The sequence below is a fragment of the Streptomyces sp. NPDC005266 genome, assembly GCF_040607655.1.
In the GTDB taxonomy this organism is placed as follows: Bacteria; Actinomycetota; Actinomycetes; order Streptomycetales; family Streptomycetaceae; genus Streptomyces.
Genome location: NZ_JBEXHC010000008.1, coordinates 1 through 57,671, shown reverse-complemented (window position 1 = coordinate 57,671; position 57,671 = coordinate 1). Strand labels below are relative to the sequence as shown.

At 70.7% G+C, this 57,671-nt stretch carries 41 protein-coding genes and 7 pseudogenes (1 of these 48 running past the window's edge); 19 read left to right on the top strand and 29 right to left on the bottom strand.

All coding sequences use genetic code 11. The features are described from left to right. A protein-coding gene (locus ABZU99_RS17485; protein WP_356048552.1) for a 3-hydroxyacyl-CoA dehydrogenase NAD-binding domain-containing protein crosses the window boundary here: on the top strand, positions 1 to 1,625 show its 3' portion. 505 nt of this gene lie to the left of the window's left edge; the window shows 1,625 of its 2,130 coding nt (coding positions 506-2,130); the start codon falls outside the window, past its left edge; its stop codon occupies positions 1,623 to 1,625. 35 nt (positions 1,626 to 1,660) lie between these two features. Here ABZU99_RS17485 and ABZU99_RS17480 read toward each other — a convergent pair whose 3' ends face one another. Then, the gene (locus tag ABZU99_RS17480; protein ID WP_356048550.1) at positions 1,661 to 2,725 is read right to left on the bottom strand and encodes a hypothetical protein; all 1,065 of its coding nucleotides are present in this window, start codon (positions 2,723 to 2,725) and stop codon (positions 1,661 to 1,663) included. Between the two features lie 69 nt (positions 2,726 to 2,794). On the opposite strand from ABZU99_RS17480, the gene ABZU99_RS17475 reads away from it, so the two are divergent. Further along, a complete protein-coding gene (locus tag ABZU99_RS17475) occupies positions 2,795 to 3,193 on the top strand; it encodes an NTP pyrophosphohydrolase (RefSeq protein ID WP_356048548.1) in 399 nt (132 codons plus the stop codon). Between the two features lie 141 nt (positions 3,194 to 3,334). Here ABZU99_RS17475 and ABZU99_RS17470 read toward each other — a convergent pair whose 3' ends face one another. From ABZU99_RS17470 to ABZU99_RS17460, 3 genes are read right to left on the bottom strand one after another with little or no spacing between them, the layout of a single operon-like run. Then, the gene (locus tag ABZU99_RS17470) at positions 3,335 to 3,817 is read right to left on the bottom strand and encodes a poly-gamma-glutamate biosynthesis protein PgsC/CapC (RefSeq protein WP_355951951.1); all 483 of its coding nucleotides are present in this window, start codon (positions 3,815 to 3,817) and stop codon (positions 3,335 to 3,337) included. After that, complete coding sequence (pgsB, locus tag ABZU99_RS17465) at positions 3,814 to 5,088, bottom strand: poly-gamma-glutamate synthase PgsB (RefSeq protein ID WP_356048546.1); 1,275 nt, start codon at positions 5,086 to 5,088, stop codon at positions 3,814 to 3,816. Before pgsB ends, ABZU99_RS17470 begins: the two co-directional genes overlap by 4 nt. Before the next feature lie 49 nt (positions 5,089 to 5,137). Then, a complete protein-coding gene (locus tag ABZU99_RS17460; protein ID WP_356048544.1) occupies positions 5,138 to 7,177 on the bottom strand; it encodes a HAMP domain-containing protein in 2,040 nt (679 codons plus the stop codon). A gap of 244 nt (positions 7,178 to 7,421) precedes the next feature. Here ABZU99_RS17460 and ABZU99_RS17455 point away from each other — a divergent pair, with 244 nt between their 5' ends. Next, positions 7,422 to 8,273: a hypothetical protein gene (locus ABZU99_RS17455; RefSeq protein WP_356048542.1), complete on the top strand. Its 852-nt coding sequence runs from the start codon at positions 7,422 to 7,424 to the stop codon at positions 8,271 to 8,273. A 21-nt stretch (positions 8,274 to 8,294) separates the two neighbouring features. Here the strand turns inward: ABZU99_RS17455 and ABZU99_RS17450 are convergent, their stop codons facing one another. The 9 genes from ABZU99_RS17450 to ngcE all read right to left on the bottom strand — a co-directional run bounded on the left by ABZU99_RS17450 (position 8,295) and on the right by ngcE (position 20,846). Further along, on the bottom strand, positions 8,295 to 9,764 hold the full coding sequence (locus ABZU99_RS17450) for an amino acid permease (protein ID WP_355952055.1): 1,470 nt from the start codon (positions 9,762 to 9,764) through the stop codon (positions 8,295 to 8,297). Positions 9,765 to 10,028: 264 nt separating this feature from the next. Further along, positions 10,029 to 12,002, bottom strand: a complete 1,974-nt coding sequence (gene dxs / locus ABZU99_RS17445) for a 1-deoxy-D-xylulose-5-phosphate synthase (RefSeq protein WP_355951942.1) — start codon at positions 12,000 to 12,002, stop codon at positions 10,029 to 10,031. A 376-nt stretch (positions 12,003 to 12,378) separates the two neighbouring features. Then, positions 12,379 to 13,614 (bottom strand): sugar ABC transporter permease, encoded by a 1,236-nt coding sequence (locus tag ABZU99_RS17440; protein WP_355952053.1) that lies wholly within the window; start codon positions 13,612 to 13,614, stop codon positions 12,379 to 12,381. A gap of 68 nt (positions 13,615 to 13,682) precedes the next feature. Continuing rightward, positions 13,683 to 14,462, bottom strand: coding sequence for an ATP-binding cassette domain-containing protein (locus ABZU99_RS17435; protein WP_355951940.1), 780 nt, complete (start codon positions 14,460 to 14,462; stop codon positions 13,683 to 13,685). Positions 14,463 to 14,602: 140 nt separating this feature from the next. Then, on the bottom strand, positions 14,603 to 15,703 hold the full coding sequence (locus ABZU99_RS17430) for a substrate-binding domain-containing protein (protein ID WP_355951937.1): 1,101 nt from the start codon (positions 15,701 to 15,703) through the stop codon (positions 14,603 to 14,605). Positions 15,704 to 15,914: 211 nt separating this feature from the next. Further along, the gene (locus tag ABZU99_RS17425; protein ID WP_355952050.1) at positions 15,915 to 17,120 is read right to left on the bottom strand and encodes an ROK family transcriptional regulator; all 1,206 of its coding nucleotides are present in this window, start codon (positions 17,118 to 17,120) and stop codon (positions 15,915 to 15,917) included. Between the two features lie 284 nt (positions 17,121 to 17,404). After that, the gene (locus ABZU99_RS17420; protein ID WP_356048539.1) at positions 17,405 to 18,352 is read right to left on the bottom strand and encodes a carbohydrate ABC transporter permease; all 948 of its coding nucleotides are present in this window, start codon (positions 18,350 to 18,352) and stop codon (positions 17,405 to 17,407) included. After that, positions 18,352 to 19,314 (bottom strand): sugar ABC transporter permease, encoded by a 963-nt coding sequence (locus tag ABZU99_RS17415; RefSeq protein ID WP_355952047.1) that lies wholly within the window; start codon positions 19,312 to 19,314, stop codon positions 18,352 to 18,354. The genes ABZU99_RS17420 and ABZU99_RS17415 overlap by 1 nt, the downstream gene beginning before the upstream one ends. Positions 19,315 to 19,415: 101 nt before the next feature. Further along, positions 19,416 to 20,846, bottom strand: a complete 1,431-nt coding sequence (gene ngcE / locus ABZU99_RS17410) for an N-acetylglucosamine/diacetylchitobiose ABC transporter substrate-binding protein (RefSeq protein WP_355951932.1) — start codon at positions 20,844 to 20,846, stop codon at positions 19,416 to 19,418. Between the two features lie 380 nt (positions 20,847 to 21,226). Between ngcE and ABZU99_RS17405 the strand changes: the two genes are divergently transcribed. Together ABZU99_RS17405 and ABZU99_RS17400 are read left to right on the top strand one after the other, a co-directional pair. Then, positions 21,227 to 21,709, top strand: a complete 483-nt coding sequence (locus tag ABZU99_RS17405) for a hypothetical protein (protein ID WP_355951929.1) — start codon at positions 21,227 to 21,229, stop codon at positions 21,707 to 21,709. Positions 21,710 to 21,888: 179 nt separating this feature from the next. Beyond that, positions 21,889 to 25,746, top strand: a complete 3,858-nt coding sequence (locus tag ABZU99_RS17400; protein WP_356048536.1) for a GH92 family glycosyl hydrolase — start codon at positions 21,889 to 21,891, stop codon at positions 25,744 to 25,746. 72 nt (positions 25,747 to 25,818) lie between these two features. On the opposite strand, the gene ABZU99_RS17395 is transcribed toward ABZU99_RS17400, so the two are convergent. Then, entirely contained in the window at positions 25,819 to 26,193 is a 375-nt protein-coding gene (locus ABZU99_RS17395; protein WP_355951924.1) for a helix-turn-helix domain-containing protein, read from the bottom strand. A gap of 94 nt (positions 26,194 to 26,287) precedes the next feature. Here ABZU99_RS17395 and ABZU99_RS17390 point away from each other — a divergent pair, with 94 nt between their 5' ends. The 3 genes from ABZU99_RS17390 (at position 26,288) to ABZU99_RS17380 (ending at position 28,777) form a co-directional block, all read left to right on the top strand. Next, the gene (locus tag ABZU99_RS17390; RefSeq protein ID WP_356048600.1) at positions 26,288 to 27,133 is read left to right on the top strand and encodes an NAD(P)H-binding protein; all 846 of its coding nucleotides are present in this window, start codon (positions 26,288 to 26,290) and stop codon (positions 27,131 to 27,133) included. Between the two features lie 22 nt (positions 27,134 to 27,155). Further along, complete coding sequence (locus ABZU99_RS17385; protein ID WP_356048534.1) at positions 27,156 to 27,926, top strand: PIG-L family deacetylase; 771 nt, start codon at positions 27,156 to 27,158, stop codon at positions 27,924 to 27,926. 62 nt (positions 27,927 to 27,988) lie between these two features. Continuing rightward, positions 27,989 to 28,777 (top strand): ISAzo13 family transposase, encoded by a 789-nt coding sequence (locus tag ABZU99_RS17380; protein WP_355951918.1) that lies wholly within the window; start codon positions 27,989 to 27,991, stop codon positions 28,775 to 28,777. Here the strand turns inward: ABZU99_RS17380 and ABZU99_RS17375 are convergent. Both ABZU99_RS17375 and ABZU99_RS17370 read right to left on the bottom strand, forming a co-directional pair. Beyond that, on the bottom strand, positions 28,752 to 28,946 hold the full coding sequence (locus tag ABZU99_RS17375; RefSeq protein WP_355951916.1) for a crosslink repair DNA glycosylase YcaQ family protein: 195 nt from the start codon (positions 28,944 to 28,946) through the stop codon (positions 28,752 to 28,754). The genes ABZU99_RS17380 and ABZU99_RS17375 overlap by 26 nt on opposite strands. Before the next feature lie 201 nt (positions 28,947 to 29,147). After that, complete coding sequence (locus tag ABZU99_RS17370) at positions 29,148 to 29,882, bottom strand: alpha/beta hydrolase (protein WP_356048532.1); 735 nt, start codon at positions 29,880 to 29,882, stop codon at positions 29,148 to 29,150. 80 nt (positions 29,883 to 29,962) lie between these two features. On the opposite strand from ABZU99_RS17370, the gene ABZU99_RS17365 reads away from it, so the two are divergent. Then, complete coding sequence (locus ABZU99_RS17365) at positions 29,963 to 30,937, top strand: YafY family protein (protein ID WP_355951914.1); 975 nt, start codon at positions 29,963 to 29,965, stop codon at positions 30,935 to 30,937. 109 nt (positions 30,938 to 31,046) lie between these two features. Here ABZU99_RS17365 and ABZU99_RS17360 read toward each other — a convergent pair. Both ABZU99_RS17360 and ABZU99_RS17355 read right to left on the bottom strand, forming a co-directional pair. Beyond that, positions 31,047 to 31,385: pseudogene (locus ABZU99_RS17360) on the bottom strand (reductase); the annotation flags it as partial. 27 nt (positions 31,386 to 31,412) lie between these two features. Then, complete coding sequence (locus ABZU99_RS17355; protein WP_356048530.1) at positions 31,413 to 32,621, bottom strand: RNA-guided endonuclease TnpB family protein; 1,209 nt, start codon at positions 32,619 to 32,621, stop codon at positions 31,413 to 31,415. A gap of 241 nt (positions 32,622 to 32,862) precedes the next feature. On the opposite strand from ABZU99_RS17355, the gene ABZU99_RS17350 reads away from it, so the two are divergent. Both ABZU99_RS17350 and ABZU99_RS17345 read left to right on the top strand, forming a co-directional pair. Further along, positions 32,863 to 33,750, top strand: coding sequence for a GNAT family N-acetyltransferase (locus tag ABZU99_RS17350; RefSeq protein ID WP_356048528.1), 888 nt, complete (start codon positions 32,863 to 32,865; stop codon positions 33,748 to 33,750). A 76-nt stretch (positions 33,751 to 33,826) separates the two neighbouring features. Further along, a pseudogene (locus tag ABZU99_RS17345) lies at positions 33,827 to 34,012 on the top strand (hydroxyurea phosphotransferase); the annotation flags it as partial. Positions 34,013 to 34,243: 231 nt separating this feature from the next. Here ABZU99_RS17345 and acnA read toward each other — a convergent pair. From acnA to ABZU99_RS17330, 3 genes and pseudogenes are all read right to left on the bottom strand, one after another. Further along, entirely contained in the window at positions 34,244 to 36,961 is a 2,718-nt protein-coding gene (acnA, locus tag ABZU99_RS17340; RefSeq protein ID WP_356048526.1) for an aconitate hydratase AcnA, read from the bottom strand. A 236-nt stretch (positions 36,962 to 37,197) separates the two neighbouring features. Next, positions 37,198 to 37,986: a hypothetical protein gene (locus ABZU99_RS17335; protein WP_356048524.1), complete on the bottom strand. Its 789-nt coding sequence runs from the start codon at positions 37,984 to 37,986 to the stop codon at positions 37,198 to 37,200. A 135-nt stretch (positions 37,987 to 38,121) separates the two neighbouring features. After that, positions 38,122 to 38,307 (bottom strand): annotated as a pseudogene (locus tag ABZU99_RS17330) (hypothetical protein); the annotation flags it as partial. Here ABZU99_RS17330 and ABZU99_RS17325 point away from each other — a divergent pair. The 4 genes and pseudogenes from ABZU99_RS17325 to ABZU99_RS17310 all read left to right on the top strand — a co-directional run. Further along, positions 38,266 to 38,463, top strand: a pseudogene (locus ABZU99_RS17325) (hypothetical protein); the annotation flags it as partial. The pseudogenes ABZU99_RS17330 and ABZU99_RS17325 sit on opposite strands and share 42 nt — an antisense overlap. A gap of 259 nt (positions 38,464 to 38,722) precedes the next feature. Continuing rightward, positions 38,723 to 39,277: a Uma2 family endonuclease gene (locus ABZU99_RS17320; protein ID WP_356048522.1), complete on the top strand. Its 555-nt coding sequence runs from the start codon at positions 38,723 to 38,725 to the stop codon at positions 39,275 to 39,277. 36 nt (positions 39,278 to 39,313) lie between these two features. Next, complete coding sequence (locus ABZU99_RS17315; protein WP_356048520.1) at positions 39,314 to 40,213, top strand: LysR family transcriptional regulator; 900 nt, start codon at positions 39,314 to 39,316, stop codon at positions 40,211 to 40,213. Positions 40,214 to 40,700: 487 nt separating this feature from the next. After that, positions 40,701 to 42,230: a UDP-N-acetylglucosamine 1-carboxyvinyltransferase gene (locus tag ABZU99_RS17310; RefSeq protein WP_355954569.1), complete on the top strand. Its 1,530-nt coding sequence runs from the start codon at positions 40,701 to 40,703 to the stop codon at positions 42,228 to 42,230. Between the two features lie 276 nt (positions 42,231 to 42,506). Here the strand turns inward: ABZU99_RS17310 and ABZU99_RS17305 are convergent. Beyond that, a pseudogene (locus ABZU99_RS17305) lies at positions 42,507 to 42,674 on the bottom strand (helix-turn-helix transcriptional regulator); the annotation flags it as partial. Between the two features lie 71 nt (positions 42,675 to 42,745). Here ABZU99_RS17305 and ABZU99_RS17300 point away from each other — a divergent pair. After that, positions 42,746 to 43,009 (top strand): GlsB/YeaQ/YmgE family stress response membrane protein, encoded by a 264-nt coding sequence (locus ABZU99_RS17300; protein WP_355954572.1) that lies wholly within the window; start codon positions 42,746 to 42,748, stop codon positions 43,007 to 43,009. Between the two features lie 96 nt (positions 43,010 to 43,105). Continuing rightward, positions 43,106 to 43,705, top strand: a pseudogene (locus ABZU99_RS17295) (sporulation protein); the annotation flags it as partial. 28 nt (positions 43,706 to 43,733) lie between these two features. On the opposite strand, the gene ABZU99_RS17290 reads toward ABZU99_RS17295, so the two are convergent. Beyond that, complete coding sequence (locus tag ABZU99_RS17290) at positions 43,734 to 44,429, bottom strand: hypothetical protein (RefSeq protein WP_356048518.1); 696 nt, start codon at positions 44,427 to 44,429, stop codon at positions 43,734 to 43,736. Between the two features lie 189 nt (positions 44,430 to 44,618). On the opposite strand from ABZU99_RS17290, the gene ABZU99_RS17285 reads away from it, so the two are divergent. Next, positions 44,619 to 45,074, top strand: coding sequence for a TerB family tellurite resistance protein (locus ABZU99_RS17285; RefSeq protein ID WP_355954577.1), 456 nt, complete (start codon positions 44,619 to 44,621; stop codon positions 45,072 to 45,074). Positions 45,075 to 45,241: 167 nt separating this feature from the next. Here the strand turns inward: ABZU99_RS17285 and ABZU99_RS17280 are convergent, their stop codons facing one another. After that, on the bottom strand, positions 45,242 to 45,628 hold the full coding sequence (locus ABZU99_RS17280; protein ID WP_355954592.1) for a BlaI/MecI/CopY family transcriptional regulator: 387 nt from the start codon (positions 45,626 to 45,628) through the stop codon (positions 45,242 to 45,244). 47 nt (positions 45,629 to 45,675) lie between these two features. On the opposite strand from ABZU99_RS17280, the gene ABZU99_RS17275 reads away from it, so the two are divergent. Further along, positions 45,676 to 46,038: a transposase family protein gene (locus tag ABZU99_RS17275; protein ID WP_356048597.1), complete on the top strand. Its 363-nt coding sequence runs from the start codon at positions 45,676 to 45,678 to the stop codon at positions 46,036 to 46,038. Here ABZU99_RS17275 and ABZU99_RS17270 read toward each other — a convergent pair. The 5 genes and pseudogenes from ABZU99_RS17270 to ABZU99_RS17250 form a co-directional block, all read right to left on the bottom strand. Next, positions 45,947 to 46,192: pseudogene (locus ABZU99_RS17270) on the bottom strand (IS1380 family transposase); the annotation flags it as partial. The gene ABZU99_RS17275 and the pseudogene ABZU99_RS17270 overlap by 92 nt on opposite strands. Before the next feature lie 706 nt (positions 46,193 to 46,898). Continuing rightward, positions 46,899 to 48,356 carry an MFS transporter gene (locus ABZU99_RS17265; protein WP_356048516.1) on the bottom strand — a complete coding sequence of 486 codons (1,458 nt, stop codon included), beginning with the start codon at positions 48,354 to 48,356 and terminating at the stop codon, positions 46,899 to 46,901. Further along, entirely contained in the window at positions 48,353 to 49,477 is a 1,125-nt protein-coding gene (locus ABZU99_RS17260) for an alpha/beta fold hydrolase (RefSeq protein ID WP_355954584.1), read from the bottom strand. The genes ABZU99_RS17265 and ABZU99_RS17260 overlap by 4 nt, the downstream gene beginning before the upstream one ends. Then, the gene (locus tag ABZU99_RS17255; protein WP_355954587.1) at positions 49,474 to 51,858 is read right to left on the bottom strand and encodes a thioester reductase domain-containing protein; all 2,385 of its coding nucleotides are present in this window, start codon (positions 51,856 to 51,858) and stop codon (positions 49,474 to 49,476) included. Before ABZU99_RS17255 ends, ABZU99_RS17260 begins: the two co-directional genes overlap by 4 nt. Continuing rightward, on the bottom strand, positions 51,851 to 57,634 hold the full coding sequence (locus ABZU99_RS17250; protein WP_356227872.1) for an HAD-IIIC family phosphatase: 5,784 nt from the start codon (positions 57,632 to 57,634) through the stop codon (positions 51,851 to 51,853). The genes ABZU99_RS17255 and ABZU99_RS17250 overlap by 8 nt, the downstream gene beginning before the upstream one ends. Between the last annotated feature and the right edge of the window lie 37 nt (positions 57,635 to 57,671).

The window sequence follows — 57,671 nt, the reverse complement described above, 5'->3', positions numbered from 1 at the left end:
TGGTCCCCGGCTGGGGCGGCTGCACCCTGCTGCCCAACCTGATCGGCGCGGACCGCGCGGTCTCGGTCATCATCGAGAACTCGCTCAACCAGAACAAGCAGCTCAAGGGCAAGCAGGTCTACGAGCTCGGGATCGCGGACGCGCTCTTCGAGGGCGCGGACTTCCTGGAGCAGTCGCTGATCTGGACCGCTTCCGTCCTCAAGGGCGAGATCGAGATCGCCCGGCCCGACGTGGACCGCGGCGACGCCTGGCACCAGGCCGTCGAGCGCGGCCGCGCCATCGCCGACAGCAAGGTGCACGGGGCGGCCCCGGCCGCGTACCGCGCGCTGGAGATCATCGACGCCTCCCGCAACGGTGACCTCGCCCGTGGCTTCGACGCCGAGGACAAAGCGCTGGCCGACCTGATCATGGGCGACGAGCTGCGCAGCGGCATCTACGCCTTCAACCTGGTGCAGAAGCGCGCCAAGCGCCCGGCCGGCGCGCCGGACAAGTCGCTGGCCCGCCCGGTCACCAAGGTCGGTGTCGTGGGCGCGGGGCTGATGGCCTCGCAGCTCGCGCTGCTGTTCGCGCGGCGTCTGGAGGTGCCGGTCGTGCTGACCGACATCGACCAGGAGCGCGTCGACAAGGGCGTCGGCTACGTCCACGACGAGATCGACAAGCTGCTGCTCAAGGGCCGCATCAACCAGGACAAGGCCAACCGCCTCAAGGCCCTGGTCTCCGGCTCCCTGGACAAGGCCGCCGCCTTCTCGGACGCCGACTTCGTCATCGAGGCCGTCTTCGAGGAGATGGGCGTCAAGCAGAAGGTGTTCGCCGAGGTCGAGGCGGTCGTGCCGGAGCACGCCATCCTCGCCACCAACACCTCCTCGCTGTCGGTGTCCGAGATGGCGTCCAAGCTCAAGCACCCCGAGCGGGTCGTGGGCTTCCACTTCTTCAACCCGGTCGCGATCCTCCCGCTGCTGGAGATCGTCCGCGGTGAGCAGACCGATGACGCGTCGCTGGCCACGGCCTTCGGTGTGGCCAAGAAGCTGAAGAAGACCGCCGTCCTGGTCAAGGACGCCCCGGCGTTCGTCGTCAACCGGATCCTGACCCGCTTCATGGGCGAGATCCAGAACGTCATCGACGAGGGCACCCCGGTCGACGTCGCGGAGCGCGCGATCGAGCCGCTCGGCCTGCCGATGTCCCCGCTGGTGCTGCTGGAGCTGGTCGGCCCGGCCATCGGTCTGCATGTCTCGGAGACGCTGCACGGGGCGTTCCCGGACCGCTTCACGGTCTCGGAGAACCTCAAGCGCGTGGTCGAGGCCGGCAAGCGCGGCTTCTACGTGCACGACTCCGGGAAGCCGGAGCTGGACCCGGAGGTCGCCGCGCTGCTGCAGCAGGGCGAGACGGTCCTGACGGAGGAGCAGACCCGCGAGCGGGTGCTGGACGCCGTCGCGCAGGAGATCGGCCTCATGCTCGACGAGGGCATCGTCGCCGAGGCGCAGGACATCGACCTGTGCCTGATCACGGGCGCGGGCTGGCCCTTCCACCTGGGCGGCATCACGCCGTACCTGGACCGCGAGGGCGTCTCGGAGCGGGTGAACGGGAAGAAGTTCCTGGCTCCGGGCGTGGCGAGCGTTCCGGCGTAACACCGGCGGCCGTAGCGAGCGCCGGACGGGCCGACTCAGCCCGTCCGGCGCTCGCTGGCGTCTGCCACCCTGGACCACGCGCGCAGCGCCAGTCCCCGCTCGTCCGTCTTCTGACGGGCCACCAGCAGCCCACCGTCCAGCGCGACGGCGGCCAGCACCACCCTGCCGAGCCCGTCGAGCGCCAGCGCCGGGGTGTGGGCGCCCGTCTCACCCGACGGCGTCCACCACACGCCCGCCGCCTCGTCCTCCGCCGGATGGGCGGCGACGGCCAGCCGACCGCTCCCGGTGTCGCGGTGGGCCAGCACGACGCAGTCATGGCCGTCCACCGGGGCGCGGAGCACGGCGAGCGGGCCCGCGCCCGTCCGGCCGCCCAGCGACGCCGTGGCGGGGACGTCCGGGCGCCAGGCGAGGACGCCGCCGCCGTCCGCGTCCCGCCAGTAGTGCGTGACCGTGTCGCGGCTGCTCTCGACGGCGCGCGCGGAACCGTCCTGGACCCGCGCCGGAATGTCCTCGCCCCGCGTCAGCGCGGTGCCGGGTTCGGGCTGGTACCAGCGCAGCGCCGCCCCCGCTCCGGCCGGAGCCAGCAGTTCCACACGGCCGTCGGAGGTCGCGACGGCCGACAGCCCGTCACCCACCTCCGTGCCCTTCAGATCGCTCCAGCCGCCCCACTTGCCCTTGGCGTCCTGGCGGCGCGTGCTCACCCCGCGCCCGGCGTTGCGAACGAAGACATGCACCGCGCCCGAGGAGTCCACGGCCGCGGCCGGCGCCCCGGTCCGCTCCGCCTTGGCGCGGTCCTTGGGGTGCGGGGTGCCGAGGGAGTGCCAGGCCGTCAGGGGACGGCCCGTCTGGAACTGCGTGGCGTGGACGATGTCCACCTGCGCGCCGTCCTTGCCCGTCCGGCGCCGCACCCCGACGAGGTGCGCGTAGCCGTCGGCTCCCTGAGCGACCGTCACCCCGGACAGCCCGGGTGCCTCGATCAGCCACGGGCCCGTCCAGGTGGGCCCGCCCGGCCGGTCCTCGGTCCAGCGGACCACACCGCCCGCCACCGGTGCGTAGGCCGTGAGCCTGCCGTCCTTGCCGCGGAGCAACCGCAACGCCATGGCCCGCCGCCAACCTTCCCGACGCCAATCCGCTCGATCGAATGCTCCCCATAGTATTTTGCCTGTCCTATGAAGGGTCTTGTGGTGGTGGACGCGGCGAACGTGGTCGGTTCGGTCCCGGACGGCTGGTGGCGCGACCGCCGCGGCGCCGCCGAGCGGCTGCGCGACCATCTCGCCAACCTCGCGCGCACCGGCCTGCCGGACCGGCCGGGCGTACCCGAGTGGGCCCGCCACCCCCCGGTGGACATCGTCCTGGTCGTCGAGGGCGCCGCGCGCGGGGTCGACTCGGTGGAGGGCGTACGGGTGGAGGCCGCGCCGGGAAGCGGCGACGACCGCATCGTGGAGATCGTGGCGGAGCGCGAACCGAACCGTCCCTGCCTGGTGGTGACCGCGGACCAGGGGCTGCGGGCGCGCGTGAAGACCCTGGGAGCCCAGGTGACCGGGCCCCGCGCGGTACGGCCCGGCTGACCGCTCGCCCAGCGTTGTACCCCCCTGAATGCGCGTCGGCGGAATCCATGTCCGGAACCTTTCCGGCCCTCATGGATTCCGCCGCTTTTCGCTCGCGCTTTACCTCGTCATGTGCCCAGGTCCTTCGGCTCGCATTTCCCGTCACGCTCGGGGCAGCAGACCGAGCAGCACTCCCACGATAAGCACCGCATAGGCCGCGAGAGTGACCGTGGCGGTGGACACCAAAGTGGCGCGCGGGGGCTGCCGAACCAATTGATAGGCGATGAGACCGGGCACGATATAGCCCAGCGTCTGATGGGTGAACAGCATCGGGAATTCATGCCGCAACACCATGTAGAGGCTCGTCTGCAGCAGGACGCCGCACATCACCACCGCGGCGAACAGCCGCTTGCCGTACAGGATCACCGCGCCCTGAAGGAGTCTGGTGGACAGGTACGTCAGCAGGGTCACGCCGACGACCATGGCGGCCAGCCGCAGATCCTCGATGACGGTGAGGGCGAGCCAGCCCGGCGTGATCATGCCGCCCGGTGACAGGTTGGTCGTCAGATAGCAGACCAGGGAGAAGAGCAGGCCGAGGGCGATGCCCAGGGCGGCCATGTCCGGGGTGAGCGCGACCGGATTCACAGGGTGCCTCCGATGCCGTGGGCCGCCGTATCGTCCGTGGCGGCGGCCGCCTTCGAGGGGCCGGCCGCCTTCGGGGGGCCGGCCGCGGGGAGCCGTTCCAGCCGCCCGATCCGCTCCAGCAGCCGCTCGCCCTGCCCATGGATGTTGCCGACCGCGACGATCGACGCGTCCTGGCCGCCGATCTCCGCAAGGACGGCGCCCATCAGCTCGTCCGCGTCCCGGTGGTCGCCTCCGAGGTCCACGACCCGGCCCGGCCATCCGCCGGGTATGCCGTCCCGGGCGCTCTTGGTGGGGTGACCGATCAAGAACACGGTCTCCGGGTCGAGATCGGGCACGATCGCCCCCATCTGGCCATTGCGCTCGACCCGGTCGGGACGGCAGTTGACGAGGACGTGCAACGGGCGCCGGATCGCGCCGAGCCCGAGCAGCTGGCGCACGTTCATCAGCGTCGACTCGGGGTCATTGGCGGCGAAGACATTGGCGAAGCCGAGCCTCGCGCCCTGCGGCGTACGGTACTTCTCCACGGACAGCACGCCCGGGTCCGGCGGCGCCTCCCACATGCCGCGCAGTGCCGTGCGGCGGTCGACGCCGAGCAGCTCGGCCACCTTGATCGCTATCGCCACGTTCTCCTTGAAGGTGAACCAGCCGAAGCCGCGCAGTTCCTCGTCGGTGACGGACTGGGGGTCGACGGCGATCAGCTCGCAACGACGGGCGGCCGCCTCCTCGCGCAGGATGTGCAGCCGGTCGCGTTCGGCGGTCACGCACACGCCGCCGACCGGCATGGAGCGGCACAGGGAGCGGGCCACGTCGTCGAGCGTGGGCCCCATCTCGGCCAGGTGGTCCTCCCGGACATTGCACAGCACGCCGATGGTCGAGCGGATGAGTTTGGTCTGGTTGACCTCCTGGAGAGCGGGCATCACCGCCATGCACTCGATCACGAGGGCCTGGGGCCGGTGGGCCGCGGCCCGCCGGACGATGCCGATCTGCTCGACGACATTGGCGATGCCGAACTTCCGGTAGACGGGTTCCTCGGTGGCGTCGGGGTGAATGAAGCGGGCGGCGGTGCCGGTGGTCTTGGCGACCGTGACGAGCCCGCCTCCGCGCAGCGCGCCCGCGCACAGCCGGGTGATGGAGCTCTTGCCCCGGATGCCGTTGACCAGGACGCGGTGAGGAATCCGCGCCAGGTTCTCGAAGTGTCTGCGCTGTTCGACGACCCCGGCCACGAGTAGCCCGAGGGAACAGAGGAGGAAGACGGTGTAGAGGAAAAGCATGGCTCCGCTCAAGGGTCGTTGGGGCGGGACGGTGCCGGCGGATCCCCGCTCAGCAGGGCTGCCGGGCGGCGGGGCCGGACACGTCCCCGGCACTCGGCTCCGCGGCGGCCAACCGTTGCCGGATCAGCTCCAGGCTGCGGATGACCGACCCGACCTCGTCGTGGTGGTGGGGATAGCGCACGGTCCCCAGATCGCCGGCCGCCAGCGCCGCGGCCGCTCGGTCCAGGGCCCTCAGCGGCCGCAGCACGGTCAGCTCCAGCCAGCCCAGGCACAGCACGGTCGCGCCGAAGGCGAGCAGCCCGGCCACCTCGGCCCGGCGCTGCGTCTCGTACGAGGCCAGCGGCAGCCAGGACACCGGCTTGCGGGTGAGCACGCGCCACCCCAGGGCGTTGACGGCATCACCGCCCCGCACGTCGGCCGCCGAGGTGAGCGTCCGGCCGTCCCCGTCGTGGCCGGGCGGGGACGCGAAGGCGATGAAGCCGTCGTTGGAGCCGATGACCTTGTCGTGCGCGTCGAGGAGCCACGCGCGGCCGATATGGGCGCGGTCGAGTGCCGCGCTGAGCACCTCGGGCCGGAATTCGGCAACCAGCCCCCGGCCGCTTCCTCCCGGCAGCGGCACGACCGCCGCCGTCGCCGGCACTCTGCCGTGGTGGTTGAGCTGGATCACCGCGGGCGCTCCGCGCCGGATCCGGCTCACGGCCGCCTTGCGGTCCGCGCCGTACGGGTCATCGCCCGCGCGCTCCAGGACCTTCCCGTCACGGCCGAGGACATAGAGCGAGCGCCATGCGGTGTGCTCGGGCAGCGCCGTTCTCAGGGCCTTGCCGAGCCTGTCGGTGGTGGGGCCCGCGAGCAGGGCGACCGAGGACAGATCGGCGACGCCTTCGCCGAGCATCCGCCGTACCCGGCCGGACGCGGCCTCGGTGCGGTCCCGCTGGGCGCGCACGACCGGGTCGGGCACTGCCTCACGGCCTCCTGCCAGGTTCATCAGCGGCAGTGCGCAGGACCAGGCCGTCACGAGCACCGCACAGCCCAGCACGGTCAGGCGCACGCTGCCACGGGCCCGGGGCCGCTCCGTCCCGGCACGCTCGCCCCGGAGTTGACCTCGCAGCGACTCCAGACACCGGCCGATCCGGGCCGTCTCGCCGTGCCCGTACCGGCCGACCTCCCGCGAGAGATCGCCCCGGGCGAGGTGGCGTGCGTCCAGGTGCAGCCGCAGCAGCGGACGTTGGACCCAGCGGGACAGCACCCAGGTGACGACGAGGCAGACGGCCAGCAGGGCGGCCGCCGCGCCCGCGCCCCGCAGCCGGTCGCCGGCGACGGCGGTGCCGGCCGGTGCCCGCGCCCCCGTGGCCACGACCAGGCCGAAGTCCTGGCCGCCGGCGCCCCGGGGCACCACCGCGTGGCCGACGACGGCGTGGTCGCCCCGGTCGCCGCGTCCGGTACGGCTGCCCGTCGAGCCCCGGGCCCGCACGGACTCCCGGGCCAGCCGCCGCAGGGTCGTATCCCCCCTCCGGTCCCCGACGCCGGCCAGGATGCGGCCGCCGGGGTTCACGATGAACGTGGCGCGGCCCGCCCGCTCGTCCGGCAGGCGCAGCGCGCGGGAGGCGACCAGCAGCCGCCCCGCGCCCGGCGCGTCAAGGGGCGCGAAGGACAGCACCCGGGGCTCGCCCGAGGCGAGGCTGATGAGGCGGGAGCGCAGGCTGTGCTCCTCACCACGTCCGGGCCACCGCCGCAGCGGCACGGCCTCCCCGTACGAGGCCAGCGGACGGCCGGTGGCGGCGTCCACGACCGCGAGGCCGCGCCACTTGTGATAGGCGCTCTTGAGCTTGCGCAGCGCCTCCTCGGGGGAGCCGGGGGCGCTGAGGCGGAGCAGTTCGGTGGCGTGGCGCAGATCTCCGGAGCTCTGCTCCAGCGAGGCCCGCAGGGACCCGGCGGCGTCGGCGGCCACGTCCTCCTGGGCCTCTGCCACGGCGCGCGAGACCACGCGGTCATCGGAGCGCCCAAGGGTCAGGGCGGTGAATCCCGAGACGGCGAGCAAGAGCACACACAAGACGGCGATGGGTGGGCGGACACCTCCGAGCAGAGGCATGTCCGCGCGTTTTCGGCGGGTGCGGTACGAGCGGCGTGAGGCCGTCCCGGATAAATGCATGAGAACCTCTTCCCTCGGGATTCCCTTCTCCCTGACTGATGGCAGGACTTATTGACGGGTTGATATCGGGAGGTCAAAAATTACTGTGACGTGGCACACGCTCAAGCACTTTTGTACAACCGGTCCGCGGCGGCGCTTTTTATGCATTATGGTCGTCCTCGCCTTATGCGTTTCGGCCATTTTCATGGCGCTCGAGCTCCGGGACACCCGGCCGCCCCAGCGGGTCGACCTGGAGCGGCAAGTCCGCGCGTACGTCGCGGACTTCTCCCGCAACAGCGCCTACCGGCCGCCCGGCGCCGCCGAACGCAGAGGCATGAGCGAGGGGATCGCCCGGCTTCTCGACGGGCGGACGGACTCGGCGCGCGGGCCGCTGTCCAAGGCCGGCTACCGCGTGCGCACGGTGCGCCTGGCGGGCTCGGGCCGGCCGGTCGCCCAGGTCACCGAGTCCGGGGGCCGGGCGGCACGGCGGCGCGGCTGGGGTGAGGTGTACATCGATCTGAGCAGCCGGGTGCGGTGGAGCGCACAGGTGCCCCACCCCGTGGCGGACCAGCACACCGAGCTCATGGGCGCGGAGTTGTTCTCGCGGGCCCCCGGCGGGGTCCTGGTGCTGGCAGGCGCCAACCGCCGTGCCGGGCGGGGCAACACGGCAGACGTGGCGCACCGCGAGGACTCGATCTTCGATGCCGTGTGTGCGGCGCTCACCGCCCGCCGGCTCCCCGGCATCCAGGTGCACGGCTTCGCCGACGACAGCTCTCCGGACAACGACGTGGTGGTCTCGCCGGGGCCCGGCCGCCCCGCCGCGCTGGTGCGCCGGGCGGCGCGCCTGTTGGCCGCCGGCGGATTCGAGGTGTGCCGGGCCTGGCGGCGGAACTGCGGTCAGCTGGAGGGCACCACCAATGTGCAGGCACGCGCCGCCGCCGCGCGCGGCGTTCCCTTCCTGCACATCGAGAACAGCCGCAGCGTCCGCGACTCCCCTCGGGCCCGCTCGCGGGCTGTCGGCGCGCTGGCGCGGTTGGTGGCCCGGCTCGGCCGGTGACGGGCCCGCCGGACGCGCGCCTCAGCGCCGCGTCCCGGTCTCGGTCACCCGGCTGTGCCGGCGCCCGTACCCGACGTAGATGACAAAGCCCAGCACCATCCACACCCCGAACCGCACCCAGGTCTCGGCCGGCAGATTGAGCATCAGCCACAGCGAGGCGGCCACCGAGACGATCGGCAGCGCCGGCACCCACGGGGCGCGGAAGGCACGGGGCAGGTCGGGGCGGGTGCGCCGGAGGATGATGACGCCGAGTGCGACGACGACGAAGGCGAACAGCGTGCCGATGTTCACCAGCGCCGCCAGTGCGGAGATGCTGGTGAACCCCGCGACCACGGCGATGATCACACCGAGCAGGATGGTCGAGCGGTACGGCGTGCCGAACCGCGGATGCACCTTCGAGAAGACTCTGGGCAGCAGCCCGTCGCGGCTCATCGCGAAGAACACCCGGGTCTGGCCGAGCAGCAGGATCATGCACACCGTGGTGAGCCCGATCGCCGCGCCGAAGCTGATGACGCCCGCGAAGAAGGGGTGTCCGGTGGCCTTGAAGGCGTCGGCGAGCGGTGCGTCCACCGTCAGCCGGGTGTACTTCTGCATGCCGGTGACCACGAGGGACACGGCGACGTAGAGCACGGTGCAGATGAAGAGGGAGCCGAGGATGCCGCGCGGCATGTCCCGCTGCGGATTCCTGGTCTCCTCCGCCACGGTGGCCACGATGTCGAAGCCGATGAAGGCGAAGAAGACCACGGCGGCGGCGGTGAAGATGCCCTCGACGCCGAAAGTCGTCGGCTCGTAACCGAAGATCAGCTGGATCAGGGGGGCGGTGAGGCCCGAGCCCGAGACCGTGCCCTTGGGCTCGGGGATGAAGGGGTCGTAGTTGTCCGCGTCGATGAAGAACGAGCCCGCGATGATGACCAGCAGCACCACGGCCAGCTTCACCGCGACCACAACCGAGGTGACGCGCGCGGACAGCTTCATGCCGAGGACGAGAATCACCGTGAGCACGAGCACCAGCCCGGCGGCGAGCACGTCGAAGGAGAGGCCGTGTGCCACGTCGGGGCCGGACAGGGCCGGGGGCAGCTGCCAGCCGACGTTGGCCATCAGCGAGCGGACATAGCCGGCCCAGCCGACCGCGACCACGGCGGTGCCGAGCGCGAATTCCAGCACCAGGTCCCAGCCGATGGTCCAGGCGGGCAGCTCGCCCAGCGAGGCGTACGAGAAGGTGTACGCGGAACCGGCCACCGGCACGGTCGAGGCGAACTCCGCGTAGCACAGCGCCGCCAGCGCGCAGACGATACCCGCGATGGCGAAGGCGAGGGAGGTCGCCGGGCCCGCCTGCTCCTTGGCGACGGCTCCGGTCAGCACGAAGATGCCGGTGCCGATGATGACGCCGACGCCGAAGACCGTGAGGTCCAGGGCGGAGAGAGTCCGGGTCAGCGCGTGCTCGGGCTCCTCGGTGTCCTGGATGGACTGCTCGACCGTCTTCGTCCGCAGATAGGCCGGGCGGGCCTTGCCGACGGAGTCGTCCTCGGAGCGGCCGTCGGAGCCGCCGTCGGGTTTCTGAGCGCTCACCGGTGCCACCTCCACGCCTGCCCGTGCCCCGTGCGCGCCCATGGTTCTGCCCACGGGACGGGAGTGAGGTATGCACACTCGGCGCCCCCGCCGATTCACCCGATGGGGGCGGAGCGGCTGGACGCACGCTGGGCCGGTCGGAGCACCGAGCGCTCCGACCGGCCCGGACGGGTTCGCGGTCGCGTATCAGTCGCGCACCGGCTCGGCTGTCGTCGACCGCGTCACATCGGCGCCCCGGGCGCCCGGCGCCCCGGCCGACGCGGACTCCTCGTCGTACCGTCCGCCGATCCTCGACACCAGCCCGGTGACCTGCCGGGCGATGTCCGGCGCGGTCAGGCCGATCTCGGCCATGACCTCCTTGCGGGAGGCGTGGTCGAGGAAGCGCGGCGGGATACCGAAGTCGCGCAGCGGCATGTCGACGCCGGAGTCGCGCAACGCCTGGGCGATGGCGGAACCGACACCGCCGACCCGGCTGTTGTCCTCGACGGTGACGACGACGCGGTGGCGCTCGGCGAGCGCGGGCAGCTCCTCGTCGACGGGCTTGACCCAGCGGGGGTCGACCACCGTGGTGGAAATGCCCTGTTTGTCGAGAAGGTCGGCGACTTCCAGGCACATCGGGGCGAGCGCGCCCACCGAGATCAGCAGCACATCGGGCCGGCCCCGGTCCGCCGCCGCGGGCTCGCGCAGCACATCCATGCCACCGATCCGGCCGACCGCCGCGACCGCCGGGCCCACCGCGCCCTTGGAGTAGCGCACCACGGTCGGCGCGTCATCGACCTCGACGGCCTCGCGCAGCTGGGCCCGCACCTGGTCGGCGTCGCGCGGGGCGGCGATCCGCAGCCCCGGGACGACCTGCAGGATCGACATGTCCCACATGCCGTTGTGCGAGGCCCCGTCCGTGCCGGTGATCCCGGCGCGGTCAAGGACGAAGGTCACACCGCACTTGTGCAGCGCGACATCCATCAGCACCTGGTCGAAGGCGCGGTTCAGGAAGGTGGCGTAGACCGCGAAGACCGGGTGCACACCGCCGGTCGCCAGCCCCGCCGCCGAGACGGCGCCGTGCTGCTCGGCGATGCCCACGTCGTAGACCCGGTCCGGGAACCGCTTGGCGAACTCGGTCAGGCCCACCGGGTGCAGCATCGCCGCCGTGATCGCGACGATGTCCTCGCGCTCCTCACCGAGCTTGACCATCTCCTCGCCGAAGACCGACGTCCAGTCGGCGCCGGAGGCCGAGATCGGCAGGCCGGTGTCGGGGTGGATCTTGCCGACCGCGTGGAAGCGGTCTGCCTCGTCCTGGAGGGCGGGCTGGTAGCCGCGGCCCTTCTCGGTGAGGCAGTGCACGATGACCGGGCCGCCGAACCGCTTGGCCCGCTGCAGCGCGGACTCCAGGGCCTCGATGTCATGGCCGTCGATCGGGCCGACGTACTTCAGCCCCAGATCCTCGAACATGCCCTGCGGGGTGATGAAGTCCTTCAGCCCCTTCTTGGCACCGTGCAGCGTCTCGTAGAGCGGCCGGCCCACCACCGGGGTGCGCTCCAGCAGGTCCTTCCCACGGGCGAGGAAGCGCTCGTAGCCGTCGGTGGTACGGAGTGTGGCCAGGTGGTTCGCGAGGCCGCCGATGGTCGGGCCGTACGAGCGCTCGTTGTCGTTGACGACGATGACAAGCGGCCGGTTCTTCGCGGCGGCGATGTTGTTGAGCGCCTCCCAGGCCATACCGCCGGTCAGCGCGCCGTCGCCGATCACGGCGACCACATGGTCCTGCTTGCCGAGCAGCTCATTCGCCTTGGCGATGCCCTCGGCCCAGCCGAGGACGGTCGAGGCGTGGCTGTTCTCGATGACGTCGTGCTCGGACTCCGCCCGCGAGGGGTAACCGGACAAACCACCCTTGCTCTTGAGCCGGGAGAAGTCCTGGCGGCCGGTGAGCAGCTTGTGGACGTAGCTCTGGTGCCCGGTGTCCAGCAGCACCTTGTCCTTCGGCGAGTCGAAGACCCGGTGGAGGGCAATGGTCAGCTCGACCACGCCGAGATTGGGCCCGAGATGGCCCCCGGTCTTGGAGACGGCGTCGACGAGAAAGGTGCGGATTTCCGCGGCCAGCTGGTTCAGCTCCTCCGGAGAGAGCCGGTCCAGATCGCGCGGTCCCGTAATGCGGGTCAGCAGCACCCGTGCCTCCTTGCTTCGAGCGTCTCCAACGAGCTTGGACAGTCCGCCCGAGTCTAATGCCCGGCCTTCTCAGGACTCGGCTCGCCTCCGGAGCGCTCAAGCCTGCCTGGGCTACCGCTGGGAGGTGTGCCCCTGTCGGCAGCCGACCGTGCCCGGCCCTCGCGCGGCGCCGACCGCGAATCGATCGCAGCCCTCGCGGCCTTGGCACGCTCTCCTTTTCGACAGCGACGCGCCCCTTCGGCTCGCCCCCGGCTACCGCTGGGAGGTGCCCCGGGCCGGTCAACCGGGGGCGCCCCGTAGAGCTGGGCGCCCAAACAGAACGCACCCGGTACCGCCTGGACGGCGGTACCGGGTGCGTCAGGCCGCGGGGCGGGGATCAGCCGCGGCCGGCCGAGCGCTGTGTTCGGCGCGAGACCGAGTCGATCACCACGGCGGCCAGCAGCACACCACCGGTGATCATGTACTGAACGGAGTTGGCGACACCCAGCAGGCTCATCCCGGACGAGATGGAGCCGATGACCAGCATGCCGAGCAGCGCCGACCAGACCGAGCCACGGCCGCCGAAGAGGCTGGTGCCACCGATGACGGCGGCCGCGATGGCCTCCATCAGCAGGTTGCCGGTACCGGCCTGCTGGCTGGCGGAGCCGACCCGGGAGGCGATCATGAGCCCGCCGAACGCGGCCATGAACCCGGACAGCGCGAACACCGAGATCCGTACAGCGGCGACGTTGATGCCCGCACGGCGGGCGGCCTCGACGCTGCCGCCCAGCGCGATCACCTTGCGCCCGTAGGAGGTGCGACGGACCACGAAGTCGAGGCCGACGAGGACCACCACGAAGATCACCAGGGCGAGGGGCAGACCCTTGTACTCGTTCAGCCGCCAGGCCGCGGCGAAGACGATCAGGCCGACCACGGCGGTGCGCACCAGGATCTCGCTCAGCGGCCGGGAGGGTATGCCGACCGCCTTACGGCGCCGGCTGTCCAGGAACTGGGCGAGGAAGAAGCCCGCCGTCGCGACGCCGGCCGCCGCGTACGCGGCGATGAGCTGGCTGAAGTAGTGAGCAGTGAGCATGCGCACAAAGCTGTCGTCGTCGATGCCGATGGTGCCGGTGGTGCCGAGCACCTGGAGCATCAGACCGTTCCACGCCAGCAGACCGGCGAGGGTGACGACGAAGGCGGGGACGCCGATCTTGGCGAAGAAGACGCCGTGCAGCGCGCCGAGGACCGCGCCGGTGGCCAGCGCGGCGATCACGGCGACCCCCTCGGGGACGCCCTGATTGACGTTGAGGACCGTCAGGGTGGCCGCGGCCAGACCGCTGAGTGAGCCGACGGACAGGTCGATCTCACCGAGCAGCAGCACGAACACGATCCCGATGGAGATCATGCCGGTGCCGCCGAGCAGGATGGACAGGTCGGAGAGGTTCTTGGGCGAGAGGAAGGCGCTGTCCTTCCACTGGAAGACCGCCCAGATGACCGCGATGCCGACGATGACCGGGACCGCGCCCAGATCGCCGCTGCGCATCTTCCGGCCGAACTCGGTCAGGTAGCCCTTGAAGCCCTCCTGACGTACCAGCAGCCGCGGGTCGACGGCGGTGACCGCGTCCTTGGCCACGGGGTTGGCGTCCGCCGGGGCGGGGGCCTTGTTGCCGCCGTGCTTCGCCTTGTGGACATTCCTGGTGGTCACTTGGCGACCTCCCCGTTACGCGCCTTGCGGCGGGTCACGGCGTTGTCCGTGGCGCCGGTGATGGCGGAAATGATCTCTTCTTGAGAGGTGGTCTTCACATCGAAGGTGCCGTTGTTGCGGCCCAGCCGCAGCACCGCGACGCGGTCCGCGACGGCCTTGACGTCGGCCATGTTGTGGCTGATGAGGATGACGGCGAGGCCGCGGTCGCGCAGCCGCTCGACCAGGTCCAGGACCTGGGCGGTCTGCTCGACGCCGAGGGCGGCGGTCGGCTCGTCCAGGATCACCAGCTTGGGCTCGCCCAGCATCGAGCGGGCGATGGCAACGGTCTGCCGCTGGCCGCCGGAGAGCGAGGCGATCGGAATCCGCACGCTCGGAATGCGGATCGACAGGGTCTGCAGCAACTCACGGGAGCGCCGCTCCATCTCGACCTCGTCGAGCACCCCGGCGCGCAGGATCTCGCGGCCGAGGAAGAGGTTGCCGACGACATCGATGTTGTCGCAGAGGGCCAGGTCCTGGTACACGGTCGCGATGCCCAGCGCCTGGGCGTCGTGCGGCCGGGTGACCTGGACGGGCTTGCCCTGCCACTCGAGGACGCCCTCGTCGGCGGGGCCGACTCCGGCAATGGTCTTGACAAGGGTCGACTTACCGGCACCGTTGTCGCCCACCAGGGCGACGACTTCACCGGCATGGACCTCCAGATGGATGTCGGTGAGCGCCTGAACGGCGCCGAACCGCTTGGAGATCCCGCGCAACGCCAACACGGGTCCGTTCGGCACGATGGCCAGCTCCGTTTCCGGGCAGGGCAATGCCTGCTGTGATACGGAGGGGAGAGCGCTCTCTCCCCTCGGTTGGGGGGTGTCAGGGGGGTGGCTGGCGGGCGGGCCGTTCGCCAGAGTCACGGACGGCCCGCTCCGCGCTACTTGATACCGGCTGCTTCGCAGGCCGCCTTGTACTTGGCGGTGCAGATCTGGCTGACCTTGTAGAGGCGGTCCTTGACGACGGTGCTCTTGATGTTGTCCTTGGTCAGCGCGACCGGGGTGATCAGCGTCGCCGGGATGTTCTTGTCGGTCGGGCTGTCGACCGTGTTCGACTCGTTGATCTCCTCACCGCGGCCGACCGCGAGGGCCATCTCCGCGGCGGCGGTCGCCTCCGGCTCGTACGGCTTGTAGACGCTCATGTACTGCGAGCCGTCCAGGACCCGCTGCACGCCCGCGAGTTCGGCGTCCTGGCCGGTGACCGGGGGGATCGGGTTGAAGCCGCCGCTCTTGAGCGCGTTGATCGCGCCGCCCGCCATGCCGTCGTTCGCCGAGTAGACGCCGATGACGTTGCCCTTGCCGAGGGAGGAGATGGCGCCGCTCATGGCCTCGTTGGCCTTGTCCGGCAGCCAGCGGTCGACATCGTACTTCTTGCCGATGTCCACCTTGCCCTCCAGGACGGAGAGCGCGCCCTTCTTGAAGTCGGCGGCGTTGGGGTCGGCCTCCCAGCCGTTGAGCATGACGATCTTGCCGTCCTTGGCCTTGCTGCCCAGCGCCTTGAGCAGCGCCTGGCCCTGGACCTTGCCGACCTTCTCGTTGTCGAAGGAGGTGTAGCCGGATATCGGGCCCTGGGCGAGCCGGTCGTAGGCGACCACCGGGATGTTGGCCTCGTCGGCCTTCTTGACCGAGCTGGCGATGGACTTGGAGTCCACCGCGTCCAGGATGATCGCGTCGACCTTCTTGGTGATCATCGAGTCGACCTGCTGCTGCTGAAGCGCGGTGTCGGACTTGGCGTTGACGTACAGGACCTTGCAGTCCGCACAGGACGCCTTGATCTTCTTGGTGATCAGCGGACGGTCGAAGTTCTCGTATCTCGCCGTCTGGTCCTCGGGCAGCAGCAGCCCGATGGTGAGCGGACCGGTCTTCTTCTTCTGCGCGGCCTTACCGCTGTCGGCTTCCTTCGCCGAACCACAAGCGGCGAGGGATGCGGCCATCGACACAACAGCGGTGGCAATGGCGACGCGACGCATCATTGCATTCATTTGAGGGTGACCTCCCTGACGAGGCCGCGTCATTGCGGCCGAGGTGGCTGGAAGTCAACTCGGCCGCCCGCATGGCGTCAAGAAGTAAATACTTAACGAGATGGCAACGGTGCCATTCGTTATCCCAGTGAACGCAGCCGGACAGCCTGGATGGACGGAGCGTGACGGACATAGCCCGAAACGGGAGGCCAGAGGGGTGCGGCGGGCCAGCTCAGGGCGAGGTGAGGACCGGGGTCCCCGGCGACATCGCACCGTCCAGCAGCGTCGAATCGCCCAGCTCGCTCAGCACCAGCGCGAGCGCGCCCAGCACCTCGGCCCGGCCGCCGAGCGCCCCGGGCATCACCGACAGCTGACGGGCCGCGCTCGGAATCGCATAGCGCGCCACCGACTCCCGGATCGGGGCCAGCACCAGCTCCCCCGCCTCCGCGAGATGGCCGCCGAGCACCATCCGGCTCGGGTTGATCAGGTTGCAGAGACTGGCCACTCCGCTGCCGATGTGGCGGCCCACGTCCGCGATCACCCGGCGGCAGCCGGGATCGCCCTCACGGGCGAGCTGCACCATGCGCTCCAGGGTCAGATCCGTGCCATGGCTGGAATGCAGCAGCGGCAGCACATAGCGGGCCGCGGTGAAGGTCTCCAGACAGCCGCGGTTGCCGCAGCGGCACACCGGACCCGACTCGTCCAGGGTGATGTGGCCGATCTCGCCCGCCGTGCCGCCGGGGCCGCGGTAGATCTGCCCGCTGATCACCAGCCCGGCCCCGACACCGTCGGCGACCTTGATGTACGCGAGGTCGGCGACCCCGCGCCCGGAGCCCCAGACCAGTTCGCCGAGCGCGCCCAGGTTGGCGTCGTTGTCCACGTGCACCGGCACTCCGAGCCGGTGGGCCAGGTCGTCGCGGGGATTGGTGCCCGCCCAGCCCGGGAGGATCGCGGTCGAGCCCAGCACACCGGTCTCCACGTCGATCGGGGCGGGCACCCCGAGGCCGACTCCGACCACCTTGTCCGGGCTGAGGCCACTGGCCGCGATCAGCCTGCTCACCAGCTGTTCCGCCCGGTCCAGCCCCTGTGAGGAGGAGGCGTCCACATCCAGCGGCTCGGCCTCCTCGGCCAGCACCTGATGGGCGAGGTTGCCGATGGCCACGCGCAGATGTGTATGGCCGAAATCCACGCCCACGACGATGCCCGCGTCTCCGCTGAGCGAGACGCTGCGCGCCCGGCGGCCGCCCGCTGAGGTGGGCGTGACCTCGACCGTTCCGCCGTCCTTGAGCTCTCGGACGATGTTCGAGACGGTGGCGGCGGACAGCCCGGTGGAGCGGGCGATCTCCGCCTGGGTCAGCGAGCCCGCCATGCGCACCGCACGGACCACCCGCTCGAGGTTGGCCCGGTGCAGCGACGACTGCGATCCCGGAGTCTCCACGCCCATCCACTCCCGCCTTCGCGGGCGGCACGACGGCCGCTCCGCCGGCCGGGCCGCAGCAGTGAGGCCCGGCTTTGTCTCCAACATGTGAACCCTAAGCTGAGCCGCCCGGGTTGTCTCACGTCAAGTCCTTGACATTGTGAGGAAGACCCGCTCTCGGCCCAGCCGCCAGGGTACGGCCGTATTCCCAGGCCAGGAAGCCGCCGGCCCCGCTCTTCCGTCCGCATGGGAAGAGCGGGGCCGCCGCCGACGACGTCGTGGGAGGGCTCCGGGAGCCCGTCGGGCTACTTCAGGGCGCCCGCGGTCAGGCCCGCCTGGACCTGCCGCTGGAAGACGATGTAGACCCCGAGCACCGGAAGCATCGCCAGCACCAGACCGGCGAACAGCGCGGACCAGTCGCCCTTGTACTGCTGGCTGGCCGCGAGCTGCACCAGCCCCTGGGTGAGCACCCGCTTGTCCTCGTCGGTGTTGAGCACCGTCGGCAGCATGTACTGATTCCACTGCCCGAGGAAATTGAAGATGCCCACGCTGATCAGACCCGGTTTCGCCATCGGCAGCATCACCTGGAAGAAGGTCCGGGTCTGCGAGGCGCCGTCGATCAGCGCCGCCTCCGCCACCGAGGTGGGCAGCGTTTTGAAGAACGAGGTGAGGAAGAAGACGGTGAAGGGCAGCGAATAGGCGATGTAGACCAGAATCAGCCCGTGGAAGGTGTTCAGCAGGGACATGTTCTTCATGACGAAGAACAGCGGCACCAGCGCCAGGATGATCGGGAAGCTCATCCCGCCCACGAACATGAAGTAGATGGCGCGCTTGCCCGGGAATTCGAATCGGGCCAGCACATAGGCCGCCATCGAGCCCAGCAGCATGGTACCGATCAGCGAGCACCCCACCACCAGGACGGTATTGAGGAAGAAGTCGCCGATGTTCGACTTGCTCCAGGCACGCGACCAGTTGTCGAAATGCAGGGTGTCGGGCAGACCCCAGGGCGAGGTGAAGATCTGCTCGTCGGTCTTGAGGGAGCTCATGACCGCCCACAGCAGCGGCATGGTGACCAGCAGCGCCCAGATGATCAGCATCCCGTGCGAGAAGACGTTGAGGACCTTGCCCTCGCTGCTGATGCTGCCCTCAGGGGTGTGGCGCGGAGGGATCCGGTCGACCGGGGGCGGTGCGATCGGCGCCTCGTCGTCCTTGGTGACGCCGGGGAGCTCCGAGGGCTGTGCGGGTGAGGTCATCAGTACTCCAGTCGTTCGCGCCGGCCCAGCTTCGAGACGATGACCGCGAAGATCATGGTGACGATCAGCATCGCCACCCCGATCGTGGTCGCCCGGCCCGCCTGCCCGTCGCGGAACGTCTTGGTGTAGACGTAATAGCCCATGACCTCGGTGGAGTCAGCGGGCCCGCCCGGCCCCACGGTCATGATCTGCACGACGGCGAACGCGTCGAGGGCGAGGATGCCCATATAGATCCAGCCGGTCTGGACGGTGTCCCAGAGCAGCGGCAGGGTGAGCCTGAAGAAGGTCGTGATCCGGTTGGCGCCGTCCAGCAGCGCCGCCTCGTAGAAGTCCTTGGGGATGGCGCTCATCCCGGCGGAGAAGAGGACGACGTAGAAGCCGACGTTGCACCAGATCATCACCACCATGAGGCACCACAGGGCGAGCTTCGGATCGGCCAGCCACCCCTGCTGGAGTGCGTCGAGCCCGATGCCGCCCAGGAAGGCGTTGAGTGCCCCGTTCCGGGGGTTGTAGGTGAACTGGAACAGCAGGGCGACAATCGCGATCGACAGCACCTGCGGAAAGAAGTAGACGACCTTGTAGAGGCCCGAGCCGCGCACCCCGGAGATGGCAGCGTTCTTCCGACTGCGGCCACCCACATTGAGCATGAAGGCGAAAAACAGCCCGAGGCCGAGCGTCACCAGCGGCACGACCAGCAGCAACAGCACATTGTGGCCGACTGCTTTCCAGAACAGGTCGTCGTGCAACAGCCACTGGTAGTTGCCGAATCCGACCATCTTGAAGTCGGAGCTCAGCCCGGTCCAGTCCGTGAAGGAGTAATAGATGGCCTGGACGAACGGCGAGAGCACGAAGACCGCGTAGATCGCCACCGGGAGCACCAGGAACCCCACCGGGAATCCGTACTTCCGATACCACCGGACAAACCGGTTTCCCGGGGATCCCACGCCGGAGGGGCGCTTCATCACGCCCTGTGCACCGGACTGGTACTTAGCCTGCCGCATCTCTACCGCCCTCGGTCTTTCCCTGGGGATAACACCGCTGGTGACGCATCGAACCTCATCGATCAGACGTGCTTGTACTTCTTGACGGCGTCGTCCTTGGCCGTGTCATCGGCGAACTTCTGGATCTTCTTGATCGCCTCGGCCGGGGTCATGCGTCCCGCCATCATCTCGCCCAGCGCGGAGACGCCGATCTGCTGCTTCTCCAGCGCGACGTACCAGTCCTGGATCCGGGGGTTGACGACGTTCTTGCCGGCCTTCCGCAGCGCCTCCTGTGCGGATGCCAGGCCCGGCGGCAGGGTCAGACCGTCGGTGCCGCCGTTGAGCGAGGAGAGCGAGGAGACCTGCTTGACGAAGTTCTTGGTGGACTTCTCGCCGAGCATGATCCGCAGCAGCTCCATGCCGCCCTCGGGGTTCCTCGCCGTCTTCGGCACGATGAAGGGCTCACCGCCGGAGGCCCAGATGGTGCCGAACGGCAGCTTGTCGCTCTTGTCGAGGCTGGAGGGCGCGCTCACCGCCATCCGGAAGTTCTTCGGCGTGGTCTTCTTCGCCTCGTTCTCCACCCAGGAGCCGTTGGGGATGAACAGCGCCTTGCCCTGGTTCCAGGCGGTCTGCGACTCGATGTGGGTGAGGCCCGGGGTGCCCTTGAGGATGTACCCCTTCTTGTAGAGCTCGTAGTACGCGTCGAAGGCGGCCTTGACGGCCGGATGCTTCCAGGCGTTCGGCTCCAGGTTGTCGATGGCGTTCAGTACGTCGACGCCGCCGATCTTGGCGATGAAGGGGTAGAGGCTGAACGGCAGGTAGTACGGGTACTTGCCCGGGTAGGTCCAGCCGGCGATGCCCTTCTTCTTCGCCGCCGCGCAGACCTTGAGCATGTCGTCCCAGGTCTCGGGGTACTCCGTGTCCAGCTTCTCCAGGTTGGTCCTGGAGTACCAGACGCCGTAGACCGTGTAGGCGTAGTAGAGGATCCAGACCTGCTTGCCGTCGAACTGGCCCATCTCCACGACGCCGGGGCGCAGCGTCTCGCGCACCGTCTTCTTCGGGTCGTCCAGGGAGGGCGAGTCCAGCAGCGGGGTGAGGTCGGTCAGCTGCTTCTTGGCGACCAGGGTGCCGAAGTCCATCTGCTCGGCGCCGGAGTTGTCGATGAGGTCCGGTGGGGTGCCGCCGTTGAACCGGGGCTGCAGGGTTGTCTGGATCTTCTGGGTCGCGGCGTGCTTGACCTTGGCCTTGGGGTAGGCCTTGCCGTACTCCGCCTCGGCGTCCTTGGCGTACTGCTGTCCGAAGCCGCCGTCGAAGATGACGACGTCGAGCGGGGCGCTCTCATTGACGGCCAGCGGATTCTTCGCCGACTTCTTGCCCTTGTCGACCTTCTTGGAGCTGTCGTCGCCGCCGCTCGCGCACGCCGTCAGCACGCTCAGGGACGGAACGGTGATCAGTCCGAGCGCCGCCGACCGCTTGATGAGGTCACGCCGGCCGAAATCTGGTGTGGATCCCATGCTCAGGTCCTCGCCTTCGTCAGGACTCAGGCGGTGCAACGTCCCCCGTACATGCTCGCCTCAGGCGAGGGGCCCGACACCGCGGGTCAGTTGAAGCGTGAAGCGGAGTATTGCTGGGTAAGTGCCGGGGATTGCGGAGGACCCGCCGAGGCCCGCGCGATGTGGGCCGTGGTACGGCCTTCCCCCTGGGCCGACAGGTATAGTCCACTGGGCCCCACTGGGCAAGATCGTACGTTCATTGGGCGGCAGTCTTTCCCGAGTTGAGACCTGTCCGACATACCGTAGGGGACACAGGCCGTACGGCACGCCGCCGTGCGCGCGATCCTCGAAAGGCGGTCCCTGTGTCCCGGAAGCGGCTCACCCTTACCACCAGCGTTGTCGTGACCGCGACACTCGCGCTCGCTTCGGGGTGCGGCTCCGACAGCGGCGGTTCATCCGCCGGGGACGGCAAGGGCGGCTCCGCGATAGGCAAGGGCATGGCCCGCCTGCCGGTGGAGCCCACCGAGGAGCCCACCGAGGAGCCCACCGACGACCCGTACGACGACCCCTCGGACAGCCCCACCGGCGGTTCCGGCCTGGTCAGCGCGGACGCCAAGATGGGCACCTGCGGCTGGAGCTCGAGCGGCATGCCCTACGCCAATGTCGAGATCAGCAACTCCAGCTCCAGCACCGCCTACTACTCGCTGCTGGTCGGCTTCGTCGACAGTTCCGGGGAGGTCGTGACCACGGGCATCGAGTCCGACGCCGAGGTGGCGGGCGGGGCCGACAAGACCATCAAGGTCGCCGGGCTCAAGGCGGACAGCTCCCACACGGCGAAGAAGTGCCGGCTCTCGCTCGCCACCAAGTCCGACAAGGCCGGCTGACGACACGACGGAATCACTCCACCGGGCGCGGGCCGTACCCCCAACCGAGGTACGGCCCGCGCTGTTTGTCGGGCCGCATCGATCCCTGACGCATCCTTGACACCACCCTCCCCGCGCCTCCCTACTTATCTCTGCCTGGCTCAATTGACAACGTTGTCAGATTCGTTGAGAGGCTGAGTATGCGACAGAGACGACACCAGAGACGATGGCGTGGGAGCGGGCGCCCGGCTGCCCTGGTGGCGGCCGTCCTGCTGGCGGTGACGGCCCAGGGCGCGGCGGTCGCCGTACCGAGCGACCGGGGCGCCGGGCACCACGCCGACCGGGCCTTCGCCTCGTCCTTCGAATCGGGTGATCCGCAGCCCGACTGGCGCGACACCGTGGAGACCGGCCCCGACGGCAGGAAGAAGGCGTCCGGGGTCGACGGCGGCTACTCCTCCGGCATCCCCGGCAATGTCACCGACAAGGTCACCGAGGTCCGGGCGAGCGGCGAGAACACCTCGGCCGGTGAGATCAAGGAGCACCTGGTCGACGGCGAGGTCACCAGCAAATGGCTGGCCTTCGACAAGGCCGCCTGGCTGGAGTTCGATCTGAGCGAGCCGGTGGAGGTCGTCCGCTACGCCCTCACCTCCGCCAATGACGCCCCGGGCCGCGATCCGAAGGACTGGACCCTCAAGGGCTCCGCAGACGGCTCCGACTGGACGACGCTCGACTCCCGGCAGGGCGAGGCCTTCGCCTCGCGCCGGCAGACCCGGGAGTTCTCCTTCGACAAGGCGACCGCGTACCGGCACCTCCGGCTGGAGATCACCCGCAACGCCGGCGACGACCTCGTCCAGCTCGCCGAGGTGCAGTTCGCGGGCGGTGACACCACCCCGCCCGCGCCCTCCGAGATGCGCAGCCAGATCGACCGGGGCCCGACCGGCTCCCCCACCGCCAAGGCCAACGCGGGCTTCACCGGGACCCATGCGCTGCGATACGCGGGCACCCATGAGCCGGACGGCCGGGCCTACTCGTACAACAAGATCTTCGACGTGGACACGGTCGTCACCCGCGACACCCTGCTGTCGTACCGGATCTTCCCGTCGATGCCCGAGACCGATCTCCACTACCCGGCCACCCATGTCTCCGTCGATCTCGCCTTCACCGACGGCACCTATCTGAGCGATCTGCCGGACGCGGTCGACCAGCACGGCGCGCGGATGAGTCCCCAGGGCCAGGCCGCCTCCAAGACCCTGTACGTCAACCAGTGGAACCACAAGCAGTCGCGGATCGGCGCGGTCGGCGCCGGCAAGACGATCGACCGCGTACTCGTGGCGTACGACTCCCCCAAGGGCCCGGCGCAGTTCCGGGGCTGGGTGGACGACATCTCCATCGCCACCAGGGCCCCCGAGAAGCGGCTGTCGCATCTGTCGGACTACGCCGTGACCACCCGGGGCACCAACTCCAGCGGATCCTTCTCGCGCGGCAACAACTTCCCGGCGACCGCCGTGCCCAACGGCTTCAACTTATGGACGCCGGTGACGAACGCGGGCTCGACCGACTGGCTCTACCAGTACGCCCGCGCCAACAACGCCGACAACCTCCCCACCATCCAGGCGTTCAGCGCGAGCCATGAGCCGAGCCCCTGGATGGGCGACCGGCAGACCTTCCAGGTGATGCCGTCCGCCGCGTCCGGCACCCCCGACGCCGGGCGCACCGCCCGCGCCCTGCCGTTCCGCCACGACAAGGAGAGCGCCCGTCCGTACGCGTACGGGGTGACCTTCGAGAACGGCCTCAGAGCGGAGATGGCGCCCACCGACCACGCCGCGATTATGCGCTTCACCTATCCGGGTGAGGACGCGAGCGTCGTCTTCGACAACGTCACGGGCGAGGGCGGGCTGACCCTCGACACCGAGCACGGGGTGGTCTCCGGCTACTCCGACGTCAAGAGCGGACTGTCCACCGGGGCCACCCGGCTCTTCGTCTACGGGGTCTTCGACGCACCCGTCAGCGCGGGCGGCAAGCTTTCGGGGGATGGTGGCAAGGACGTCACCGGCTACTTCCGCTTCAAGCCGGGCAAGGACCGTACGGTCACGCTGAGGCTCGCCACCTCCCTCATAGGCGTGGACCAGGCGAAGACCAACCTCCACCGGGAGATCCCCGCATCGGCGTCCTTTGGGCAGGTCAAGCAGGCCGCGCAGCGGGCCTGGGACAGGATTCTGGGGATCATAGAGGTCGAGGGCGCCGACCGCGGCCAGCTCACCACGCTCTATTCCAGCCTCTACCGGCTGTACCTCTATCCCAATTCCGCATTCGAGAACACGGGGACGGCGCGTAAGCCGAGGTACCAGTACGCGAGCGCCTTCTCACCGGCCACCGGGGAGAACACCCCGACCCACACCGGCGCGAAGATCGTCGATGGGCGGGTGTACGTCAACAACGGCTTCTGGGACACCTACCGGACGACGTGGCCCGCGTACTCGTTGCTGACGCCGAAGCGGGCGGGGAAGATGGTCGACGGCTTCGTCCAGCAGTACAAGGACGGCGGCTGGATCTCCCGCTGGTCCTCCCCCGGCTACGCCGACCTCATGACCGGCACCAGCTCGGACGTGGCCTTCGCCGACGCGTATCTGAAGGGCGTGCGGTTCGACGCCGAGGCCGCGTACGAGGCGGCGCTGAAGAACGCCACCGCCGTCCCGCCGCTGTCGGGCGTCGGACGGAAGGGCATGTCCACCTCGCCCTTCCTCGGCTACACCAGCACCGAAACCCATGAGGGCCTGTCCTGGGCGCTGGAGGGCTACCTCAACGACTTCGGGCTGGCGAAGATGGGCAAGGCGCTCCACGCGAAGACGAAGAAGGCCCGCTACAAGGAGGAGTCGGAGTACTTCCTGCACCGCGCGCAGGGGTATGTCTCGCTGTTCGACAACAAGGCGGGCTTCTTCCAGGGCAAGAACGCCGACGGCAAGTGGCGCGTGCCGTCCGAGAAGTACGACCCCCGGGTGTGGGGCTACGACTACACCGAGACCAACGGCTGGGGCTACGCCTTCACGGCGCCCCAGGACAGCCGGGGTCTTGCCAATCTGTACGGCGGGCGGAGTGGCCTGGCGAAGAAGCTCGACACGTACTTCTCCACCCCCGAGACCGCCTCCCCCGAGTTCGCCGGCTCCTACGGCGGCGTCATCCATGAGATGACCGAGGCGCGGGACGTCCGCATGGGCATGTACGGGCACAGCAACCAGGTCGCCCACCATGCGGCCTACATGTACGACGCGGCCGGCCGGCCCTGGAAGACCCAGGAGAAAGTGCGCGAGGTGCTCTCCCGCCTCTACACCGGCAGCGAGATCGGCCAGGGCTACCACGGTGACGAGGACAACGGCGAGCAGTCCGCCTGGTACCTCTTCAGCTCACTGGGCTTCTACCCGCTGGTCATGGGCGGCTCCGAGTACGCGGTCGGCTCGCCCCTGTTCACCAAGGCCACGGTGCATCTGGAGAACGGCCGCGACCTGGTGATCAAGGCCCCGCGCAACAGCCGGGCGAACGTCTACGTCCGGGGCCTGAAGGTGAACGGCAAGGTGTGGAACACCACCGTCCTGCCGCATTCGGTGCTCGCCCGGGGCGGCACGCTGGAGTTCGCGATGGGCGCCAAGCCGTCGAAGTGGGGCACGGGTGAGGGGGCCGCGCCGTCGTCCATCACCCAGGACGACAAGGTGCCGACACCGCGCCGCGACCTGACGGTGCCGAGTGGGGGCACGGCGCTGCTGGATGACACGTCGGGCACGGAGGCGACGTTCGAGTCGGTAGACTTGCCCGTCACCGGCCCCGGCCGAGCCGTGCAGTACACCCTGACCTCGTCCGACCGGGGCAAGGCGCCGGCGGGGTGGGTTCTCCAGGGGTCCTGGGACGGCGAGAAGTGGCAGGACCTGGACCGGCGGTCCAGCGAGTCCTTCGCCTGGGACAAGCAGACCCGGGTCTTCTCGGTCCACGCCCCGGGGAGGTATGCGCACTACCGGCTGGTGCCTGAGGGCAGGGCGACACTGGCGGAGGTGGAGTTGCTCGGCTAATCGCTGACGGTGGCGGGGACGGCGGGTGGGGGCGGCCGGGTCATCGGTCGTCTCCCCCGCCGTCTCGCCGCCTCACCGGGACGCGGTAGGGGCCGTCTCGGCGTCGTAGGACAGGCGAGCCTGCTCGACCTTGGGCAGGTTCTCGGCCGACCAGGTGGCGAGCGTGGCGAAGAGCGGGCCCAGGCCGCGGCCGAGGTCACTGATCTCGTACTCCACCCGGGGCGGGACCTCCGGGTGGTACGTGCGCCGCACCAGCCCGTCGCGTTCCAGCTGTCGGAGCCGCTGAGTCAGCACCTTGGGGGTGACCGTGCCGATGCGGCGCTGGAGTTCCACGAAGCGCTGACGGCCGTATTCGTTCAGCGTCCAGAGGATCGGCGTGGTCCAGCGGCTGAAGACGATGTCGACGACGGGGGCGATCGGGCACGCCTGTTCCGGTTCCTTGGCCATAGTCACTTTCCTCTAGGTACCTACTATCCCGGCGATGCTAGCTTCACCGTGCCGCGGCAAGGACCTCTCTGCGACAACGGAAACGGAGCTGCACATGATCGTGGTCACGGGAGCGACCGGAAACGTCGGACGGCCGCTCGTAGAGGCACTCGCCGCGGCGGGCGAGCAGGTGACGGCTGTCTCGCGGCGGCCCTCCGATGGGAAGACTCCGCAGGGCGTTCAGCATCGGCGAGCCGATCTGGCCGACGCGGAGAGCCTTCGGCCCGTGCTGGACGGGGCCGACGCGCTCTTCCTGCTCTTCGCGGGCGCACTTCTCGGCGGTGGTACGAGCGCGGGCGCCCTCCTCGACGTCGCGAAGTCGGGCGGCGTACGGCGTGTCGTCCTGCTGTCCTCCCAGGGCGCGGCGACCCGGCCGGAGGCGGTGTCGCACGCCTCGCTGCGTGCGTTCGAGGACGCCGTACGGCGGTCGGGGCTCGACTGGACGATTCTGCGGCCGGGAGGGTTCGACTCCAACGCCTGCACGTGGGCCGAGACCGTCCGCACGCAGCGGATGATCGCCGCGCCGTTCGGGGACGTCGGGCTGCCGCTCGTGGACCCCGCGGACATCGCCGAGGTCGCGGCCGTGGCCCTGCGCGATGCGGACCACGCCGGGCGCACCTACGAACTCACCGGTCCGTCGCCGATCTCCCCGCGCGAGCAGGCGCGGGCCATCGGTGAAGCGCTCGGCGAAGCCGTACGGTTCGTCGAGCTGAGCCGTGAGGAGGCCCGCGCGCACATGCTGGGGTTCATGCCGGAGCCGATCGCGGACGGCACCCTCGACATCCTGGGTCGGCCGACGGCCGGCGAGCAGCGGATGAGCCCCGACGTGGAACGGATCCTGGGCCGCCCGCCGCGTACGTTCGCCGAGTGGGCGAGGCACAACGTCGCGGTCTTCCGGTGAACGGGGGTGCCAGGATGGGCCGATGGCGACCGTACTGGCGTTCCATGCCCATCCCGATGACGAAGCACTGCTGACCGGCGGCACGCTGGCCCGCCTCGCCGACGAGGGACACCGGGTGGTGCTCGTCATCGCCACGGACGGCCTGATGGGCGCCGTGCCGACGGGTGGCGAACCGCCGCGGCTGCGCGAACTGCGCACCGTGGCGGCTCTGTTGGGCGTCGACCGCGTCGTCCACCTCGGCTACGCGGACAGCGGCCACGGCGCCCTGCTCTGCCCGGATCCGCCGGACCGCACGCGCTTCGTCCGGGCGGACACCGAGGAGGCGGCGGAGCGGCTGGCCGCGATCCTCCGCGAGGAGGATGCGGCGATGCTACTCAGCTACGAAGCCAACGGCGGCTACGGCCACCGGGACCACGTCAAGGTGCACCAGGTCGGCCGCCGCGCCGCCGAACTGGCCGAGACGGCGAGGGCGCTGGAGGCCACGATGCCGCGCGACGCCGCTGAGCGCCTGGTCAGGCTGGTGCGTCTGCTGCGGATACCGCTGCGCTTCGGTCCCGAGGAGCTGGCCGGTCGCTTCAGCCCGCGCACCGCCATCACCCGCCGTATCGACGTCCGCCGCTACGCCCGCCAGAAGCAGGCCGCGCTCGCCGCGCACCACTCCCAGGTGAAGGGGACCGGCCGCGTGAACGCGGTCCTGCAGACCATGGTCCGGCTGCCGGTCCCGGTCTTCGGACTGTTGTTCGGCCGGGAGTGGTTCATCGACGTCCGCCCCGGCCGAAGCGCGCAGCCTTAGGGCTTGCCGGGAAATAAGTCGTGGCTTCCAGCTGCGGGGATCGTTGTCGTGGTATGGGGAGTATGGAGGGGACCGAGGCCGTCCTGGGGGCGAAGTTCGAGACGTTGTTGCCGCATCTGGACGAGCGTCAGCGTCGGCTGACCATAGGGGCGGAGGCGCGGTCGCTGGGACACGGTGGGATCAGGCTCGTCGCCCGTGCGGCCGGAGTGCGGGAGGGCACGGTCTCGCGCGGGGTGGCTGAACTGAAGTCCGGCCAGGGCCCGTTGGGTCGGGTCCGCCGTACGGGCGGTGGCCGGAAGAGGGCGAGTGTGCTGGATGCGGGACTGCGGCCTGCGCTGCTGGCGCTGGTCGAGCCCGACGAGCGGGGCGATCCGATGTCGCCGCTGCGCTGGACGACGAAGTCGACCCAGAACCTGGCAGCAGAGCTGACCCGCCAGGGACATCGCGTCTCCGCCGACACGGTCGCCGGCCTGCTGCGGGAGGAAGGCTTCAGCCTGCAGGCCAACGCCAAGACCATCGAAGGCGCCCAGCACCCGGACCGGGACGCCCAGTTCCACGAGCAGGCACGAGATCACCGGGACGCCGGAGATGCGGTGATCAGCGTGGACACCAAGAAGAAGGAACTGATCGGCAACTACAAGAACGCCGGGCACGAGTGGCGGCCCGCCGAGCAGCCCGTTCAGGTCAAGACACACGACTTCCCTAGCCAGGCAGAGAAGGCGATCCCGTACGGAATCTACGACACGACAGCGAACACCGGCTGGGTGAACATCGGCACCGATCACGACACCGCAGCATTTGCCTGCGGCTACTTTGCACCGTGGGTCAGAGATAGGGCACCGGGGCCTTGATGGAGCGCGCGCCGGAGCCACGACTCCAGGTGGCGATGGCAAGGCCGTCGGCGATGACGGCCGGCCGGATGAGACCGCCTCCCGGCCAGACGCGAGCCTCATGGACAGCGGGGACGGACACCTCGCGAGTGCGGTAGCCGATCAGGTAGTCGTCGTAGGCGGGCAGCATGCGAAAGTCTGGAGTCTCGGCCGCGTACCCGGATGCCCAGGTCGGCGGCCGTAGCGTCCTGGGCCTGGATGGTGAGGACCCGTCGGATGACCGCCTCGGCAGAGGCCTCGCGTACTCCGTCGGCCAGGGCCTGGGCGTGGGCCCGCAGCGTGCGGACGCTTTCGTGGTCAGGCATCGGGCTGTGCCTCTCGGCCGGCGCGGTCAGGAGACGGCCTTGTCGAGGACGCGGGCGAGTTCGGCGGGCGCGGACAGCATCGGCCAGTGCCCGGTGGGCAGGTCGAAGCGCCGCCACGGCGGCTGGTTCAGGTAGGCCAGCATCGGCACCCCGGCATCCAGCAGTCCCGTGAAGTCATGGCAGGCGATCAGGACACGGTCCACATGGGAACCGGGCTCGGCCGGGTCGGCGAGGCGCTGGGTGTAGGTGCCGAATGGCTGAGGGGTGGCGCGCGTGCGCAGAGTGTTCCGCTGGCCCTCATCGAGCCCGTCGAGGCTGCTGGACAAGCTCAGGACCTCAAAGGGCGGCATCGGTAGCCGCCACCCGTCGCCGGAAGCGTCGACCTGCTGGCGCAGCTGGTCCGCTGCTTGCGGCGGCATGAGGTCGAGCATGCACATGCCTGCGGCGAATGGGGCGCTGTCCACGTAGATCACGCGTTCCAGCCGGTCGCCGAGACGTCCGGCTGCCCCGGTGACCGGTGCAGCCGCGTAGCTGTGGGCGACCAGCGTGACGTCGCGCAGATCGTTCCGCTCGACGAATCCCGTGATGTCCGCGATGTGCGTGTCCAGGTCCGTCTGGGGGCCGCCCTGGTCTGCGTGCTCGGCCAGGCCGGTCAGTGTCAGCGGCAGCGCCGTGTGGCCGCGCTGCCGCAAAGCTTGGGCGGTGTCTTCCCAGGTCCATGCCCCGAGCCAGGCGCCGGGAACGAGTACGAAGGTGGCCATGTGATCTCCCTGAAGTGAGGTGCTGCGGGGAGCGTAAAGTCGATACAGGACAGAATCCGCCCTGAAATGCCGAGTGATCCATGTCGCATCCCCTGACCCGTGTGCTGACCCTGCTGGAACTCCTCCAGTCCAACGCCCGGCTCACCGGGGTGGAGCTGGCCGACCGGCTGGACACCGACGTGCGCACGGTGCGCCGGTACACCGCGCACCTGCGGGAACTGGGCATCCCCGTGGAGGCCGAACGCGGCCGCTACGGCGGCTACCGGCTGGCCCGCGGCTACCGGATGCCCCCTCTGGTCCTCACCAATGACGAGGCTCTCGCCGTCGTTCTTGGCCTGCTCGCGGCAGAACGTCTGGGCATGGGCACCGCCGCGCCGGCCAGTGCCGGTGCCCTGGCCAAGATCGAGCGGGTGCTTCCGCACGCCCTGCGCGAACCGCTCGCCGCCATGCGGGAGACCCTGTCGTTCACCGCCAACGCCGTGATTGGGCAGGCACCCGGAACCGGCGTCCTGCTGGCACTGGCCCATGCCTCCCGCGCCCGCACGACCGTCGGTATCAGCCACCGGTCCTGGCGCCAGGAACACACCGAACGCGACATTGACCCCTACGGCGTGGTCTTCCACACCGGCCGCTGGTACGTCGTCGGCCACGACCACCTCCGCGACAGCCTGCGGACCTTCCGCATCGACCGCATCGCCTCCGTCACCTCCCGAGCCGACAGCTTCACCGCACCCGCCGGCTTCGACCCCGTCGCCCACCTCACCTCGAACCTCGCCCAGGGGCCCTACCGCTGGCAGGTCGAGGTGACGATCCATGGCCCCCTCGATGAGATCGCCCGCCGACTGCACCGCTCCGCGGTGACCCTCACCGACCAGCCCACCGGCGTCCTGATGCACGCACGGGCAGAACGGCTGGACGGCATGGCCCACATGCTCGCCTCCCTGGAATGGCCCTTCACCATCCACTATCCCGACGAACTACGGCAGGCGCTCAAGAATCTGGCCGCCCAGCTCGCCGAATCCGCAGAACGAGCACCGGGAGAAATACCGCAGTGACGGCAGCCGGCCGCCCTCGAGGAAGAGTCTTTCCGCCGCAGATCATTAGGGAGCCGTTGATGCTGCAGCGATCCGGTCGGCCTACGTGCGGAACGCCTTGCGCCCGGCCGGACGCCTCGACCAGTGGGCCGTCCTCGCCGAGCCCGGCCGGGGCCGGGTAGGCGTACACCGAGCGGCTGGAGATGTAGACGTACGACCCGGCGCGGCCGGCGAGCAGACGGGCCGTGCCGCGCACCGCCGAGGGCGCGCCCGACCAGGTGTCGACGACGACGTCCCATTCGCCGCGCGCGAGGGCCGCGAGCCCGTCCGCCACCCCTCGCTCACCGCGCAGGGCGGTGGCCTCCGGCGGCGGGTCATGGCGGCCGCGGTGGAACTCCGTCACCTGGCCGCCGCGGGCCAGCGCTTCCTCGGCTATCGCGCGCCCCACGAACTCCGTACCGCCCAGCATCAGAACTCTCTTGACTTCCTCCCCCGCCTAAAGGTGGGGGATTCCCACCCTCACAGGTGAGGCTTCCTGCTTCACCGACGACCGCCCCGTCCGGGAGGACTCCCGTTGAGGTCTTACACCGTCTCCACAGGCAGACGCCGCCAGCCCGGCGGCCAGGATGTTGCGTGCCGCGTTCACATCGCGGTCATGCACCGTGCCACACTCGCACGTCCACTCACGGACGTTCAGCGGCAGCTTCTCGCGGACCGTGCCGCAGGCCCCGCACAGCTTGCTGCTGGGGAACCAACGGTCGATCACGACGAGTTCACGCCCGTACCAGGCGCACTTGTACTCCAGCATGGAGCGGAGTTCCGTCCACGACGCGTCACTGATCGCCCGCGCAAGCGAGTGATTCTTGACCAGGTTGCGGACGGTGAGGTCCTCGATCACGACCGTTTGGTTCTCACGGACGAGTCGAGTCGACAGCTTGTGCGGGAAGTCGCGGCGCCGGTCGGCGATCCGCGCGTGGACCCTGGCGACCGTGCGCCGGGCCTTCTCCCGGTTCGCCGAGCCCTTCGCCTTTCGCGACAGCTCCCGCTGTGCGCGGGCCAGGCGGGCCCGGTCGCGGCGTTCGTGCTTCGGGTTGGCGACCTTCTCCCCGGTGGACAGGGTCACCAGGCTGGTTATGCCCGCGTCGATACCGACCGCGTTCGCCGTGGCTGGAGCCGGAGCAATGCGGTCCTCACACAGCATCGAGACGAACCAGCGTCCGGCGCTGTCACGGGAGGCGGTCACCGTCGTCGGTGCAACGCCCCGCGGGAGCGGACGCGACCATCGGATATCCAGCGGCTCCGTCATCTTGGCCAGCCTCAGTTGCCCGTCGCGCCATGTGAAGGCGCTGCGGGTGTACTCGGCCGACGCGCGGGACTTCTTCCGGCTCTTGTAGCGCGGGTACTTCGCGCGCTTGGCGAAGAAGTTCCCGAACGCCGTCTGAAGGTGCCGGAGCGCCTGCTGGAGCGGAACCGAGGACACCTCGGACAGGAAGGCCAGTTCCCCGGTCTTCTTCCACTCCGTCAGCGCGGCGGAAGACTGCACGTAGGAGACGCGGCGCTGCTCGCCGTACCAGGCCCGAGTGCGCTCCTCCAACGCCTTGTTGTAGACAAGGCGGACGCAGCCGAACGTGCGCGACAGCTCCGCTGCCTGCTCGTCCGTGGGATAGAAGCGGTACTTGAAAGCCCGCTTGACCTGCTGCGTCATGCCTCACATGGTATCAGTTCGTCTGTGAGCGGCGGGTGTCGGCTGATGGCCGCAGACACCGAATCGCCCTGGCGGTGATTCGCCTTTCCCTGCCCTGCTCCGCAGGGGCTTCGTTTCCTCCCCGCCCTAAAGGACGGGGTATCCACGAAGGGATCCCAATGACGACAACCCTGCCCGCGCACGGCGGCGCACCCGGGCGGATCAGCTTTCAGCTGATCCCGGGCGGCGCCATGATGGGCTCATGATCCTCCGCCAGCTACGTGACACCGAGGAGGACGCCGAGGCGGTCTGGGATGTGGCCGCTGCCGCCCTCGGCGACTCCAGCGCCCTCATGGGCGAGGCCGACAGCGTGTGGCCACCGCAGTACGTCTCCGACGTCCGCAGCCGGAACCGGCATCTCGCCCGCACCGACCCGGGCGGCTGCTGGATCGCCATGGACAAGGACGGAGCGCCGATCGGGGCGGCCCTGTCCACGCGGCGTGAGGGCACCTGGGGGCTGTCGATGTTCGCGGTGCTGCCCGAGGCGCAACGGCACGGCGTCGGCCGGGAGTTGCTGGCCGCGGCGCTGACGTACGGCCGGGGGTGTCTGCGCGGGATCATCTGCGGTTCACAGGACCCGCGCGCGGCCGCCACGTACCGCCGCGCGGGTTTCGCCCTGCACCCGGCGATGCGGCTGCGCGGCACCGTCGGACCGGCGACCAAGGAGCGTCTGCCCGCCCCCGACGGCGCCGTCCACGAGGGTCTGGCCCGCCACCGGGACGTCCTGGACTCCGTCGACCGCCGCACCCGGGGCGGGGCCCATGGCCCCGACCACGACCTGCTGCTGAGCCAGCGACGGCTGCTGGTCGTGGACGACTTGGCGGGCAGCGGCTATTGCTATGTGGCCGACGACGGCAAGATCGAGCTGCTGGCCGCCACCTCCCGCCGCCTGGCCAAGCGCCTGCTGACCGCCGCCCTGCTGTGCATGCCGGACGGCACCGACGCCCAGGTACCGAGCCTGACGGCGGAGCAGCAGTGGGCGGTCGACGTCGGCCTGGAGGCGGGCCTGGAGCTGTCCACCGGCGGCTATGTGTGTCTGCGCGGCATGCCGCCCCCGGCCCCCTACATCCCGTCGAGTACGTTCCTGTGACCAGGTCCGGGCACCCGCCGATCGAGGTCCCGCCGGCGCTTGCCGCCACCCTCGGCCAGTACGAGGGGGGACCGGGGATGTGGCGCGCGCGGTGCGGCGCCGCTTCGAGGTGATGACCGAGGTGCTGGGCCTGGACCGGGAGCGGGCCCGGGGTTGGACCCTCGCGCGGGTGCTGCAGAACGCGTTGTGGGACGTGGAGGACGGGGAGACCGCCCTCGATCCGGTGCAGACGGCCATCGCCCGCGCGCTGCTCACGCCCTGACGTGGACAGGCTCAACGCGCTGACGCGGATGGGCTCACGCGCTGACGCGGACGGGCTCACGCGCTGACGCGGACGGGCTCACGCGCTGACGCGGACGGGCCGCACGCTGACGCGGACGGGCTCACGCGCTGACGCGGACGGGCTCACGCGCTGACGCGGACGGGCCGCACGCTGACGCGGACGGGCCGCACCCCGCCGTGGGGTGCGGCCCGTCGCGTACCGGAGTGGCGCTTACTTGCGGATCAGCGACCGCAGCACGTACTGCATGATGCCGCCGTTGCGGTAGTAGTCCGCCTCGCCGGGGGTGTCGATGCGCACCTTGGCGTCGAACTCGACCTCGCCCGCCTTCACCTTGACCGTCTCCGGGATGCCGCCGTCGTCGAGGGCGGTGATCCCGGTGATGTCGAAGGTCTCCTCACCGGTCAGGCCCAGCGACAGCGCCGAGGCGCCCTCGGGGAACTGGAGCGGGAGGACGCCCATGCCGATGAGGTTCGAGCGGTGGATGCGCTCGTACGACTCGGCGATGACGGCCTTGACGCCGAGCAGCGCGGTGCCCTTGGCGGCCCAGTCGCGGGAGGAGCCGGAGCCGTACTCCTTGCCGGCCAGGATCACCAGCGGGATGCATGCGGCCTGGTAGTTCTGCGACGCGTCGTAGATGAAGGAGACCGGCCCGCCCTCCTGCGTGAAGTCGCGGGTGTAGCCGCCCTCGGTGCCCGGCGCGATCTGGTTGCGCAGCCGGATGTTGGCGAAGGTGCCGCGGATCATGACCTCGTGGTTGCCTCGGCGGGAGCCATAGGAGTTGAAGTCACGACGCTCGACGCCGTGCTCCAGGAGGTACTTGCCGGCCGGGGTGTCGGCCTTGATCGCACCGGCCGGGGAGATGTGGTCGGTGGTGACCGAGTCGCCCAGCTTGGCCAGCACCCGGGCGCCGGTGACGTCCTCGACCGGGGCCGGGTCCATGGTCATGCCCTCGAAGTACGGGGGCTTGCGGACGTAGGTGGACTCCGGGTCCCACTCGAAGGTGTTACCGGTCGGGACGGGCAGCGCCTGCCACTGGGCGTCACCGGCGAAGACGTCGGCGTAGCTGGTGTTGAACATCTCCTGGCCGATGGCCGAGGCGACGACCTCCTCGACCTCCTGCTCGGAGGGCCAGATGTCGCTCAGGTGGACCGCGTTGCCGTCCTGGTCCACGCCCAGGGCGTCCTTGGTGATGTCCACCTTCATGGAGCCCGCGATGGCGTACGCGACCACCAGCGGCGGGGACGCCAGGTAGTTCATCTTGACGTCCGGGTTGATCCGGCCCTCGAAGTTGCGGTTGCCGGAGAGCACCGAGGTGACGGCGAGGTCGGCGTCGTTGACGGCCTTGGAGACCTCCTCCGGCAGCGGGCCGGAGTTGCCGATGCAGGTGGTGCAGCCGTAGCCGACGAGGTTGAAGCCGAGCTTGTCGAGGTACGGGGTGAGCCCGGCGCGGTCGTAGTAGTCCATGACGACCTTGGACCCGGGGGCCAGGGTGGTCTTGACCCACGGCTTGCGGGTGAGGCCCTTCTCGACGGCCTTCTTGGCCACCAGGGCGGCCGCGACCATGACGTACGGATTCGAGGTGTTGGTGCACGAGGTGATCGCGGCGACGGTGACGGCGCCGTGGTCGATCTCGTACTGGGAGCCGTCGGGGGCGATCACCGGGGTGGGCTTGGTCGGCACCCCGTTGGAAACGGCCGGGGCGTCCGAGGCCGGGAAGGACTCGATGCCCGCCTCGTCCAGGTCGGCCACGGGGACGTACTGACGGACGTCCTGCGCGAACTTCTCGGCGGCCTCGGCCAGCACGATGCGGTCCTGCGGACGCTTGGGGCCGGCGATCGACGGGACGACCGTCGACAGGTCCAGCTCCAGCTTCTCGGAGAAGTCCGGCTCGGCGGCCGGGTCCAACCACAGCCCCTGCTCCTTGGCGTACGCCTCGACGAGCGCGAGCTGCTGCTCGCTGCGGCCGGTCAGCTTCAGGTAGTTGATCGTCTCGCCGTCGATCGGGAAGATCGCGGCGGTCGAGCCGAACTCCGGCGACATGTTGCCGATGGTGGCGCGGTTGGCGAGCGGGATCGAGGAGACGCCCTCGCCGTAAAACTCGACGAACTTGCCGACCACACCGTGCTTGCGCAGCATCTCGGTGATGGTCAGCACCAGGTCGGTGGCGGTGGTGCCGGTCGGCAGCGAGCCGGTGAGCTTGAAGCCGACGACGCGCGGGATCAGCATCGAGACCGGCTGGCCCAGCATCGCGGCCTCGGCCTCGATGCCGCCGACGCCCCAGCCGAGCACGCCGAGGCCGTTGACCATGGTGGTGTGCGAGTCGGTGCCGACGAGGGTGTCCGGGTACGCCTGGCCACCCCGGACCATGACGGTGCGGGCCAGGTGCTCGATGTTCACCTGGTGGACGATGCCGGTGCCGGGCGGGACGACCTTGAACTCGTCGAAGGCCGTCTGGCCCCAGCGCAGGAACTGGTAGCGCTCGCGGTTGCGGCCGTACTCCAGCTCCACGTTCTGGGAGAAGGCTTCCGGAGTGCCGAAGCGGTCGGCGATGACGGAGTGGTCGATGACCAGCTCGGCCGGGGCCAGCGGGTTGATCTTCGCCGGGTCGCCGCCGAGCTCCTTGACGGCCTCACGCATGGTGGCGAGGTCCACGACGCACGGCACACCGGTGAAGTCCTGCATGATCACACGGGCCGGCGTGAACTGGATTTCCTGGCTGGGCTGGGCCTTCGCGTCCCAGCTGCCCACCGCGCGGATGTGGTCGGCGGTGATGTTCGCGCCGTCCTCGGTGCGGAGCAGGTTCTCCAGCAGCACCTTCAGGCTGTACGGGAGGCGTGCGGAGCCCTCCACCTTGTCCAGCCTGAAGATCTCGTACGACTCGTCGCCCACCTGCAGGGTGCTGCGGGCGTCGAAGCTGTTCGCCGACACGACAGTCTCCTTCATGCATGAATTCGCGCGTACCACCGCAATGCTGCCGTCACATGCCCGCGCCGATCCGCTGAGGTAGGGCTAAGTTAGGTAACCCTTACCAGCGCGGGTGCGACGGTGCGCCTTCCAGCAGATATCTCGATGTCGAGATAACTCTAGTACATCGCTCCCGCGCGGTCATGTCATGCCCGGCCCTCGACCGCGTCAGCGACTCAGTCTCAGTGACTCAGTGAGACTCAGTGACTCAGCGACTCGGCATCCCCCATCACGATCACCGGATGCCGGGCGGGATCGAGCGTGCGGAGCAGTTCCCGCATATGCCGCTGCGCCAGGCTCACACAGCCCCGTGTGGGTCCGCCGTGGTCCACATGCAGCCAGATACCGCCACCCTTGGCCGCGCCGAGGGGGCGGGTCGAGTCGAGGGGCGAGGTTCCGGGCTTGCGGTTGTAGTTGATCGCGATGACGTAGTCGAAGGAGCCCGCGAGCGGCTCGCCCGCGAAGCCGGTGCCGCCGATGGCGAAGGCCCCCGACTGGTCGTACGGCAAGGGGGTGCCGGGGTCGGGCAACCGCCCGCCCGCGTCGGTGAGGGAGAAGACGCCGATGGGCGAGCGGAGATCGCCGACCCGATGGTCGTCCGTCCAGCCCTTGCGGGCGTTGTGGGCCTGCCAGGTGGCTCCCGGCTCCCAACCCGCCCCCGTACGCCGGTACAGCACCACCTGCGACCTCGAGGACTTCTTGCCCCGGCCGGTGACCAGGACGACCTGCCGCGCGCTCCGGGGAATCTCCGCCAGCGTCCGCGGGCCCAGGCCCGGCAGTCGCGCCGGGGCGGACGCGGCGGGCGCATCGGGGTCCGCGGGTGCCGGCCCGGACCTGGCCTGTGTGCCGCCGGGCCCGGGAGCCGCCGCGTCCTCCGCACCGGCGGCAGCCGACGGGGCCCGGTCCGCCGTCCCGGCACCGGGGCCCGCGCACGCGGTGAGCGTCGCGGACAGGGCCAGCACGGCGGCGGACACGCCCAGGCGGCGCATGGTGCGGTTCGCTTGATCGTCGCCAACCGGGGTGCGGGAGCGCCCACGATGCGGGCGAGGTGTTGGGGAAGCCATACCTTCAGCCTGGAAGAGACATATGAGGAACTGGTCAGCTCGGTCGTACGAGATCACGCCTCAGCGCGCGGAGCCCGCCCGACACTGGTCCCACGGCATGTTCCAGCCGTTGAGGCCATTGTCGCGGGCGATCGTCCGGGCGTCCGAGTTCTTCACCACGACCACATCACCGACGAGGGAGCGGTCGTGGAACCAGGCGCCATCCTGAGAGGGGTCGGCGCCGCCCCGGACGTCGTTCAGGCGCAGGCCGAGCCCATCCGCCGGCCGCCGCTTCAGCAGGGTCACACCGCCGTCGTGGTCCACGACGGCCGGGCCGCGATCGACGAGGTCAGGAGCCGCACACCGGACCTCGTGGTCCTGGACCTGACGCTGCCGCGGATCGAGGGATTCGGCGTGTGCCGCGCGGGCATCCGTCCGCTCACCCGTACCGAACCCGGCCGCTGGCCGGACGTGGAGGAACCGTCACGGCGAACAGCGAGCCCCGGCATCGGGGCCGTGTTCACCATCCTCCTCCCCCTCGGGCGGGAGCCGGACGGCTCGCGTTGACTGGGCCCGTTCACCGGTACGGGTGATCGCTGGACGGATGCGCCCCAGGTCGTGGCGGATTGCGTTGGACCTGGGCGGTCGTCATGCCGCACTTGCGATGTCCGGTGGAGGACCCATGAGCTCACAACCGCACTCGTACGCGGCGGACGACCCCGAAACCGCGCTGAAGTACGCGATCCAGCCCATTCCGGCAATCGACCGGGTGCAGATCGTCGAGGGGGTCATCGATCCGTTGTCGCCAACGTGGGGTCATGAGAGGGCGGCCGGCAAGATCCGTGACCAGATCGCGTTGACCGTAGCCAAATTGGGTTGTGTCTCGGGCTCGGGCAACCTGGATCTTCCGGGCACCAGCAACTGGTACACCCCCGACGTGGCGGTCGTGCCCGAGGATCCGGCGGATGCCGATGCGTTGCCGCCCGATCAGACCCTGCTGGTCGCCGAGGTCACCTCGGAGTCCAACGGCGACACCGACCCCGTCGTCAAGCGCCGCCGGTACGCCGAGTACGGAGCCCCGCTGTACCTGGTGGGCGACCGGCAGGAGCGCACCTGCACGCTGTACGCCGAGCCCGGGAAGTTCGGGTACACCTCGGTGAACGGACCGCACCCCTCCGGTACGCCCGTACGGCTTCCGGAGCCGTTCGAACTGGAGCTGGACACCTCGGAGTTCTGAACTGAGCCACCCCCGGACGCCGCGATACTGCCATCCATGGATCCGCAACTGCTCCGCACCTTCGTCTCCGTGGCCCACTGCGGCTCCTTCTCCGCGGCCGCCCGGGAGCTGGGCGTCACCCAGTCGGCGGTGTCCCAGCACATCGCGGCCCTCGAAGCCGATCTGCGCACCCCGCTGCTGACCCGGCGGCCGGTCGCGCCGACGGCCGCCGGGGCGCGGTTGCTGGAGCACGCCCGGCCGCTGCTGTCGCGGCTGGACGCGGCACGGGCGGATGTCGAGCGGCTGGCCGGGGCCGTCGCCACCCGGCTGACCCTCGGGGCCACGCCGCTGGCCCTGACCCCGCGGATGGCGACGGCGCTCGCCGGGGCGCGCCGGGCGCACCCCGGGACGCGGACGGCCGTACGGATCCTCGGCCGCCGGGAGATCCCCGCCGCGGTGGCGGCGGGGGCGCTGGATCTGGGCCTGGTCGACGGCCCGGCCGCGCCCGGCGACCCCCTGCCGCTGCCCGACGCCGGGCCGCTCACCGCCGTCGCTGTCGCCGAGGCGCCGCTGGTGGTGGCCCTGCCCACCGGCCACCCACTGGCCCGGCGGCTCGGGCTGCGGCTGGCCGACCTGGGCAGTGCGCGCTGGCTGGACGCCCCGGACACCGCCATGCCGCTCGGCCCCCTGCGGGCCACGGCCGGGAGGGGCGGTTTCCGCGCCTCGCTGACGTACGAGGGCACCGACGTACGGGCCCTGGCCGCGCTGGCCGCGGCGGGGCACGGGCTGGCGCTGCTGCCGCACGCGGCCGTCGAGGGCGTCCCCGGCGTCGTCACGGTCCCGCTGATCTCACCGCGCCTGGTCCACCGGACCGAGCTGCTGCACGGCGCCGCTGTGGACGGCCCGGCGCGGTCGCTGGCCGCACTGGTGACGGGGGACGGCCGCCGCTATGCGTGACGCCATGGGCGGCGGGGCCGGGCCCGGGCGTGACGCTGTGCGGTAGCGGCGGGGCCGGGCCCGGGCCCGGGAGTGACGCTGTGCGGTACCCGAGCATCGCGGGCGTTCCGCTGCCGGTCGCGGCCAGCAGCCGCTGGGTGCCGAGCGGGGTGTGCGTACGGTGGGCGATCGCGGCGGCGACGATTCGGGGGGCGAGGATGTGGGCGGTGGGCGCCGGGAGGAAGGCACCCGGACCGGTGAATCCGTCGGGCTGCCGATACGCGTCGCGAGCGGATCCGGCAGCCGGTCACGCGGCGCGGCGAAGACCGCCGGAGCCGCGGCCGGGCCGGCACGAAGGGCGGGGCGTCGATGAGCGCACGGCGCGGGACGGGTCACGGCGACCTCCTTGTTCGCATGCCAATAGAACAACTTTCGGCTGAGCAGGGCACTTTCTCACCTCTCCTCCCCCGGCGCGTGCGCATCTCATATACGAGATAGCCTCTTCTCTATGACTGACGACTACCTCTCACGTATCGGCAAGCTCATCCGTGATGCTCGGCAGCACCGCGGCTGGACCCAGTCCCAGCTCGCGGAGGCACTGGGCACCAGCCAGAGCGCGGTCAACCGCATTGAACGCGGGAATCAGAACATCAGCCTTGAGATGATCGCCAGGATCGGTGAGGCCCTGGACAGTGAGATCGTCTCCCTTGGTTACGCGGGCCCGATGCATCTGCGCGTGGTGGGAGGCCGCCGCCTCTCCGGCGCGATCGATGTCAAGACGAGCAAGAACGCGTGTGTGGCGCTGTTGTGCGCCACGTTGCTCAACGCGGGCCGTACGACGCTGCGGAGGGTCGCCAGGATCGAGGAGGTGTACCGCATCCTCGAAGTTCTGGGCAGCATCGGCGTCCGCACCCGCTGGATCAACGACGGCGCCGATCTGGAGATCGTGCCTCCCGCCGAGTTGGACCTCGATTCGATGGACACCGAGGCCGCCCGCAGGACGCGGAGCGTCATCATGTTCCTCGGCCCGCTGCTGCACCGCATGGACCGCTTCCGGATTCCCTACGCGGGCGGTTGCGACCTCGGCACCCGTACCGTGCAACCGCATATGACCGCGCTGCGCCCCTTCGGCCTCGAAGTGACCGCCACCGACGGGATGTACCACGCCCAGGTCGACCGCACCGTCTCCCCCGGCCGCGCGATCGTGCTGACCGAGCGCGGCGACACGGTCACCGAGAACGCGCTGCTGGCCGCCGCCCGGCACGACGGCGTCACGGTGATCCGCAACGCCTCCTCCAACTACATGGTCCAGGATCTCTGTTTTTTCCTGGAGGAGTTGGGGGTCAAGGTCGAGGGCGTGGGCACGACCACGCTCACCGTGCACGGGGTCACCCGTATCGACCGCGACGTCGACTACGCGCCGTCCGAGGACCCGGTGGAGGCGATGAGCCTGCTGGCCGCCGCCGTGGTGACGGAGTCCGAGCTGACGATCCGTCGGGTGCCGGTGGAGTTCCTGGAGATCGAGCTGGCCGTACTGGAGGAGATGGGGCTCGACCACGAGCGCAGCCCCGAGTACGCGGCGGACAACGGCCGCACCCGGCTGATCGACCTGACGGTGCGTCCGTCCAAGCTCCAGGCCCCGATCGACAAGATCCACCCGATGCCGTTCCCCGGCGTCAACATCGACAATGTGCCCTTCTTCGCGGCCATCGCGGCGGCCGCCCAGGGCTCGACGCTGATCCACGACTGGGTCTACGACAACCGCGCCATCTATCTCACCGAGCTCAACCGGCTCGGTGCCCACGTCAAACTCCTCGACCCCCACCGGGTTCTGGTCGAGGGCCCGACCCGCTGGCGCTCGGCCGAGATGATGTGCCCGCCCGCGCTGCGCCCCGCGGTGGTGGTGCTGCTGGCGATGATGGCGGCGCCGGGGACGTCCGTCCTGCGGAACGTGTACGTCATCAACCGCGGTTACGAGGATCTGGCGGAGCGCCTGAACTCGATCGGCGCGCAGATCGAGACCTTCCGCGACATTTGATACGCCGGATGCCGCCGCACCCCGCTTGACCTGCACAAATGCGGGTCATGAAGGGGTGCGACGGCACCTCTGGGACTTCTCTGGGATTTTGGGCCAGGACCGGGCTTCCGCCGGTCGTCCGGGCTATGCGAAGACCGCGTCGATGGCGGCGCTGCCGCGCGCACCGGCGCGGGGGAGGAAGTGCGCGTACTTGCGCAGCGTGAACCCGGGGTCCGAGTGACCGAGCCACCCCGCAAGGGGCATGACCGGGCGCATTCGCAGACGGCGGGGCCCCGGCCCGGTCTCGTAGGCAGCGATGACGGCCTGGACGCGGTCGCGCAGTTGGAGTTTGGCGAGGATGCGGGAGACGTGCGTTTTGATGGTCGTCTCGGCCAGGTGCAGGCGGTCGGCGACTTCGGCATTGCTCAGTCCTCGGGCCACCAGGCCCAGGACTTCGTGTTCGCGGCAGAGCAGAGTGACGCCGCCTCGAACGGGCACTCGTATACCACCAACAAACCGAGGGGTGACATACGGCCATGGAGATCTCAGGCGTCATCAGCGCGATCGTCATCGGCATCGTGATCGGTGTCCTGGGCCGGCTCGTCGTCCCCGGGCGCCAGCGCATCGGCGTCCTGTGGACGATCGCGATCGGCATCATCGCCGCGTTCATCGGCACCGGCATCGCCGCCGGCCTCGACGTCGCCGACACCAACGGCGTCGACTGGGTGGAGTGGCTCATCCAGATCGCCCTCGCAGCCCTCGGCGTCGCCGCTCTCAGCAAGGTGAAGGTGCGCCACTGACCGGCGCTCACAGCATCCAACCAAAGCCCGGCCGCGGCCAGGAAGGCCGCCGGCAGCGTGAGCGCGCAGACCGTCGCCCACGCGCCGGCGGCCGGCCCGCTGCCCGCCCAGGAGACGATCCTGGAAGCCCTCGGACAGCTCGGCTTCGGCTTCAAGTCCGCCGACCTGGAGTACGGGCGCATCGGCGGCACCGGCCAGCGGCTGCCCTTCTACCAGGAGATCGAGCTCACCCCGGCCCCGCAGTACGCCCACCAGCTCAACGAGATCGAACTGACCTTCCTCGCCACGCCGGGCGGCATGGAGGTGGTCCTGGAGGCCGACAAGCGCGGCGGTCTCTTCTCCGACGGGCACGACGCACTCACCCGCTTCAGCGTCTCCCACGACGGCATCGAGCACCCGGACTGGAACACCCTGGTCAACGGCTGGATCCGCCAGCTCGTCGAGCACCGTGCCTCCTACGGCTCGCACGCCGCCTACGCACACGGGGACCCGTATGCGGGCGGCCACGGCGGGCACTACGGACACGGACACGACGAGCACCACCACGAGGGCCACCGCTCCGGCCCCGGCATGGGCACCGCCATCGCCGCGGGCGCGGCCGGACTCGCGGCCGGGGTCGTCGGGGGCATGGTCGCCGCCGAAGTCGTCGACGAGGTCGGCGACTTCTTCGAAGGTGACGAGGAAGCCGAGGGCTGATAAGCCGGGGCGGGCCGACGGCGGCCGATCAGGCGCCGGCGCTGACCGTGCGCAGGAAGTGATCGGCGTCTTCCGGCTCGCCCAGCCGGCCGACCTGAAGCCAGGATCCGTCGGCGAAGCGAATCCTGAAGGTGGCGAACCCGCGCGGCTGGCCCGCCTCCCCTTCGATACGAGCCGCATCGAGGGGGAACTCCGCGACAGGCCGGAAGTCGTCAGCCCTGGTGGGCGACAACCTGCGGCGCGGGGAGGCGGCCACACAGATGCGGTCGTGCGCCAGCATGACCAGTCGTTTGGGGTTGGGCGAGTGGCCGTACCAGCGCAGCAGAAGCCGACCCGCGGTCAGGTTCCAATCACCGTCGAACACACCGCCCGCCGGATCGTCCACGCGATCGCCTGCAGAGCCGCGGTCACCGGTGGAACGCTGCGGGCCGGAGCGACTGCCCGGCCGTGGCGTCTGCCGGTGCGGTTCCCGTCCCGACAGCCTCTGATCGATCTTCTTGCCGATCTTGTCGATCAGGATCATCGGCACGACGACGAAGAAGAACACCACGGCGCCGACGTACAGCAGCCAGTGATGCCCCGGCTTCAGCCGTCCCTTGCCCGCGGCACGGTGAACCTCCTTGGGCGGCACGGGAATGGGCCTGTGGATCTCGCACCAGACCAGCGCCACGGGCTCCTCACCAAGGATCTTCCGCGCCCTTCGATGCACCTTGCGCTTCGCCATGCCCGAAATCCTAGACAGACAGGGCGTCACGGCCGCAGCACCCACGTGAGAGCCCTCGACCCGCCTCATGAACCTGCCCGAAATCGCCGGAACTTCTCCGCCGGACCGTTAGTTTCTACGTTGCTGTAGATACTTACGGGCGCGGACCGCCGCTAAAGCGGGCCGGCCGACCAACCGTTTGGAGTTCTCATGGCCCTGTGGGACCGCCTCAAGGAGTCCGCATCGACGATGCAGACCCAGCTCGTGGCGAAGAGGAACGACCTCAAGAGCGGTGCCTTCCGCGATGCCAGCATGGCGATGTGCGCCCTGGTCGCCGCCGCCGACGGCACCATCGACCCCGCCGAGCGGCAGCGGGTGGCCCAGCTGATCGCCACCAACGAGGTGCTGCAGAACTTCGACGCCATGGACCTGCAGCGGCGCTTCGACGACAACCTGAGCAAGCTGACCGCCGACTTCGCCTTCGGCAAGGTGGGCGTGCTGCAGGAGATCGCCAAGGCGAAGAAGAAGCCCGCCGAGGCGCGTGCCGTCATCCAGATCGGCATCGTCATCGGCGGCGCCGACGGCGACTTCGACAAGACCGAACAGGCCGTGGTGCGCGAGGCGTGCTTCACGCTAGACCTGCCGCCGCACGAGTTCGACCTCTGATCTCCCCACGGCGCTCGTGCCGGCCTGCCGAGGGCAGCCCGGCACGAGCGCCGTCGGCGGCGGATTCCGACGCTCAGGTTCCTCCAGGGTGGCTCGGCCAGGCGCGCGATCGGCCATGCCGTCAGCGGCAGGACCAGTGGCAGAAAGACGAACACCCCCATGAGGCTTCAGTCTTCCCTCTCGCCCTTCGCCTGATCCAGCAGTTCCCGCAACAGCCGTTCATCGCCCGGCTCCAGGGAGGTGACGAAGCTGGCCAGCACCGCCTCCCGGTCGCTCTGGCCATCCAGCACCTTGCGCATCTTGTGGGCGGCCAGGCCCGCCTGGTCCGAGGCCGGGGTCCACGCGAAGGACCGGCCGACGCGCTCGCGGGTCACCGCGCCCTTGGCCAGCAGCCGGGTCAGGATCGTGATCACGGTCGTATAGGCGAGGTCACCACCGAGGCGCTCCTGCACCCAGCCCGCACTCGCCGGGCCGTCCGCCTCGCGCAGCGCAGACAGGACAAGCGCCTCCAGCTCTCCCTGCCCCCGCCGCCGGGAACGCTGCTGGTCCGTCACGCCCTGTCTCCCTTCCAACGACCCCGAATTCCTGGGCGGTCCATCGTATAGACGCCCCCGCGGCCACCCACCGCACCGCGACTGACGCACAGCACCCGCACCGCGCCGGGCTCCTGGAGCGGCTGGCTGAAGTGCCCGACCCGCGTGACCGGCGCGGAGTGCGCCACGCCCTGGCCGCCGTGCTCGCGCTGAGCGCGTGTGCCGTACTGGCCGGAGCCACCTCACTGCTGGCCGTCCTGCTCGAGCGCGGGGTGCCAGAGGTGCTCGGGCAGATGGCGGATCGCCCGGCGGACCGGCTCGGTGACGGGATACCCGACCGTCGATGCCGGCCGGCAGCCGCCAAGCGGTCGGAGTGGAGGCCACGGGGCCGAACACGTCGCCCTGATCCCGCAGTACAGCCAGGTCGGTGATATCGCCGCCGTCGGCGAGCATCACTGCCAGATCGGTCGCGATCCGTCCCGGGTCGTGCCCGGTGCCACGTGGCCGCAGCCGGCGCAGGGCGTCGGTGAGGGCGCCGGTCAGGCCGGTGGCATCGGCGAGGTCGGCCAGCAGACGGGACCCGGCATCCCCGCCCGGATCGCCACCGGCGCCCGCCGCTTCACCCTCCACCTGCCCCAACTCTGGCGTTGGGACGACGACTTCACCGACCTGTGGACGGCGAACCGGACAGCGCATGGTCACCTGACCCACGCGATCGCTCTGCCCGCCCACGACCCGAAAGACCTTGGAGACCCCGCACCGGACCGCCCCCCGGCAATCGCCGCTGCCCGCATCCCGAACAAACACCCAGAACCCGCCCGACACCCGTGATCAGAATTCACGCGCTGGATCGAGGCTGAGACGGAATCAGCCTGGTGCGGCGGCACGTTGGCAAACAACCGGTCCCAATCCCCCACCCGAACAATATGGAGCTCCAACAGCCGAAGCAGGAAACGACCGGTCTCGGTCAGCCGGCACGCGCGACCGGCCGCTCGCTGTACGGCGTCCGGGACTCGCCGGGCACCATCGACTCGCTGCCGCCAGCGAACGCGGGGTCGTCAGGGTGATGCCCCTCCCGCAGGTAGAGCTGGCCAGCCTCGGTAACCTCCACGCGAGCATCGCTGCCGGCCTTGTCAATCGTCAGAAGCCCACGATCACGCAGGGCATCGGCCGAGTCATCCTCACCACGGCCGGCGACGACCTTCGGGCCACCGGCACAGGTGCCGATTGCCCCGGACTATCCACAACATGCCCTCGTCCAGGGGTGGTTGGCGTCGGCAAGGGCGCGCCGCTAGGGGATGCCAGCGTCCCCTGTCGGTGGTGGTGTCGTCTCGTGCGGGGACTTCGGGGTGAGCCGGTCCCGGCGCATGAGGGCGATCGACGCCGCACCGACCAGTGCCGCGAGGGCCGTGGAGCCGATGGTGATCGCGGCGAAGCCTCGAGGGGAGCCGTGCGTGGTGTCGCCGACGAAACTCGCGAACAGCGAACCGAACAGGGACACGCCGACGGCCTCGCTGCCGAGCCGGACGGTGTTGATCCAGCCGGCCGCCATGCCCGCCTCGTTCTCCGGGAGCCGCGCCAGCGCCTCACCGTCGACCAAGCCGGCCTGAAGACCGAACCCGACCCCGACGACCGCCATGGGAACCGCCATCCAGGCCAGGCCCTGCGGGGCGAGCGCGCCCGTCACCACAAGGCCCGCGACCAGCAGGGCCATGCTCCAGACGAGGATCTTGTCGGCGGGCGTCCCGCCGGCCACCAGCCGGCCGGCGATCAGCGGGGCGACGAGGACGGGCACGGTCAGGAACATCAGGAACGCGCCGCTGGCACCCGGTGAGGAGCCGTGCGCGCCCTGGAAGAACACCGGCAGGTAGGCGACCGCGTTGGTGAAGGTGAACGACGACACCGCCACGACCAGCGTCATGCTGGTGAAGCGCCGATCGCGCAGGGTCCCGGGGCTCAGCAGGGGGCTCGGCGCCCTCGCCTCGGTGCGGGCGAAGAGCCCGTAGCAGCCGAGGCCGGCGGCCGTGCACAGCAGGAACGGCAGCGATGTCCAGCCGGTCTGCGAGCCGAGCACCATGCCGCCGAGCAGCAGGGTCGTCGCCCCGCAGAACAGCAGTCCGCCCGCCCTGTCGATACGGACCGTGTGCCGCCGTTCATGCGCGGTGGCCCGGCGGATCAGGGGCATGCCGGCGCAGGCGACGGCCAGGCAGCACAGCTGGAAGCTGTAGACGAGCCGCCAGCCGCCGGCCTCGGTGAGCAGGCCGCACAGGATCGGGCCGAAGGCGAGGGACAGGCCCGCCACCGAGCCGAGCAGGGCGAAGGCGCGGGTCCGGTCCTCGCCGGTGTGGACCGACGACAGCATGGCCGTGCCCACCGAGAACACCGCGCCCGCGCCCGCCCCCGCCAGCAGGCGGGCCGAGTCCAGCATCGGGTAGTTGCCGGCGACCAGGCTGACCGCCGAACCGACGCCGAAGGTCACCAGTCCGGCCATGAGGGACCGCCACCGTCCGACGATGTCCGCGAGGGAGCCCCAGACCAGCGTCGAGCAGGCGAAGGTCAGCGTGAACCCGTTGAGGGCCCACTGCTCCCCCAGCGACGACGGCCCCAGGTCGTCCACGATGTCGCCCAGGGACACGGCCGTCCCCGACACCGACAGCGGGACCGTGAAGACCACGACCACGATGACGGGCAGCACCAGGCCGAGCCCGGGCGGCGGCGCACCGCCCGGGCGGGTGTCGTCCGCCGTCATCGCACTCCCCCGACCGGTGCCACGGGCGCGGGGCGGTCGCCGCCCGACCGGCACTCGTCGAGGAAGTCCACGATGTGCCCGAACACGTCGAGGGCGGCGCTGCGGCCGATGAACGCGTCGAGGTGGCCGTAACCGGGCACCTCCACGTAGCGGACGTCCAGCTGCGGATGGCGGCTGGTGAGGATCTCGTGGCAGAGCTTGTTGGAGTCATACCAGAAGCGGTTGTCGTCCCCGGACAGCAGCATCAGCGGGGCCTCGATACGGTCCGCCGCGTCCAGCGCGTTCTTCGGCAGCACCGCGTAGCGCCCGTCGCCATCCTCGTACCGCATCACGCTGTGCGCCAGTTCGATGGAGCGCAGGTGCGGCAGGATCCACATCGGCACGGTGCCGTACAGGTCGGCGAGGCGGTCATGGGTGCGGGTGTCGAGGTTGTCGTGCACGAACAGCGAACCACCCACGCCCCAGGAGTCGTTGTGCAGGATCTGGCAGTTGGGGTCCTTGCACTCGGCGCCCAGCGACACCTCCGCGAAGATCAGGGAGTACTTCGACCACAACCCGACCTTCTTGATGTCGGTGGGGATGTTGACGAAGCGGGAGCGCAGCAGTTCCCCGCCGAAGTGCAGACGCGCCCGGGTCTTCCAGGACATCTTCGGGGTGAGGAACACGCCCTGCGCGACCACTCCGGCCAGGCCGGGCACCAGGCCGGCCGTCATGCTGAGCGAGAGGCACAGCGCGCCGATGCAGTGCGCGACGACCAGCAGCGGGCGGCCGTCGGTGCGCTCCCGGATCAGAGAGACGGCCTCGGGGATGTCGTACAGGGCGACATCGTCGAAGGTGTAGCGGGTGCGGCCCTCGTTGTAGGGCAGCCGGCAGCTGCCGCGCCAGTCGAGGAGCCAGGGCTCGTAGCCCGCGTCCAGCAGGACGTCGACCAGGTTGCGGGTCTCGGGCAGCACGAACATGTCCGACGACGCGGTCAGACCGTGCAGGACCAGCACCGGCGGGCGGTCGGCGCCGTCGTCGGCCGCCACCCGGGTCAGTCCGAGCCGGGTGCCGTCAGAAGCGGTGAACTCGATGTCCTCGACCCTGGCGGCCAGAACATGGTGAAGAGGCCTCGGCGTCATCGGATCTGCTCCCTTTCGATCATCAGCTTCCTGAACTTGCGCCGCAGCTTGTCCTTGTCCCGGTCGATGGCGTCCCGGCGCAGGTCCAGCAGCTCGGCCGCGGCGCGCATCGACGGCTCGGCCAGCCCCATGCCGACCTGCACGAAGAACCACGACAGCCAGGTGAGCTTGGCCAGCCGCTGCTCCTGCGACGACAGGCGGGGGTCGACGCGGATGCCGTCGATCTGGTCGGGCACGTAGCTCTTGCCGGGCACCTGGACCACGCCCGCGAAGCTCGCCGGTTCGCCCTCGCGGCCGAGGGTGATGTCCAGGGTGCGGGTCTGCTTCCAGAAGTCGTGCCGGGCACGGGCCGTCTTCCAGCCCTCCAGCCACCAGCGGCGGCCGTCCCGGTCCTGAAGGACCAGGCGGTAGCGCAGCAGGGGGTGGTCGTTGCCGTGCCGGTGCGGGATGCCCTCGTCGGGGCGCACCCAGATCTCGCCGTCCAGCACGGTCAGCGGCTGCGGGTGCAGCCGCTCGCACAGGACCTCGCCGCGGACGTCGACCCTGCGGTGCCGTACGACCTGGTACATGCTCGCGATGGACAGCGTGAACGCCATCCGGCACGCCGTGTCGGGCTCCGCCCCGACCGGGCCGACGTGGCCCTTCATCCGTTCCCGGAACGACAGGTACGGCGGGTCCTCGCGGCTGGGCAGCCGCGCCACCCCGTCCCGAGTCATCCGCTCGAACGCCTTCAACTGGGCCTCGCCACCGTAGCGTTCGGGCAGCGGCAGGCGGTGCCGGGCCAGGAACTCCTCGGTGCGGTCCATGCCGGCCGCGGGCCCGAACATCAGGGCCTCGAAGAGCTTGACGGCGGTGGGGCTGCTCAGAATCCGTACCAGGAAGTCGAGTTCGGGCACCGGGTCGGTCCGCTGCCGGCGCAGCAGGTCGTCGCGCCATTCCTGCCAGCCGGTGGCCCGCACGTTCATGCCGGCCAGCTTCATGTCCTTGACCAGTTCCGGCAGGGTCTCGGCGCGGCCGGTGAGGTTGTAGTTGCGGCCCCATGCCTTCGGGTCGAAGACGATCGCCGCCGCCACCTTGCTGATCCAGTCCACCGGCGCCAGGTTCATGAACCGGAACGCCGGTACGGTGCGGAAGCGGGAGATCGCCCCGATCAGACCGGTGCTCAGGTCACGCGGGTTGTACACGCCGGTGCGGGTGTGGCCGCCGATCGCGCCCGGACGCAGGAAGGTGACGGTCAGTCCGTGCTCGCGGGCCCGCCGCAGGACGGCCTCCGCGGCCCACTTGGACTTGTCGTAGCCGGCGAACAACTGGTCGACGTGGGCGACCGGGTCGTCCTCGCCCATGGTGGCGATGCCGACCTCGTTGAAGACGGCGACGGACGAGATGTGGTGCAGGGGCTTGGGCCTGCCGGCCATCGCCAGCTCGGCCAGGTGCAGCGGGCCGACGACGTTGGTCTGCCGCAGCGAGGGATAGCCGCGCAGGAAGTCCACGGCTGCGGCCACGTTGACGATGGAGTCGACCTCGTGGGCCAGGCTGTCCCAGCGCTCCTGGGACAGGCCCAGCAGCGGTCGGCGCAGGTCGGCCGCGAGCACCGTGACCCGGCGTCGCACTTCGAAGGACCACGGCTGCTCGAAGCTCGCCAGGGCCTCGCCCAGGCGCCGCTCGGCGGCCTCGTCGTCGTCGGCGCGCACCAGGCATACCGCCTCCGCGTCGCTGCGGCGCAGCAGGTCCAGCAGCAGATGGCTGCCGAGGAAGCCGGTGGCTCCGGTGAGCAGGATCTTGCGCGGTTCGGTCCGTTCGGCCTGCCGGCTGAACGGCAGCCGGTCGGCGAGCGCGAGGTCGGAGAGGATCATCTCCAGGTCCTCGTCCCCCGCCGCCCCGGCCTGCGTCGTACGGACGACGGGCGCCGGGGCCTCGGGCAGGACCGCCGGCGCGGTGTCCGTCACGTCGGTGGCCGCGCCGGCCGTGCCGCCGGCCTCCGCCCCGCGCCGCGCCAGGCGCCGGGGCCGGGCGTCGGCGAAGACGTCGTCCAGGCTCATCCGGACGTCCAGCTCCCGCGCCATGAGCGCGACGAGCTCCACGGCGTCGACGGAGGACAGACCCGCGTCGAACAGGTCCGTGTCGACATCGGCCGCACCGCCCGGCAGGAAGCGGGCGGCCAGACCGGCGATGGCGGTGGCGAGCTGGTCGGCGCCGCGGGGCCGCGCCCCGCCCGGCGCCTGCCCCCCGGCGGGAGCGGCGGGCCCGGACGCCGACTTGCGGAAGCGGGCCAGCAGATCGGCCGCCTGCGTACGCCCCGCTGCGCGCCGCTCGATCACCTCCTCGTCGGGACGGCGGTTGACACTGCGGTTACGGCTGCTGCCGCTGCCCGCCTCAGGCATTGCTGACCTCCGCTGCGATGTCCGATCCGAGGTCCCAGGAACGGAACTCCCGGAGTTGTGCCGGTGCCACCTCCGTCTCCAGCCGCGGCGCGTCGACCTCACCGCCGCCCAGGCGGGAGACCAGACGCCGTGCCGGAATGTTGCGTGGCGTGTTCTCGGCGACGAGGCGCACCGTCGTGCACCCGAGTGCGTCCGCCCGGTCGGCGAGCCAGGCCAGCAGCCGGTCCTCCACACCCCGGCCCAGCACCCGGCAGCTCATCATCCAGGCGACCACCTCCAGCGCCTCCCCGTCCGGCCGGACGGCGAGCACGCCGATCTGCCCGTAGGCGCCGAACCGGTCGCGCGCGGTCGCAGTCCACACCTCGCCGTCCTGCTGGAGCCGCTGAAGCGCGGCGTCGTCCAGCGGGCGGGGCCGCAGGTTGAACTGGTTGGTGCGCCGGCTCAGCTGGACGGTGCGTTCGGCCGTCGCGGCGGACACCGGCTCGATGTCGAGTTCGAGTCGGAGATTCTCCAGGAACTCGGCGAAGCCCATCTGCGCCCGGGCCGCGTCGCGTACCTGCTCCTGCTGGTAGAAGTCGGCCCGGGCGGCGTCCTCGGTCGTCGCCGCGCGCGGCACCATCGGCCACAACCCGGTGACGAAATCGCCGAGTTCACCGGCGCCCGGGCAGGTCAGGCACAGCACCTCGGGCAGCTGGGCGCGCACCCCGGCGATCTCCACCGGGTTGTCGTCGAGGAACAGGAAGCTGTCCAGACCCAAGCGCAGCTCCTCGGCGATCCGCAGAATCCGGGTCCACTTCGGCTCCCAGGCGGCGGAGATCGCCGCGAAGTGCTCGCGGTGCAGCGGGCTGTCCGGCCGGTCGAGGATGCTGTGCACGGTCTCCTCGTCGTTGTTGGAGACCAGGGCGAGCAGCACGCCGGCGGACCGCCACTGCAGCAGCCGCCGCGCGAGCAGCGCCCGGGGGCCGGTCAGGTCGACGGCCTCCGGGCCGATCTCACCGGCGATGCCGCTCCACAGCGTCTCGTCGCCGTCGACGACGATGACCTTCGGCGCCTTGCGGCGGATCTTCCACACCACGTCGGCGAGGCGCAGCGCGACGACCGCCTGGAACTCCTCCTGGAACGGCAGGTGCGCCATGTCGTCGGTGTGCGCGTCGAAGATGTCGTCGAAGCCGTCGGCGGGGTACTCGGCGGCCCAGGAGTCGGCGGACAGTACGGCGATGCCGGGCTGGTCCGCCAGCTGTTCCGTCACCTGCCGCTCCCAGGAGCGCAGTCGCTCGTCCGGCGACCGTTCCGGGAGGAAGGCCACCACGAGCGGGGTGCGGGTGCGCTCGGCCAGGGCGCGCAGCGCGGCCGGGTATTCCTGGGCGAGCTGGGTGAGCAGGTCGTCGTCCGCCGGCGCGAAGCGGGTGAGGTCGCCGGGGCGAAGCAGGACGAGGGCGGCCGCGGTCCCCGGCTGGGCGAGGACGCTGCCCGGGTCGTGCAGGCTCGCCAGGACCTGGTGGTAGGGGGCCTCGACGACCTCGAAGGGGCCACCGTCGACACCGGCGTCCTCCACGGCGACCTCCAGCAGGGCCGGGAGGTTGCCGAGGGCGAAGGTGGCGGCGACGGCGATCTTGCCGGCCGGTGCGACACCGTCGGGAGCAGGGGTTGTCACGGTGGTGTCCAGAAGTGGCGTGTCCGCGGCGACAGTGGCGCCCGGAGCGGCGACGCCTTCCGCGAGCGCGGCCATCGTGCCGTCGGCGCGTCCCATCGCCGCGGCCACCGTGGCGTCGGGGTCGTCGGCGAGGTCGGCCGCGAGGGCGAGGAAGCCGCTCACGAGGGCCGCGCAGCTCGCCTCGTCGAGGACGTCGGCGTTGTACTCGAGCCCCACCTTCGCCAGGCCCGGCATCACCGTGACCATCAGGTCGAGGTCGGACCAACCGGTGCCCGCCGGCACGATGCTCAGGCCCTCCGCCGCGCCGGCCTGCGGCGGCATGTAGTTGAAGTACATCTCGACCAGGGGCGCGTCCTTGCGGTACAGCCCCTCCTCGACCAGGGCCGGCATGGCGTCGAAGAAGCTGACGCCCCGCTCCAGCACCCGGCTCAGCCTGCGGTCCGTGCGCAGCAGCACGTCGCTGCCGGTGTCGCCGGCCGTGACCTCGGCGGCGAACGGGATGGGCAGGCCGAAGTACCCGACAGCGTCGAGGGCCCCCACGTGCATACGGGTGTCCACCGGCACCGCCAGCACGAACCTGTCGCGTGCGCGCAGTCGGGAAAGGTGAACCGTCAGCGCGCCGAGCCAGAACGCGGCGGGCGTGATGCCCAGCAGGGTGGCCCGCTCCGCCACCCGCCGCGCGAGCTCGGGCGGCAGCTCGGCGAGATGCATGGCCGACCGGAAGGACCGCTCGGCGGGACGCGGGCGGGCCAGTTCGAGGTCGAGCCGCCGGGCCCCGGCGAAGTCCGCGCGCCAGTCGCTCGCGGCCGACGGGCCGTCGGCGGGGGTGCCGGCCGGGCCGGCCGCTTGGGCGCGCAGCAGCAGGTCGATGTCGCGGTTGGTGACGACCGCGGGCGGTGCCTGGCCGCCGAGTTCGGCGCCGAGTTCGTGGGCGACCAGCATCAGCGAGGCCAGGTCCGAGACGGCGTGGTGCGCGCCGAGGACGAGCACCTGGTCACCCGACGGGTGGGCGAGCAGTTCGAACCGCCACAGCGGGGAGCGGGCCACGTCGAAGGGCGGCTCCATCAGAGCGCACAGGCGTTCGTCCACGTCGGTGCCGTCCGCCACCTCCGACCAGCGCAGCAGGTCCCCGGCCGGGGCGCGGCGGACCTCCAGGCGCTGCCCGCCGTCGGCGTCCGCGACGATCGCGGTGCGCAGCGCGGCGTGCCGGCCGGCGAGCCGGCCGAGCGCCTCGGTGAGACGGTCCGGAGTGGTCGGCTCGGTGAGGCGTACCGCCAGCCCGATGTGGTGGGTGACGCTCGGCGTGCCGTGCTGTTCGGCACGCAGCAGCCGTACGACGTCCCGAGTGGCGGGGTAGTGCTCGACGTCCGCGACGACGGCAGCCTCCCCTGCTTCCGCCGCCGACCCCGCACCGGTGGTGACGGCGATGCCGGCCGTCGCGGCGAGGAGGGTGTCGGCGATGGTCTCGATCGTGGCGCCGTTGAACATCGTCGCGATCGGCAGGGTGTGGCCGAAGTCCGCCTCGACGAGGCTGCGGATCTGCATCGCCATCACGGAGTCCAGGCCCTGTCCCACCAGAGGCACGGCGGTGTCGAGTTCGTCGGTGCCGAAGCCCATCGTGTGGGCGAACCGATAGCGCAGCCGTTCCACGACCGCCTCCCGGGAGTCCGGCACGGTCGGCACCCCGGCTCCGGGGCGCGCCCCGGTTCCGCGTGCGGCGACCCGGCGGCGGGGCGGGAAGAGACCGGCCAGCAGCGGGGGCAGCAGGGCGGGTTCGGTGGTCCGCAGGACGGGCGGGTTGAGGGCGGCGGCCACCAGGACGGCGTGACCGCCTTCCCCGGCGGCCGTGTGCCGGGTCAGCGCGGCGTCCAGGAGGGCGAGGCCCTCGTCGGTGCCGAGCGCCGTGATGCCCCCGCGGTTGATCCGCTCCAGGTCAGCCTCGGCCAGGTGCCCGGTCATACCGGTGGCCTCGGCCCACAGACCCCAGGCCAGCGAGAGACCGGCGCGTCCGCTGCTCCGCCGGTGCTGCGTCAGGGCGTCGAGGAACGCGTTGGCGGCGGCGTAACTGCCCTGCCCGGCCCCGCCGAGGACGCCCGCCACGGAGGAGAAGACCACGAAGGCGGACAGGTCCATGCCGGCCGTCAGCTCGTGCAGATGCCAGGCGGCGTCCACCTTGGGCCGCAGCACCGCGTCCAGGCCGTCGGCGTCGACCGACTCGATCACACCGTCGTGGAGCACGCCCGCACAGTGGATGACCGCGGTCAGCGGGTGCTCCTCGGGCACCGCCCGCAGCGCCCGCTCCAACTGCTCGCGGTCGGCCACGTCGCAGGCCAGGACGGTCACCCGGGCCCCGGCGGCGGCGAGTTCCTCACGCAGGGCCGACGCTCCCCCGGCGTCGGGTCCGCGCCTCGACAGCAGCAGCAGGTGGCGGACTCCCCGGCGGGCGGCGTGCCGGGCCGCCTGGGCGCCGAGGCCGCTCGTCCCGCCGGTGATCAGAACGGTGCCCGTCCCCAGGGCGTCGAGGGGGTCGCCGGCCGGCTCCGACGCCTGGCGGCGCAGCTCGGGCACGTAGACGCGTCCGGCGCGGATCGCCAGCTCGGGGCGGCCGGAACAGGCCGCGTCGGCCAGGGCCTCGTCGTCGAGGTCGTCGGTGTCGACGTCGACCAGGACGACGCGGCCCGGGTTCTCCGCGCGGGCCGCCCTGAGCAGGCCCCACACGGAGGCGTGGGCGAGGTCGACGGGCATGCCGTCCCGCTCCGCACCGGTCAGCACGGCCCGGCGGGTCACGACGGCCAGCCGCGCCCCGGCGGGCAGGTCCCGCGCCAGCCACTCCTGCACGGCGCGCAGCGTCTCGTGGAGCACGGCACGGGTGCGGGCCGGCGGGTCACCGGCGTCGGTGCCGGTGACCTTCAGCAGCGTCAACTCCGGTGCCGTGGCGTCGCGTTCAGCGACCGGGGGCCGGTCGTCCTCGGCCCACTCCACGGACAGCAGGGTCCGCAGGTGGTTGTCCGGGGTGGCGAGGTCCTCGGCGGTCACCGGACGCACCAGCAGCGAGTCCACGCGGGCGACCGGCACGCCGGACGGATCGGCGGCCTCCACCGTGAAGGTGTCCGGCCCGCTCGGCGTGACCCGGACTCGTATCCCGCTCGCGCCACGGCGGTACACGGTAACGCCGCCGAACGAGAACGGCAGCCACGTCCGGCCACTCGCGCGCTGCGCGCCGTCCACCGCGGCCGCCTGGAGCGCCGCGTCCAGCAGGGCGGGGTGCAGGGCGAACGCCGCCGCTTCCTCCGCCTGCCGCCCGGGCAGAACGACCTGCGCGAGAACCGCGTCGCCGAACTGCCATACGTCGGACAGCCCCTGGAACGCCGGGCCGTACTCCAGTCCGGCCTCGGCCAGGGTCTCGTAGTGCGCGACCGCGTCGAGCGGGCGTGCCTCGGCGGGCGGCCAGGCGGGGCCGGTCAGCTCCCCGGTGTGCTCCGGCACCGCCTCGGCCCGGTCGACGAGGTAGCCGCTCGCGTGGTGGGTCCACTCCTGTGTGCCGTGCCGCCGGGAGTGGATGTCCACCGGCCGGCCCGTGGCGTCGGCGGCGCCCACCTGCGCCTGGAGGTCGACCTCGCCGTGCTCGGGCAGGGACAGCGGCGCGTGCAGGGTCAGGTCGCGTACGCCGGGGCAGCCGACCTCCTCGCCGGCGCGCAGGGCCAGTTCGACGAAGGCGGTGCCGGGGAGGATGACGGTGCCGAAGACGGCGTGGTCGGCGAGCCACGGGTGGGTGGTCCGGGAGATCCGCCCGGTCAGGACGACGTCGTCACCGCCGGCCAGGCTCACGGCGGCACCCAGCAAGGGGTGCCGTACGGCGTCGAGTCCGACGGAGCCGACGTCGGTGCCGGTGGCCGGGGTCTGCCAGAAGTGCCGGTGCTGGAAGGCGTAGGTCGGCAGGTCGACCAGGCGTCCGCCCTTGGTCCACGCCGACCAGTCGACGTCGACACCGGCGACGAACACCTCGGCCACGTTCCGCAGCAACCGAGCCCCTTCGCCCTCGTTACGACGCAGGGTGCCGACCACGGCCACACCGGCAACCCCGGCCACCTCGGCCGCCTGGGTCACCGCACCGAGCAGCACGGGGTGAGGGCTGGTCTCGACGAAGACACGGTGCCCG

Bases quoted from the DNA above. Each gene is read 5' to 3' on its own strand.
- ABZU99_RS17480 (WP_356048550.1), bottom strand. From the start codon at position 2,725: ATGGCGTTGCGGTTGCTCCGCGGCAAGGACGGCAGGCTCACGGCCTAC.
- ABZU99_RS17475 (WP_356048548.1), top strand. From the start codon at position 2,795: ATGAAGGGTCTTGTGGTGGTGGACGCGGCGAACGTGGTCGGTTCGGTC.
- pgsB (WP_356048546.1), bottom strand. From the start codon at position 5,088: ATGCTTTTCCTCTACACCGTCTTCCTCCTCTGTTCCCTCGGGCTACTC.
- ABZU99_RS17460 (WP_356048544.1), bottom strand. From the start codon at position 7,177: ATGCCTCTGCTCGGAGGTGTCCGCCCACCCATCGCCGTCTTGTGTGTG.
- ABZU99_RS17455 (WP_356048542.1), top strand. From the start codon at position 7,422: ATGGCGCTCGAGCTCCGGGACACCCGGCCGCCCCAGCGGGTCGACCTG.
- ABZU99_RS17430 (WP_355951937.1), bottom strand. From the start codon at position 15,703: ATGAATGCAATGATGCGTCGCGTCGCCATTGCCACCGCTGTTGTGTCG.
- ABZU99_RS17420 (WP_356048539.1), bottom strand. From the start codon at position 18,352: ATGACCTCACCCGCACAGCCCTCGGAGCTCCCCGGCGTCACCAAGGAC.
- ABZU99_RS17415 (WP_355952047.1), bottom strand. From the start codon at position 19,314: ATGAAGCGCCCCTCCGGCGTGGGATCCCCGGGAAACCGGTTTGTCCGG.
- ngcE (WP_355951932.1), bottom strand. From the start codon at position 20,846: ATGGGATCCACACCAGATTTCGGCCGGCGTGACCTCATCAAGCGGTCG.
- ABZU99_RS17400 (WP_356048536.1), top strand. From the start codon at position 21,889: ATGCGACAGAGACGACACCAGAGACGATGGCGTGGGAGCGGGCGCCCG.
- ABZU99_RS17395 (WP_355951924.1), bottom strand. From the start codon at position 26,193: ATGGCCAAGGAACCGGAACAGGCGTGCCCGATCGCCCCCGTCGTCGAC.
- ABZU99_RS17390 (WP_356048600.1), top strand. From the start codon at position 26,288: ATGATCGTGGTCACGGGAGCGACCGGAAACGTCGGACGGCCGCTCGTA.
- ABZU99_RS17385 (WP_356048534.1), top strand. From the start codon at position 27,156: ATGGCGACCGTACTGGCGTTCCATGCCCATCCCGATGACGAAGCACTG.
- ABZU99_RS17380 (WP_355951918.1), top strand. From the start codon at position 27,989: ATGGAGGGGACCGAGGCCGTCCTGGGGGCGAAGTTCGAGACGTTGTTG.
- ABZU99_RS17375 (WP_355951916.1), bottom strand. From the start codon at position 28,946: ATGCTGCCCGCCTACGACGACTACCTGATCGGCTACCGCACTCGCGAG.
- ABZU99_RS17370 (WP_356048532.1), bottom strand. From the start codon at position 29,882: ATGGCCACCTTCGTACTCGTTCCCGGCGCCTGGCTCGGGGCATGGACC.
- ABZU99_RS17365 (WP_355951914.1), top strand. From the start codon at position 29,963: ATGTCGCATCCCCTGACCCGTGTGCTGACCCTGCTGGAACTCCTCCAG.
- ABZU99_RS17355 (WP_356048530.1), bottom strand. From the start codon at position 32,621: ATGACGCAGCAGGTCAAGCGGGCTTTCAAGTACCGCTTCTATCCCACG.
- ABZU99_RS17350 (WP_356048528.1), top strand. From the start codon at position 32,863: ATGATCCTCCGCCAGCTACGTGACACCGAGGAGGACGCCGAGGCGGTC.
- ABZU99_RS17335 (WP_356048524.1), bottom strand. From the start codon at position 37,986: ATGCGCCGCCTGGGCGTGTCCGCCGCCGTGCTGGCCCTGTCCGCGACG.
- ABZU99_RS17320 (WP_356048522.1), top strand. From the start codon at position 38,723: ATGAGCTCACAACCGCACTCGTACGCGGCGGACGACCCCGAAACCGCG.
- ABZU99_RS17315 (WP_356048520.1), top strand. From the start codon at position 39,314: ATGGATCCGCAACTGCTCCGCACCTTCGTCTCCGTGGCCCACTGCGGC.
- ABZU99_RS17310 (WP_355954569.1), top strand. From the start codon at position 40,701: ATGACTGACGACTACCTCTCACGTATCGGCAAGCTCATCCGTGATGCT.
- ABZU99_RS17300 (WP_355954572.1), top strand. From the start codon at position 42,746: ATGGAGATCTCAGGCGTCATCAGCGCGATCGTCATCGGCATCGTGATC.
- ABZU99_RS17290 (WP_356048518.1), bottom strand. From the start codon at position 44,429: ATGGCGAAGCGCAAGGTGCATCGAAGGGCGCGGAAGATCCTTGGTGAG.
- ABZU99_RS17285 (WP_355954577.1), top strand. From the start codon at position 44,619: ATGGCCCTGTGGGACCGCCTCAAGGAGTCCGCATCGACGATGCAGACC.
- ABZU99_RS17265 (WP_356048516.1), bottom strand. From the start codon at position 48,356: ATGACGGCGGACGACACCCGCCCGGGCGGTGCGCCGCCGCCCGGGCTC.
- ABZU99_RS17260 (WP_355954584.1), bottom strand. From the start codon at position 49,477: ATGACGCCGAGGCCTCTTCACCATGTTCTGGCCGCCAGGGTCGAGGAC.
- ABZU99_RS17255 (WP_355954587.1), bottom strand. From the start codon at position 51,858: ATGCCTGAGGCGGGCAGCGGCAGCAGCCGTAACCGCAGTGTCAACCGC.